We start from the raw sequence: 56,753 nt of genomic DNA, 5'->3' as shown, positions 1-56,753 counted from the left end.
GCCAAGCGCCAGCGACAGCGCGTCGAGCAGGATGGATTTTCCAGCACCGGTTTCGCCGGTCAGCACCGAAAGACCGGACGAGAAGTCGATGTCCAGCTTCTCGATCAGAACGATATCGCGGATCGACAGTCTGGAAAGCATGGTGACGCGCCGCTCAGGCGCCGGTGATCAGCTTCCCGGCCTTGGCGATCCACGAGCCCGCATTCTCGCGCGGCTCGAGCCCACCAGTCTGCAGGAGCTTGTAGGAATCCTTGTACCACACGCTGTCGGGATAGTTGGTGCCGAGCACAGCAGCGGCAGTCTGCGCTTCCGATGTCAGCCCCATCGCGTAATAGGTTTCGGTAAGACGCGCGAGCGCTTCCTCGACATGGCGCGTATTGGAATAGGTCTCCACCACGACGCGGAACCGCTTGACGGCGGCGATGTATTCACGGCGCTCGAGATAATAGCGGCCGATCTGCATCTCCTTGCCGGCGAGCTGGTCGTTGGCGAAGCGGATCTTTTCCTTGGCGTCGTCGACATATTCGGAATCGGGCCAGCGCGTCACCAGATCCTGCATCGTCTGCACGGTCTGACGCGCTTCCTTCTGATCCTGGGTGACATCCCTGATTTGCCGGTAATAGCTCAGCCCGATGATATACTGGGCATAGGCAGCGTCGTCGGTCGACGGATAGAGCGTGAGATAGCGCTTGGCCGAACCGATCGCCTCGGTATAGTTGCCTTGGCGATAGTCGGCAAAGGCGCCCATCACCATCGATTTGCGGGCGTATTCGGAATAGGGATGCTGGCGGTCGACCGCACCGAATTTGCGGCTCGCCTCCTGCAGGCGCCCGGCATTCAGATTGGCGAGGCCCTGATTGTAGAGAACGTCTGCCGGCTCGGTCTGCTCGACATAGGTCGACAGGTCGACATCCTTTTCGGACGACATGCAGGCCGACAGGAACAGCGATGGAATAACCACCGAAAGCGCCAGGAAAACAGCCCGATGCGGCGCTTTCGATTGACCAATTCGCTTGAAGAACATGATTGGATTCCGCCCTTTCGGCGTCATTTCAGTCGACATCTCGCCCTGGGGCAGCAGGCATAACCATAATCGCCGTGCCCGGCAACGCTATCTCCGGCCATTCGCACATTTTTGTGGCAGCCGGGCGCAGCCCGCACACTTGCGTGATTTCGCCGGCCGATGGTGCATTCATGCAACACAGGCCGGCGGCCATAAAACCCGAAAAACGTTAAGAATCAGATCATCCAGGGCGCGTAGACAGGTGCATAGACGGCGCTCTTTTCGACGGTCCGACCGCGCTCGCGGCGTGTCGTCTCGACGATCTCGAACGCCGAACGGTCCGACAAAAGGCGGCGCAGCGCTGCCGCATTCAGCCTGTGGCCGCCGCGATAGGAACGGAAGCAGCCAATGAACCGGGCGCCGGCCAGCGCCAGATCGCCCATGGCGTCCATCGTCTTGTGGCGCACGAATTCGTTGGGATAGCGCAAGCCTCCGATGTTGATCACGCGGTTGTCGTCGCCGATCACCAGGGAGTTTTCCAGCGAGGAGCCGAGCGCGTAGCCGGCTGCCCACAGCCGCTCGACGTCCTTCATGAAACCAAAGGTACGGGCCCGCGCGATATCGCGGCGAAAAATGTCGGCGTTCATGTCGGATGCAAAGAGCTGACGGCCGATCGCCGGGCTTTCGAAATCGATCTCGATTTCGAAGCGCGTGCCGTCATAGGGCCTGAACTCCGCCCAGGAGGCACCGTTCTCGATGCGAACCGGCTTGACCACCCTGATGTAGCGGCGCTTGACCGGCAGCGTATCGATGCCCGCCTGGTCGATAGCCTCCACGAACGCAATGGCGCTGCCGTCGAGGATCGGAACCTCACGGCCGTCGATCTCGATGACGACATTGTCGATGCCGAGCCCGAAAACCGTGGCCATCAGATGTTCGACTGTGGCGATGTGCTCGCCTGCCGGATCGCCGAGCATGGTGCACAGATCGGTGGCGCCGACCTCGGAAACCAGCGCGCGGAACTCCCGGACTTCGCTTCCATTCGAAAGCTGGAACACGACACCCGTATCAGCGTCTGCCGGCAGGAAATGAACGGTAACGGAATTGCCGCTGTGAACGCCGGTGCCGGTCAGCGTCGCACGCGATCTAAGTGTCGTCTGATAGTCGTGCAAAACAAACCCCATAGCCCATACTGCCTACGTCCGCTTCATAAGCCCAAGGGCGCGGCTCTTTGATCGGCAGGCAGGGCCACTTCCCCGAATCCCAGCAAACCGAAATTGATCGCGGCGAAGATAGTGGTCCGGCAGGAAGTCTCCAAATCACGGTTTCTTACTCTGTGTAACCGCGATCCGAAGCTGATGCGGTCTCCTAACTCCTTGTTTTACAGGCACTTTTAACATTAACAGGCAAACAATTTCTTGCCTGCCTGTTAACAACTATTACGGACCGTTAACAGGTCAGTTGGCCTGGCGGCGCAGGAATGCCGGAATCTCCAGCTGATCGTCTTCCTGGACAGCCCTGCTCTGCGGCGTCAGCCGGCCCTGGTCGTCCAACTGGCCGCGGCGTGGCGCGTAAAGCTGCGGATCCTGGCTGGCAAGGCGGCGCACTTCGGGTGCCGCCTGGCGCAGTTTCGGCTCGCGCGGCTGCGCCGGCTGCAGCCGTGCAGGCTCTTCTTCGCGACGGGTAAGGCCGTTGGTCAGGCGCTTGAGCAGTCCCATCGGTCCGCTGTTCTCGTGGTCGGCCGGACGGCTTTTGGCTTCCACCTCGGCTTTCACCACCGGCGGAAAGTCCTCGACGCGCGGCATGCGCTGGGGCGCTGCCGGCTGAAGCACTTCACGCTGCGGCGCGGGCTGCATCGTTTGCTGAACCATTGGCTGCAGCATCGGCTGCGGCTGGGCCGGCGGCGCCTGGAAGATCTTGCTCTGCGGGCGGAAATCTTCCGCCTGGGGGGCCGGCGCGGAACGCGCCATCGCCGCCGCATTCGCCTCGGCGAGCTGGATTGCCTCGGCGACAGGATCGGCGGCGCGCGGCTCGTAGCCTCCCTGCTGGACAGGCGCCGGACGGCTTTCCGTGACCGGAGCGGCCGGGCGGCTGACCGGCTTTGGCGGAGCCGTGCGGATGGCGATCGGCGCGGCAGCGATTTCTGCCGCCGATTTGTCGATGCCGGTAGCAACCACCGAGACGCGGATGACGCCTTCGAGATCCTCGTCGAAGGTCGCACCCAGGATGATGTTGGCTTCCTGGTCGACCTCCTCGCGAATTCGGGTCGCCGCCTCGTCGACTTCGAACAGGGTCAGGTCGCGGCCGCCGGTGATCGAGATCAACAGCCCCTTGGCGCCCTTCATCGAGGTCTCGTCGAGCAGCGGGTTGGCGATCGCGGCTTCGGCGGCGGCCATGGCGCGACCCTCGCCGGAAGCTTCGCCCGTCCCCATCATCGCCTTGCCCATCTCGCGCATGACCGAGCGGACGTCGGCGAAGTCGAGGTTGATCAGCCCTTCCTTGACCATCAGGTCGGTGATGCAGGCGACGCCGGAATAGAGCACCTGGTCGGCCATGGCGAAAGCGTCGGCAAAGGTCGTCTTGTCATTGGCCAGCCGGAACAGGTTCTGGTTGGGGATGACGATGAGGGTATCAACGCATTTCTGCAATTCCTCGATACCCAGATCCGCCGTCTTCATGCGGCGCTGGCCTTCGAAATGGAACGGCTTGGTGACGACGCCGACGGTGAGAATCCCCTTCTCGCGCGCAGCACGTGCAACGACCGGCGCGGCCCCCGTGCCGGTGCCGCCGCCCATGCCGGCAGTGACGAAGCACATATGCGTATTGGAGAGATGATCGACGATCTCGTCGATGCATTCCTCCGCCGCGGCGCGTCCGACTTCCGGCTGCGACCCCGCACCCAGGCCCTCGGTGACATGCGCGCCGAGTTGGATCAGGCGATCCGCCTTGGACATGGTCAGCGCCTGCGCATCGGTATTGGCCACCACGAACTCGACGCCGCGCAAGCCGGCGGTGATCATGTTGTTGACGGCATTGCCGCCGCCGCCGCCGACACCGAACACGGTGATACGCGGCTTCAGCTCGGTGATGTCCGGCTTTTGCAGATTGATGGTCATTGTCTCCGTCCTTTGCCTTTCCCGCCGCTTCGCCGCTGCGGCCGCCTATGGGGCTGTCCCCGTCAATTTAAAAACTGTCTCTCAACCACTGACTCATTCGATGCAGTTTTCCGCCTGTCCCGGTCATCCTGAGACCAGAAATTCCTTTCGCCGGATGGCTCTCGAAATTCGCCATCTGCGGGTAGATCAGAAGCCCGACCGGCGTCGAGAAAGCCGGCCCCTTGGCCGCCTCCGGCAGGCCCGCTACACCGAGCGGACGGCCGATGCGCACATTGCGTCCGAGAATGCGGCGCGCTGCCTCGGGCAGGCCGGAAAGCTGGCTGGCGCCGCCGGTCAGCACGACGCGCTTGCCGGCGGCGTTGCCGTAGCCGGACCTGTTCAGCCGGTCGCGCAACAGTTCGAGCGTTTCGTCGATGCGCGCCCGGATGATGCGCGTCATCACCGAACGCGGGATCTGAAGCGGCACCTCGCCGTCCTCGCCGATCGGCTGTATCGAGACCAGGTCGCGGTCGTCGGCACTGCCGGGCAGCGCCGAGCCATGCATCACTTTCAGCCTCTCGGCGGCATCGAGCGAGGTTGACAGGCCTTTGGCCATGTCCAGCGTGACGTGGTTGCCGCCGATGGCGATGGCGTCGCCATGAACGAACTTGCCTTCCGAAAACATCGAGATCGTCGTGGTGCCGCCGCCCATGTCGATGCAGGCTGCGCCCATCTCGAGTTCGTCGTCGACCAGTGCGGCAAGACCGCTGGCATAGGGCGTCGCCACCATGCGCTCGACCGACAGGTGCGAACGGTTGATGCAAAGCTCCAGATTGCGCAACGGTGCCGCGTCACCCGTCAGCACGTGCATGTCGACGCCGAGTTGGTCGCCGACCATGCCGCGCGGATCACGCACGCCGCGCTCGGCGTCCAGCGAAAAGCCGACTGGAAGCGAATGGATCACTTCGCGCTCGGCCCGCAGCGCCTGCTTGGCGCCGGCGGCAAGCACGCGCTTGATGTCGGCCTCGTCCGCCTCATGGCCGCCAAGGTTGATGGTTGCCGAAAAGCTTTCGCTCTTCAGCCGGCCGGCCGTCATGTTGACGATCAGCGAATCGACGGTCAGCCCGGCCATGCGCTCGGCGGCATCGACGGCAAGGCGGATGGCGTGCTCGGCCCTGTCGAGATCGATGACGACTCCCGATTTCACGCCTTGCGATTTCTGGTGGCCGATGCCGATCACCTGGATGCGATGCGAGCGCCCGCGCAGCAGCATGCCGTCCTCGCGCGGCTTGAGCTTGGCCACCACGCAGCAGACCTTGCTCGAGCCGACATCCAGCACCGTCATGATGCCGGACCGGCGCGACGAGGCATCGCTGTTGCCGCCAAGCCAGCTCATATCTTCGTCTCCGGCTTGCGCTTCGGCATTTTCGGCTTTTCATTGAGCGCGGCCTGACGCTGCGTCGCCGCCTCCGGCGTCAACTGGACGACGAGGCGATCGGAAAGGCGCATGTCGACGGCGGCGATATCGCGCGTCAAAAGCCCGTTCTCTCGGTCCATCCTGAGCAGATCGGCGATCGCCTGGTCCTCGCCATCCTCGGGGAGCTTGACCGTGATGCCGTTTTCCAGCTTCAGGTCCCAACGCCGTTCGCCGATGCGGATGTAGCCTTTGATCCGTGCGGCAAGCTCTGGGTATTTCTTGATCCTGGCCAGGAAATCCGGCGCCTTGGCCGGGGCTCCGGTGCCGACGATCAGCGGCAGCAGCGACTGCTTGCCGCCGGAGAATGGCGCGATCACGGCGCCGGAGCGCTCGATGACCGAAAGCTCGCTGCCCTGCTGCCAGAGCGCGAAGGGCTCACGCTCCTCGATGCGCACCTCCAGCGTGTGCGGATAGACCTTGCGCACCGCCGCAACCTCGACCCAGGGCAGCGTGGCGATGCGTTCCCGCGCGGCTTCGGCATCGAAGCCGATCAGCGACGTCCAGCCATCGAGCTGCATCCTGTCGAGAATATCGATCTCGGAGGTTGCGCGGTTGCCGACGACCTTGATCTGGTCGACGGCAAAGCCGGTGCGGGCGGTGATGCCCTGGACGATAGCGTCGACATGCCCGCCGAGATAGGCGCCATAGGCACTGCCCGATACGAGCAGCGCCGCCGACAGCACGGCTGCGGAAAACGGCGGCACCTCGAAGTCGTCCTCGCCCAGACGCGCCAGCATGCGCGCCGGCCGGCGAAGCAGGCGCGGCAGCACGAAATGGTCGAACGACAACGCCACACCGAACAGCGTCGGCCCGGCCGCGCCCTTCCCCTTGCCCTGTCCCCACCTCAACGCAGACACGAAGCGTCCTCCACCATCCAACTCAACAAATCGCCGAACGAGTGTCCCGCCTGCGCGGCGATCTCAGGCACCAAGGATGTCGGCGTCATGCCGGGCTGAGTGTTGACCTCGAGCCAGACAATTTCGCCGTTCTCGGAGTGTCGATCATCATAACGGAAGTCCGACCGGGAAACGCCCCGGCAGCCGATGGCTTGGTGAGCCCTGAGCGTCAGTGTCTGTATTTTTTGGTAAATATTCGGTGAAATTTTTGCAGGGCATTCGTGTTTTGATCCGCCCGCGACGTATTTTGAATCATAGTCGTAGAAGGAATGGCCGGTCGGGATGATCTCGCAGACGCCGAGCGCCACATCGCCCATCACCGCGCAGGTCAACTCCCGCCCGTGCACATAGCGCTCCGCCATGACGGTATCGCCATACTTCCAGTCGGACGAACCGATGACCTGCGGCGGATGCGACTGCCCTTCGTGCACGATGACGACACCGAAGCTCGACCCCTCATTGACCGGCTTGACGACGTAGGGCGGCTTCATCGGGTGCTTGTTCTGGATCGCGAAGCGATTGACCACCTTCGATTCGGCGACCGGAATGCCGACAGACTTGGCGATCTTCTTGGCTTGTTCCTTGTTCATGGCAAGCGCCGAGGCGAGCACGCCGGAATGGGTATAGGGGATGGCAAGATATTCGAGGATGCCCTGGATGGTGCCGTCCTCGCCGAAAGGACCATGCAGCGCATTGAAGACAACATCAGGCTTGAGCTCGGCCAGCACCGATCCAACATCGCGCGAGACGTCGACGCGAGTGACCTGGTAGCCTTCCGTCTCGAGCGCATCAGCACAGGCTTTCCCCGAAGACAAGGACACGGGCCGCTCGGACGAGAATCCACCCAGAAGGACGGCCACGTGCTTGCTTTTCATTTCCCGTCATTCCCTCTCACGGCGGGCCCTTTCACGGCGGGTCTGCATCTCACGCCCCCGGAAAGGGCCATACACTCAAACGCTCGGAGCAGTCCCTGCTCTGACGATTTCTGCACCATCGAGTCCCCGAGTTTCCCGGCAGGCAGCCCCTGACGGAAAAACGCTGGTGACGCGTCGAAACGACTCAAATCAGGAAACGCTTCAGGGCAGAGAATCAGAGAGTTGAATCGCTGGCAAGTCCTTACGATTCCGCGAGATTCACTTTCCGCAAAAATGGCCGCGAAAACTGTGTTGTTGAGTCCTTACAGCAACTGTCCGAGGAATTCCTGGACCTCGTGCCCCGGCCGGAATTTGCCGATGCGCTTGATTTCCCAATGCAGCCGGATGCCCGACCGTTCGAGCACGCGCGCGCGCACCGTCTCGCCAAGATATTCAAGGTCGTAGCCGGTCGCGGTTCCCGTGTTGATCATGAAGTTGCAATGCATCGGCGACATCTGCGCGCCGCCGATCATCAGCCCCCGACAGCCCGCTCTGTCGATCTCCTTCCAGGCCGAGGTGCCCTCCGGATTCTTGAAGGTCGAGCCGCCGGTCTTTTCGCGGATCGGCTGCACGGTCTCGCGATGGTGCTGGACGGCGTCCATTGCCGCCTTGATCGCGGCCTTGTCCGCCACAACGCCTTCGAACACCGCTGATGTGAAGATCAGCCCGGCAGGTGCTGCCGAATGGCGATAGGCGTAACCCATATCGGCGTTGCTCAGCGTATGCACATTGCCCTTGCGGTCGAGCGCCCGCACCTCGACAACGCGCTCGCGCGTCTCGACGCCATTGGCGCCGGCATTCATCCTCAGCGCACCGCCGATGGCGCCCGGAATGCCGTGGTAGAACTCAAAGCCGCCTATGCCAGCCTGATAGGCGACAGCGGCAAGGCGTTTGTCGGGCGTCGCCGCACCCGCCTTGATTGTGGTCGGCGCAATCACTTCGGCTTCGCCAAAGCCCTTGGCCGAAAGCCGGATGACGAAGCCCGCAATACCGCCGTCACGGACAAGCAGGTTCGAGCCGATACCGACGGTGGTCAGCGGTATCTCTTCGGGCACTGCTCCCAGGAACGCAGCGAGATCGTCTTCGTCGGCCGGCTGGAACAGTGCGTCGGCCAGCCCGCCGGCGCGGAACCAGGTGATCTTGTCCATCTCGGCATTGGGCGTGATGCGGCCGCGCAGGCCGGCAAGCCGGCCTCCAAGCTTGTCGATCAATGCCTGGCCACGCATCATGAGGCAGTACCGCCGAGTTCCTTGGGCAGCGCGTAGGCCCATTGGGTGATGTTGCCGGCACCGAGAAAGACGATGAAATCGCCTGGTTTGGCCAGGTCGCGGATAACCGGCGCAATCGCCGCGGGGCCTTCGATGTAGCGCGCGTCGCGATGGCCGCCGGAGCGGATGCGCGACACCAATGCCTCGGACGTGATCCCGTCGATCGGCTCTTCGCCTGCCGCATAGACCGGCGCCACCATCACCGTGTCGGCATCGTTGAAGCAGACGGAAAACTCGTCGAACAGGTCGTGAAGCCGGGTGAAGCGGTGTGGCTGGGCAATGGCGATGACGCGGCCCTTGGTGGCATCGCGCGCCGCCTTCAGAACAGCTGTGATCTCGACCGGATGGTGGCCGTAATCATCGAACACATCGACGCCGTTCCACGAACCGGTACGGGTGAAGCGCCGCTTGACGCCGGCGAAGGACGACAGGCCCTTCCTGATCGCCTCGGCCGAAAGGCCGAGCTCATGCGCGACGGCGATCGCCGCCGTCGCATTGGCGACGTTGTGACGGCCGGGCATCGGCAAGCGCAGGCCTGATATCGTCGACTGGCCGCCGGTCTTGCGGTCGCGGATCACCACGTCGAATTCCGAGGTCGGGCCATCCATGCGGTGATTGATGAAACGCACGTCGGCCTGTGCGTTCTCGCCATAGGTGATGACGCGCCGGTCCTCGATGCGGCTGACCAGCGCCTGCACCTCGGGATGGTCGGTGCACATGACGCCGAAGCCGTAGAACGGTACGTTTTCGACGAACTGGCGAAAGGCCTCGCGCACCTTGTCGAAGGAGCCGTAATGGTCGAGATGCTCGGGATCGATGTTGGTGACGACGGCAATCTCGGCCGGCAGCTTCAGGAACGTGCCGTCGCTCTCATCGGCCTCCACCACCATCCATTCGCCATCGCCCATGCGGGCGTTGGTGCCGTAGGCATTGATGATGCCGCCATTGATCACGGTCGGATCGAGCCCGCCGGCCTCGAGCAGCGTCGCCACCATCGAGGTCGTCGTCGTCTTGCCATGCGTGCCGCCGATGGCCACCGCCTGCCGGAAGCGCATCAGTTCCGCCAGCATCTCGGCGCGACGGACGATGGGAAGCAGTTTCTCGCGTGCCGCCTTCAGCTCCGGATTGGATTTCTTGATCGCCGTCGAGACGACGACCACTTCGGCATCGCCGATATTGTCGGCATGGTGACCGACGAAGCACTCGATGCCCTTGTCGCGCAGCCGCTGCACATTGGCGCTGTCGGCCTGGTCGGACCCTTGCACCTGGTAGCCGAGATTATGCAGCACCTCGGCGATGCCGCTCATGCCGATACCGCCGATGCCGATGAAATGCACGAGGCCGATCGTCTGCGGCATCTTCATACGTGCGTCTCCTTCCTGAATTCCGATACGCTTTTCTTCGACGCAATAGCCTCTGTCAGATCGGCGAGCAACCGTGCCGCGTCCGGTTTTCCGGCCGATTTCGCCGCCGCTGCCATTGTGGTCAGCCGCGCTGGATCGTCCATCAGCGCTCCGACGAGCGCGGCGATGCGCTCGGGCGAAAGCGTCGATTGCGGATGCACTTCGGCGCCGCCTGCCGCCGCCAATGCCGCGGCATTGGCTGCCTGGTCGTGGTCGAGCGCATGCGGATAGGGCACCAGCAGCGCCGGCCGGCCGATCACCGCGATTTCCGATACGGTCGATGCGCCGGACCGCGACATCACCAGGTGCGCCGCAGCCAGGCGCGCCGCCATGTCGGTGAAGAAGGGCGACACCTCAGCCTCGACGCCAAGGGCGGCATAGGCCGCCTTCACCCGCTCGACATCGTCGGCACGCGCCTGCTGGGTGATATCAAGCCGCTTGCGTTGTGCATCGGAAAGCTGTCGAACCGCCGCCGGCACCGCATCGGAAAAGAACTGTGCGCCCTGGCTGCCGCCGAACACCAGGAAGCGGAACCGCTGCTCCCCGGTCGACGCCGCATAGGGCGTCTTTGCCGCCTCCAGCACTTGCGGCCTGACCGGATTGCCGGTCGTCACCGTCTTGGCGCCTGCAGCGCTTGAATCTTCCGGCAAGAACCCGCCGGCGATGGCATCGACACGGCCGGCGAGCGCCCGGTTCGCGCGCCCCATCACCGCGTTCTGCTCGTGGATCAGCGTCGGCACCTTGCGCCGCGTCGCCGCATAGAGCGGCGGCAGCGTCGGATAGCCGCCGAAACCGACCACCACGGCTGGCTTGACCCGACCGATCACGGCCGATGCCTGCCGCACGCCGCCCCATATCTTCCAGAAGGCGGCGAGCACGGCGAACGGGTTTTTCGAGCCGATGGTCGCCGACTGGATCGGATGGATGCCCGCCGCCGGGAACTGGCCGGCAAAACGCTCGGCACGATCATCGGCGGCCAGATGCACCGTCCAGCCGCGCCTGATCAACTCGTGCGCCAGCGCCTCGGCCGGGAACAGATGCCCGCCCGTGCCGCCGGCCGCCAGAAGGATCGCGCCCCTCGACATTTCACTCCGCCGGCATGGCGCGCCGCGACGGCGCGAAGCCCAATTGCTTGCGCTTTTCCGGCCGCTTGCGCGTCAGCGCCAGCACCATGCCCATCGAGATGGCGATGGCGATCTGCGAGGAGCCGCCATAGGAGATGAACGGCAAGGTCATGCCCTTGGCCGGCATCAGCTGCAGATTGACGGCCATGTTGATGACCGACTGCAGACCGAAGACCGTGACCAGGCCGCCGACCGCATAGCGTGTGAAATCGTCCTGCTCCTTGAGCGCAGTGCCGAGGCCGCGCAGCACGATGAAGGCGAAGATGGTCATGATGAAGAAGCACATGATCAGTCCGAACTCCTCGCCGGCCACCGAGTAGACGAAATCGGCATGGCTGTCGGGTATCACCCGCTTGACGGTGCCCTCGCCCGGCCCGACGCCGAACCAGCCGCCATTGATCAGCGCATCGCGGCCCATATCGACCTGGAACGTGTCGCCCTCGCCGGTCATGAAGCGATCGATGCGGCCGGCGACATGCGGGAACACGGTGTAGGCGGCAAACACGCCGCCGACGCCGACAGCGCCCAGCGCGATGATCCACAGCCATGGCAGCCCGGCCATGAAGAACATCACCCCCCAGGTGCCGAGCACCAGCATGGTCTGGCCGAAATCGGGCTGCGCCACCAGCAGCGAGATGACGAGGGCCAGCAGCAGCATGGCGAACAGATTGCCTGGAATGTCGGGCTGGCGCTTGTGTTCGGCAAACAGCCAGGCGCAGATGACGACGAAGGCAGGCTTCAGGAATTCCGACGGCTGCAGCGACACGCCGGCGAGCGACACCCAGCGACGCGCGCCCTTCACCTCGACGCCGATGTAGAGCACCGCCACCATCAGCACCAGCGTGATGCACAGCATCGCCAGGGCCATGCGCCTGATCTGCCGCGATTCCAGGAAGGAGACGGCCAGCATCACGCCAAGTGCGGGAATGGTGAAGATGATCTGCCTCGTGGCGAAGTGGAAACTGTCCAGGCCGATGCGCTGGGCCACCGCCGGGCTTGCCGCGAAGGACAGCACGATGCCGAGCCCCATCAGCGACAGGAACGCGGCCAGGAACCAGCGATCGATCGTCCACCACCAGGTGGCAACCGGGCTTTTGTCGAGACGGCTTTGCATTATCGTGCCCCTCCGATGAGCTTCACGCCATCAATAGTGCTCGCAGCTTGCCTGAAGGCTTCGCCGCGCACTTCGAAATTCTTGAACTGGTCGAAACTGGCGCAGGCCGGCGAAAGCAGCACCACCACCTCGCCATTGCCATCGTCCCTGGCCGCGTCGCTTGCCGCATGCTCGACTGCTGCGGCCAGCGTGCCGGAGATCTCGTAGGGCACCGCCTCGCCGAGCGTCGCCGAGAAGGCTGGTGCGGCCTCGCCGATCAGATAGGCCTTGGCGATGCGCGGAAAGAGGCCGCGCAACGGCTCGATGCCACCCTCTTTCGGCAGCCCGCCGGCGATCCAGTAGATGCGCGGAAAGGAGGACAATGCGGGCGCTACCGCATCGGCATTGGTCGCCTTGGAATCGTTGATGAACAGCACATGGCCCATGCGGCCGACCTGCTCCATACGGTGCGCCAGCCCGGGAAAGCTCTCCAGCCCCGACTGGATCTCGCCCAGCTCGAGCCCGACCTTGAGGCAGGCGGCGAGAGCGGCTAGCGCATTCTGCGCATTGTGCTGGCCGCGCAGCGAGCCGATGCCTTCGAGAAAGGCGACCCGGCTGTAACGGCCGTGCACCGCCTCCATCAGATCGGTGCCGTCGGCGAAATAGCCGTCGGTCAGCGGCAGGCGCTTCGAAATGCGGATGACGTGCCGGCCTGCCCGCTCCAGCCGGTCGGCGAGCTGGGCGCACCAGGAATCGTCGACGCCGACGATGGCCGTTTCGCTGCCGGCCGCCAGCCGCTCCTTGATCGCGGCGTAGTGCTGCATCGTGCCATGACGGTCGAGATGATCGGGCGTCAGGTTTAGCAGGACGCCGGCGGTCGGATTGATCGAGGGCGCCAGGTCTATCTGGTAGGACGAGCATTCCACGACATAGTGCCGCCCCGGTTCCGGTGGATCGAGCGTCATCACCGCGCGGCCGATATTGCCGCCCATCTGCGTGTCGCGTCCGGCCGATTTCAGGATATGCGCCGTCAGCGCCGTGGTGGTCGATTTGCCGTTGGTGCCGGTTATGGCGATGAAGGGTGCAGCCGGCGCCAGCAAGGTCCGCTGCCGGCAGAACAGCTCGATGTCGCCAATGATCTCGACGCCTGAAGCGCGCGCCAGTTCCACTGCCCAGTGCGGCTTCGGATGCGTCAGCGGCACGCCGGGCGACAGCACGAAGGCCGAGAACTTCGCCCAGTCGGCGCCACGCAGGTCGCCGGTCGCGATACCGACGGCCGCGGCATTGGCGACACTGCCGGGATTGTCGTCCCAGGCGAGCACGTCCGCTCCGCCCTCGATCAACGCGCGCGCAGTAGCGATCCCCGAGCCGCCGAGCCCGAAGAGTGAAACGCGCTTGCCTGCGAAGGATGCGGCGGGGATCAAGCGGCCTCCTATCGCAGCTTGAGGGTCGACAGGCCGACCAGCGCCAGGATGACGGCGATGATCCAGAAGCGGATCACCACCTGGCTTTCGGTCCAGCCGAGCTTTTCGAAATGATGGTGGATCGGCGCCATCAGAAACACCCGCTTGCCGGTCATCTTGAAGTAGCCGACCTGGATGATGACCGACAGGATCTCGACGACGAACAGGCCGCCGACGATGACCAGCACGATCTCGTGCTTGGTGGCAACCGCAACCGTGCCGATCAGGCCGCCAAGCGCCAGCGAGCCGGTATCGCCCATGAAGATCGCCGCCGGCGGTGCGTTGAACCACAGGAAGCCGAGGCCGGCGCCGATCACTGCGCCGAGGACCACCGCCAATTCACCGGTGCCGGGCACGAAATGGATCTGCAGATACTCGGCGAACACCGCATTGCCGGACAGGTAGGCGATGACGCCGAAGGACGCCGCCGCGATCATGATCGGCACGATCGCCAGGCCGTCGAGGCCATCGGTCAGGTTCACCGCGTTACCGGCGCCGACGATGACGAAGCACGAGAACGGGATGAAGAACCAGCCGAGATTGATGAGGAACTCCTTGGCGAAGGGGAAGGTCAGCGACGATGAGAACGGCGCCTGGCCGTTGTGCATGATCACCCAGGCGGCGATGCCGGCGATGACGAATTCAAGCCCCAGCCGCGCCTTGCCGGAGAAGCCGAGATGCGATTGCTTCGTCACCTTGAGATAATCGTCGTAGAACCCGATCGAGCCGAAACCCAGGGTCACCAGCAGCACCACCCAGACATAGATGCTGGACAGGTTCGCCCACAGCAGCGACGAGCCGATGATGCCGCACAGGATCATCAGCCCGCCCATGGTCGGCGTGCCGGCTTTCTTGAAATGCGTCTGCGGCCCGTCGGCACGGATAGGCTGGCCCTTGCCCTGCCGCAGCCTCAGCGAATTGATGATGGCCGGACCGAAGATGAAGACGATCAGCGCCGCGGTGATCAGCGCGCCGCCGGTGCGGAAGGTTATGTAGCGGAAGACGTTGAAGACCGAGATCTTGTCCGCGAATTCGACGAGCAGTGTGAACATGCGATTCGGTCCCCGGACCTGGCTCTAGGTCTGTTTGGCGGTTGCGGCTGCCGCCGGAAATTTGCTGAGCAGTGCGTCGACCAGTTTGGAAAACCCGATGCCTTTCGACGATTTGATCATCACCACGTCGCCCGGCTTCAGCGCCGACAGAAGCACCAGTTTCAGATCCTCCGCGCCGGCGCGATATTCTGTCTCGATCTCATCAGGCAGGATGTCGGCCAGCGCCCGCATTTGCGGGCCGGCGAGAAACACCGTGCGCGTCTCGGTGCCGATGATGAGATCGGCAAGGGCAGCGTGCAGCTTCGCCGAATGATCGCCGAGCTCGAGCATGTCGCCGAGCACCGCGATGCGCCTGCCTTCGCCTGACACCGGCGTCGCGTTGAGCAGCGCCATCGCTGCGCTCATCGACGCCGGATTGGCGTTGTAGCTCTCGTCGATCAGCGTGATCGGACCTTTGGGGTGGCGCAGCACATGGCGCTTGCCGCGTCCGCGCTCGGCCGAAAGATCGGCCAGCGCCAGCGCCACCCTGGCGATGTCGGCGCCGACCAGGTGCGCGGCGCCGAGCACGGCCAGCACATTCTGCACCATGTGTCGGCCCGGCGCGCCGACCCTGGCGGTGATCTCCTGACCGCCGATCTTGGCAGTGATGACGGAATGATCGGCATGCAGCGCGCATGTCAGCAGCTTGAAGGTCGCACGGGCATTCTCGCCAAAGCCGTAGATGTGCTCGACGCCGGCGGCTCTCGCCATCTTGTCCAGAAGCTTCCAGCGCGGGTCGTCGCGGTTGAGAAGGACGGCGCCGTCCGGTTCCAGTCCTTCGAAAATCTCGGCCTTGGCCTTGGCGATCTCGTCCAGATTGCGGAAGAAGCCGAGATGTGCCGCGGCGATCAGCGTGACGATGGCGACATGCGGCCGGACCATCCTGGCCAGTGGCCGGACCTCGTCGGGATGGTTCATGCCGATCTCGAACACGGCATAGTCGCAATCCACAGGCATCCGCGCCAGCGTCAGCGGCACGCCCCAGTGGTTGTTGAAAGACTGCGCCGATGCGTGCACCTTGCCGACCACTGACAGCACATGGCGCAGCGCTTCCTTGGTGGTGGTCTTGCCCGCCGAACCGGTCACCGCGATGATCTTGGCATTCGAGCGCGCGCGGGCGGCCAGCCCCAGCTTTTCCAGCGCGGCCAAGACGTCCTGCACGACGATCATCGGCGCCGTCAGCCGCCCGAGCGACGGCAGCTTGCCCTCGGCGACGACCAGCACGCCGGCGCCGGCCTTGATGGCGGCGGTCGCGAAATCATGGCCGTCCATCGCCTCGCCCTTGATCGCGAAGAAAGCATCGCCCGGCTCAAGGCTGCGGCTGTCGATCGAGATGCCGCTGATACCCTCCGGCATCGGACCGAGCGGTCGTCCGCCCATGGCCGCGACGAGATCCTCTGAGGTCCACAGGAAGCTCATGCGGCGTGCTCCTGGAGCGCGGCGCGGACTTCCTCATGGTCGGAAAAATGCAGCGTTTCGGCGCCGACGGTCTGGCCTTCCTCATGCCCCTTGCCGGCCACGATCAGCGTATCGCCGGCATGGAGCATGGCGACTGCCTGGTGGATCGCCTTGCGCCGGTCACCGATCTCGATGGCGCCGGGTGCAGCGGCAAGAATCGCGGCACGGATCGTTTCGGGCACTTCCGAGCGCGGATTGTCGTCGGTGACGATGACGACATCGGCGAGCCGCGTGGCGATCTCGCCCATGATCGGACGCTTGCCACGGTCGCGGTCGCCGCCGCAGCCGAACACGACGATGACGCGGCCGGTGGTGAACGGCCGGACCGAAGCCAACACGTTTTCCAGCGCGTTCGGCTTGTGCGCGTAATCGACATAGACGGGCGCACCGTTGGCAGCGGTGCCAACAAGGTCCAGCCGGCCCGGGGCACCCTTCAATTTCTCCAACGCCATCAGGGCTTTGGCGGCAGGTGTTCCAGTAGAAATGGCGAGGCCCGCCGAAACCAGGGCATTGGCGATCTGGAAATCGCCGGCCAGCGGCAGGTCGATCTCGTGGAGAAAGCCATCGACTTCCACCTCGGCACGCTGGCGGTGGCGCTCGTGCTCGACCCGCTTCAGTGTCAGAAACCCGCCGTGGCGGCCGACCGTCAGCACATCCAGTCCCGCGGCCCTTGCCGCCTGGATCGTCGGCTCCGACCAGGGATCGTCGGCAAAGATGACGGCCGGCGCGCCCTTCGGCAGCAGCGCGTCGAACAGGCGCAGCTTGGCGCGATGATAGTCCTCGACTGTCGGATGATAGTCCATATGATCGCGGCCGAGATTGGTGAACCCGCCGGCTGCGAGTTTCACGCCGTCAAGCCGGCGCTGATCGAGACCATGGCTGGAGGCCTCCATCGATGCGTGGGTGACGCCGGCATCCGCCAGTTCGCGCAGCAGCCTGTGCAGGTCGACCGGGTCGGGGGTGGTCAGCGAGCCGTACTCGTTGCGGCCCGGCGCCACCACGCCGGTCGTGCCGATCGAAGCAGCGGCAAAGCCTGACTGCTCCCAGATCTGCCTGGTGAAAGCCGCAACCGATGTCTTGCCGCTGGTGCCGGTCACCGCGACCATGGTTTGCGGCTGCCTGCCGAAGTAGCGGGCCGCACTCAGCGCCAGCGCCAGGCGCGGATCGTCGACAGCGAAAACCGGCACCGGCAGTCCGGTGACGGCGCCGCTGCCCTTGCCGGTCACGATCGCTGCGGCGCCGCGCTTGGCGGCATCGGCGGCATAGGCCGCGCCATCGGTCTTGGTGCCAGCGAGCGCGAAGAAGACCACGCCCGGTCCTACCTGGCGGGAATCCGAAGAAATCCCGGTAACCTCCGTATCGAAGGAAGCTGTCCCCTCGACAGGCAGGATACCGGCTAGGTCTTTCAGCTTCATCGAACCCCGTTCATAGCAACAAAATAGCGCGCAGTTGCCGGCGCGCCCTCAGAATCACTGATAGGAAACCAGCGTTGCGCCATTTTCATGGCTGAAATCTGGCTTCACGCCAAGCATGGAAGCCGAACGTCGGATAATGTTTGCAGCCATGGCGCCAGCATTCGAGGCGGCCGTCGCACCCATGCCGGGTTTTTCCGGCTTCGGTTCGTCGGCGATGGTAAGCACGATGTATTGCGGATCGTCCATCGGGAAAGCCGCGACGAAGGCGTTGAAGTTCTTGTCCTTTGAGTAGCGGCCGTTGACAACCTTCTCGGCCGTTCCCGTCTTGCCGCCGACGCGATAACCCGGAACCCTGGCGTTCCTGCCTGAGCCTTTCTCGGCATTGAGTGCATAGAGATAGCGCATGTTCTCGGAGGTCTTGTCGCTGACGACTTTCTTGGCCACCGACATCGCCTGTTCCTGCGCCCGTCTCAGGAATGTCGGCTGGATCAGATAGCCGCCGTTCATCAGCGCGGCACAGCCGACCGCCGTCTGCAGCGGCGTCGTCGACACACCGTGACCAAAGGCGATGGTGATCGAATGGACCTGTTTCCAGACCTTTGGCTCGGTCGGGCGGGCGACCTCAGGCAGTTCCGTCTGCATTCTCTCGAGGATGCCCAGGCGATGCAGGAATTCGCGGTGCCCCTCGATGCCGACCGCTTCGGCTTCCTTGGCCGAACCGATGTTGGACGAATAGATGAACACTTCGGGTACCGACAGCACCCGGGCCTTGCCATGAAAATCATGGATGGTCTGGCGGCCGATCCTGATCGGGCGCGTAGCGTCGAAACGGCTTTCCAGCGTCACTTTGCCCGAATCGAGCGCCATGGCGGTGGTGAAGCTCTTCAAGGTCGAGCCCATCTCGTAGAGCCCGGCCGACATGCGGTTCAAGCGGTCCTTGTCGTGCGCATTATAGGGGTTGTTCGGATCGAAGTCCGGAACCGAGGCCATCGCGACCACTTCGCCGGTCTTGACATTGAGAACGACGGCGCCCGCCGCGATTGCGCGGTATTTTTCCATGCCGGTGGCGACCTCGTCACGCACGATATGCTGGACGCGCAGGTCGATTGAGAGCTGCACCGGCTTCAGATCCTTGGCCACCGCCAGGCCGGACGCCTGAAGATCGCTCAGCCCCTGTTCGTCGATGTATTTCTCCATGCCGGAGATGCCCTGGTTGTCGATGTTGGTGAGGCCGACAATGTAAGACGAGGTTTCGCCGGCCGGATAGAAGCGGCGCTTTTCGGTGCGGAAGCCGATGCCGGGAATGCCGAGCTGCAGAATGTCAGATTGTTGCTTGGGCGTCAGTTGCCGCTGCAGCCAGACGAAGCCGGCGCCGCTCTTCAGCTTGTGATAGGTCTGCTCGTAGTCGATTTCGGGAAGCACCGTTGCCAGTTTTTCGATCGCCTCGTCGGCGTCGACAATGCGGCGCGGTTCGGCAAACAGCGACGCCGTCTTGATGTCGGTCGCCAGAACTTCGCCGTTGCGGTCGACGATGTCGGGCCGCGACGCCGTCACCCGGCTCTGCGGACCGCCGGACAGGTCGGGGTTCTGGAAACCGAGATAGACCAGCCGCCCGGTGATGGTCAGATAGATGCCGAAAAATACCGCCATCGTCATCACGACGCGGGTCCTGCCCTTGCCGCCGGTCGCCTTGCGGGCGCCTTCGACCACAATCGATCCGTCGTCGCCGGACTTGGCGCGGCGCGTCAGCAGACTGGTGATCACTGGAAGTCTGGCGATCATTGGACGATGCCTCCGGTGACCACGGGGTCGTTGCCCATCGGTTCTTTGCTGGAACTGTCGGCCATGCCGCCCAGCCGCTCGGACGAAAGGTCCTCGATGGTGAGGGGTTTTGCCGGCAGATCGTCCAGCCCGATGATCTGTCGGGCGCTGACCGGCTCGAGCTCGAGTTGCGATTTATAGATCTCGGCCAGCTTTTGCAGGCGCGACGGTTGGGTAAGCAGGCTCCAGTCCGCCTTCAGGAGATCGATCGTGTCCTCCTCGTAGCGGATCTGTGCCTGGATCTTGTGCACCGCCGCCAATTGTTCCTCGGCCTCGCGTTTGGTCTTGAAGGTCAAGGCCGCGGCCGAAACCATGACGGCGATAAGGACTATGTCGCTGGTACGAAACACGTGCTCACCTCTCTCCCGGCCGCTCGGCACCGGGAAGTTTTGGGTCAGGAAGTTTAGGAAGACCGAAAATCGAAAAATCGCCGGCGCGCGGCGGCGCGTCGGTGCGGATCGCAGCGCGCAGCCTTGCCGAGCGTGCCCGCGGATTGGCCGATATCTCGGCCTCACCGGGCGTCACGCCGCTGCCCACCTTTTTGAATGTGGCGCTGCGCGCCTGCGCCTCGGGCAGGTGCCGCGATCCGGTCGCCGCATCGGCGCGATCGGCGATGAAGCGCTTGACGATGCGGTCTTCCAGGGAATGGAACGTCACCACGGCCAGCCGTCCGCCCGGTTTCAGCACGCGTTCAGCCGCAAAAAGCGCTTTGGCCAGTTCGCCGAGTTCGTCATTGACGAAAATACGCAGCGCCTGAAAGACGCGGGTCGCTGGATGGATCTTGTCCTTCGGCGCGCGGCCGATATGCGTTTCAATGGCGTCTGCAAGGTCGAGCGTGCGCTCGAACGGATGTTTTTCGCGACGGTTTTCAATCATGCGGGCGATGCGGCCGGCATGGCGCTCTTCGCCAAGAAACCCGAAGATGCGGGCAAGATCGCCCACCTTGAAAGAGTTGACGACATCGGCGGCGCTGAGGCCGGCTTGCGCCATGCGCATATCGAGCGGTCCGTCGGCACGGAACGAAAAACCGCGCTCCGCCTGATCGATCTGCATGGAGGAGATGCCGATGTCGAGCACGACGCCGTCAGCGCTTTCGACATGCTCGTCCAATGTCGAGAACGGCGCCTGAACAAGCCGGAGCCTGCCGCCCGATTGTTGCTCGAGAACACGACCGGCAGCAATCGCATCCGGATCGCGGTCGATCGCGACTACCGAGGCGCTTCTCGCCAGAATGGCTTTGGAGTAGCCGCCGGCGCCGAATGTGCCGTCGACGACCACCTCGCCCGTCTTGGGCGAAAGCGCCTCCAGCACTTCGGCAAGGAGGACCGGAATGTGACGGGCCGGTCCGCCAACGGCGTCAGGGTCATCGCCGTAGCCCGCCATCATTGCGGCCGCTCCCCAGGCTTCGTCCCCTGCCGAAGCTGCAAAAGCCGGGCGCGTGCTTCCTTCCCATAGGCGGTGAGCCGGCCAGGTTCCCAGATCTGAAAGAAATTGCCGCGGCCGACAAAAGCCACTTCCGCGGAAATGCCGGTATGCTCGCGGATGAAATCGGTCATCGAGATGCGGCCGTCCTGATCGAGCTTGAGAAAGGTTCCATCGCCATGGCAGAAGAACGACATGTCGTCCGAGGTCTGCAGGAAGGGGTCTTCCTGCGCGATGCGCTGCTCGTAGCGGTCGAGCAGGTCGAGCCCGCCGACATCCATCGCCGGACGGTCCAGGCAGCGCAGCGCATAAAGTTCCGAATAACCGCGCTTCTGCACAACCGCACGGAAATGCGCCGGAACGGACACCCGCCCCTTCGCATCGATCCTGTTCACCGCGCTTGACAGAAACCGGTCCATTACACGTTACGGCCGCTTGCGCCGCCGCACCCCTCTGCATCTTCCCGCCCGCGCCGCCGCAGCGCGGTCCCTGCCCAAAACTCACTTCGTTCCAAAAGGCAAAAACAGGCGAACGCGCAGCCGCCGCGGCTGCCCGATTGGCGTACGCTTCACCCTGACGCGGAACGAAGGCTTGAATATCTGAATGGGATATCATGGGGTACTATGGGCGTCAACGGGAACAGGCTTCACAAAACGCGCGCCACAACCGATGAGGGCAGCTTTGACGGCACTCCCGTGTTTATGCTCCATTAAGCCTAACGAAGCGTTTAGAGCCGCTTGGCCTAACCGGAGGCGGCTTGCCGCGGAGCGCCACCACGCATAGCGTCGGCCTGTCTTTTCTCGGTCAGAAACAGGTCCTTTTCTCGGTCAGAAGGTTGAAAATACATGTCCGAAACAGCCAAATCGCGCGCGGCCACCCTCGCCCATTTGCGTGGCGTCAAGCTCGCCAAGGGCGACCCGGTCTCGCTGCCGCTGACAATGACGACCACTTTCCATCTGCCCGGCAATCCGGCCGGCGTCAGCCAGTACGGGCGCTACGACAATCCGACATGGGAAGCGGTGGAAGACATGCTCGGCCACCTCGAGGAGGCGCCAGCCGTAGCGTTCCCGTCGGGCATGGCCGCGATCGCGGCGGTCTTCTTCGCGCTGCTCAAGGCGGGCGATCGCATCCTGTTGCCGTCCGATGGTTACTACACGCCGCGCCTGCTTGCCGAGCGCTTCCTCAAACCTTTCGACCTCCCGTTCGACACACGACCGACCAAGTCCTTTGTGGACGGCGGTTTTTCCGGCTACCGGCTGGTGTTCGTCGAGACCCCATCCAATCCTGGGCTGGACATTTGCGACCTGGCCGGCGTGGCGCGCCTTGCGCACGAGGCCGGCGCGCTGGTCGTCGCCGACAACACCACGATGACGCCTTACGGTCAGCGCCCGCTCGACCTCGGCGCCGATATCGTCGTTGCTGCTGACACAAAAGCGCCCAATGGCCATTCCGACGCGCTGTTCGGCCATGTCGCCAGCCGTGACGCCGGCATCATCACCGCCATCCGCGAGTGGCGCAAACTGTCGGGCTCGATCCCCGGACCATTCGAAGCCTGGCTGGTCCATCGGGGCCTCGAGACGCTGGAAGTCCGCTTCGAGCGCATGTGCACATCGGCCGAACTGATCGCCCGACGCCTGACAAATCATCGGGCCGTGAAATCCGTCCGCTTTCCTGGACTGGAGGATGACCCTTCGCACAATCTGGCGACCACCCAGATGGAGCGTTTCGGCTTCCTTGTCGGCCTCGACCTGGGGGGTGAAGCCAGGGCCGAAGCGTTCATCGGCGCCTGCGCCCTGATCCAGCCGGCGACCTCCTTCGGCGGCGTCCACTCTTCGGCCGAGCGGCGCGCCCGCTGGGGTGATGCGGTGCCGCCCGGCTTTGTCCGCCTGTCGGTCGGCTGCGAGCCGATGGAAGCGCTTTGGCAGGCGATCGAGGCGTCGCTGGACGGCGTCGACGGCTGAACGACCGATCACGAAGCCAGATCGTCGGCTTCGATACTGCGCCGGCCATGCAGCACACGCAGGATCTCGACTGCATCCGCGCCGACACGGTACAAGGTGAGGTATTCGCCGACGACCAGATGGCGGATGCCGGGCGCAATGTCTTCGCGCGGTGCGCCCGAGAAAGGATGCAGGGTCAGCAAATCCCAACGCCTCTCCAAGATATTCACGAGGCGGATCGCCGCATCAGGATTGTGTTCGGCAATGTAGTCGCCGATACGTTCGAGGTCGATTAATGCCTGAGGAAGCAGGCGGTATTTCACTCCTCGAGGCCTTTGGCCTCGGCCATTTTCAGATATTTGGCGCGCAGTCGTTCCATGATTGGCGGGCCGTCCAGCGCCGGTCCGCTGTCGATCCCCTCCTGCACCAGCTTGCGCAACTCCTCGAGTGTGTAGCCGTGCAAGTCACGGCGGTCCTTCCATTGCCTGAGCGCGTCGCGGATCACCTCACTCGCCGAAGCATATTCGCCGGCGGCGACCACATCGTCGACCGCCGCCGCCAATTCCGGCGAGAGCGTGATGCTGCGTTTGTCGACCTGACCCATGGTGCGCTCCTGATACCGCCCGTACTAATGCATGTCGCGCAAAAGTGTGCAGCGGTTCTGCGATAACGACATGCATAAACAACAACCTAAAGCGCGTCGCGAGAGGACGGTCGAACGCGACGCGCTTTAGGAAAGTACGATTTAATCGCACCAGTTTCAAGAAACGCTTGCTCCATGCACAGCCCAGTAAAAGCTGATTCAGTCAATGAAGCGCCTGAACCAGCAAGCGCGCCCGAAGACGCAACCTGCTGATATCAGGGAGTTTCCCCCTAGAATCTGGACGAAAACGTAGAATCTGGACGAAAATTGCCAGCTGGCCTGTAAGCCGGGTTCTGTATGGCCCTCGCCCCTTGCGGCGCGAGAACGTGGCGGCCATTCATCTTGGGCGCATGTTGCCATGCGCCTCACGCAACCTACCCGGGCGGTGAGCCGGAAACAGCCCTCGAGGGTTTCCCCTCGCACCGCCCCTATTCGGTCTTGCTCCCGGTGGGGTTTACCGTGCCGCTCCTGTTGCCAGTCGCGCGGTGGGCTCTTACCCCACCCTTTCACCCTTACCACGACGGATCGTGGCGGTTTCCTTTCTGTGGCACTTTCCCTAGGGTCGCCCCCGCCGGACATTAACCGGCACCGTGTCTCCATGGAGCCCGGACTTTCCTCACCCGCAGCCTTTCGGCTTCGCGGGTGCGGCCGCCCGGCCAGCTGGCAAGGCGTATAAAGGGATTCACATTCGAAAACGCAAACAAAAAAGCAGATCCCGGTCTATTACGCCGGCGCTCCAAGCGCGGCCAGCTGCACTTTGACCTTGCCGCAATAGGCCGCGGAAATCGGGTTCATCCGCTTGGCGCCATGGCCGGCATTGTACTTCAGGATCGTGCCGCAGGTCGTGCCGTCGCCGAGGTTGCGCGCCATGGCGAGGTATTTCATGCCGTATTTGATGTTGGTCTCGGGATCGTGGAGACCCTTGATCGAGCCGCTGTAACCCATCATCCGCGCCGTCGACGGCTTGATCTGCATCAGGCCGATCTCACCGGCGCGGCCGACCTGGTTCGGCTGAAACCTGCTCTCGATCATGATGACGGCCTTGGCGAGCGAGACCGGCACACCATTGCTGGCCGCATGACGCTCGATGATCGTCGAGTACTGGCCGCTATCGCCAGCGGCCGCCGGCTTCGGCGCCGCCGCCCGGCTGTGCCGGCCGATCGACGCCGTCGTCGCCTGGTCGATGCGGGTCCTGTTGCGCTTCACGTGCCGCTTGGAGACCGCCTTCTTTGCAACGACTGGCTTCTTTGCAACGACTGGCTTCTTTGCAACGACTGCCTTCTTTGCAACGACTGCCTTCTTTGCAACGACTGCCTTCTTTGCAACGACTGCCTTCTTTGCAACGACTGCCTTCTTTGCAGAGACCTTTTCCGCCTTTGCGGATGCTGGCTTTTTCGCTTTCACCGCAGCAACTTTTTTCGCCTTTGCGGAGGCTGTCCTTTTTTCTCCGGCATCTTGCCCGGCTTTCGGCGTGGCAGTCTTATCGGACGCGGTCATGAAACCCTGGTCGGCCCGCTGGCTCAAAGGCGCGCTATTGGCCGCACCGATGGCAAAAGTCATTACGCCGGCAGCAACAGCTGCCGTTAAAACGGTCAATTTCTGCATGGGATCCTGTTCTGTTTGAACCGCGCGAAGAACTTCACGCAGCTACGCCAATCAACGTCGGAACATTTGGGAGGCTGTAGGTCCGACAACTTGCACGGATCGCCTTTGACGGTCGAATTGGCGGCAAAAAAGGCGGGGCAAGTCACTTTAAATGACAGGCTGTAACTTACAGCCAGGAAAAGACTACTTGGACGGAACTGCCCTCACCGAGCCAAGCAGCCGTTCCAGCGTGCGAATTGTCGATCCGTCGGCCACGCCATCCACTTTGCGTTGCCGGAAATGCCTCTGGAAAGCCTCGACCACGATTTCGGATTGCCGATCGAAAGCGCCTGATATCTCCACGCCATAACCGTAGAGCGCCAGCATCGACTGCAGCGCCTCGACCTCGGCAGACGCGTCGCCGGCCTTCAGCACCGCGCCGCGCCTGACGGGTGCTGCTTCGACAAGATGGCCGACACCGGCCTCGAACAGGGCCTTCCAGGGGAATCTCTCGCCCGGGTCGATCTTGCGTCCCGGCGCCACGTCGGAATGGGCGAGCACCCGTTGAGCCGGGATGGAATGGCGCTGAACAATCCCGTTGCACAGGCCGATCAGGGCATCGATCTGCCGTTTCGGAAAATTCCGGTAGCCCAGCGAATGTCCCGGATTGACGATCTCGATGCCGACCGAACAGGAGTTGATGTCGCTGCGTCCGAACCAGGAACTCTTGCCGGCATGCCAGGCACGGTCGCTTTCCCTGACCATCTGGACGATGCGGCCGTCCTCATGGACGAGGTAGTGCGACGAAACCTCGCTGGCCGGATCGCACAGCCATGCTTCGGCGCCGGCGCCGGTCTCCATGCCGGTGTAGTGCAGCACGATCATGTCGACCGTCTCGCGTCGTGGACCGAAATTCCGCGATACCCTGACCTCGGCGCTCGGCTCGTCGGGCAGGAAGCCGCTCATGCGTGCCGCAGGCCCCGTTCGATCATCTCATAGGCCGCGTTGATCGCCGCTATCCTGCTGGTTGCGATCTTGATGAATTCCTGCGGCAGGCCGCGTGCGATCAGCCGGTCGGGATGGTTGTCCGAAACCAGCTTGCGGTAACGCTTCCTGACCTCCTCGAAGGTTTTTCCCCGCTCGATGCCGAGCACGACATACGGATCGGCCGCACCCAGGTCGACGTGCCGGGCCAGAATGCTCTGGTAATGCGCCTCCTCGATCCGGAAGATCTCGGCGATGCGATGCAGGAACTGACCTTCGCGCTCGTGGACCAGCCCGTCGGCCTTGGCGATATGGAACAGCCCGTCGAGAATGTCTTCCAGCATCGCGCAGTTCGAATGGCCGGAGCCGCAAAGCTGCGCCATGCGCGCGGCATAGGTCTCGAAGCCGGCGATGTCGCGCTTGGCCAGATCGTAGAGCCGCGCCACATTGCGCGTCTGCTCCTTCGGCACTTCGAATATCTGCTGGAAGGCGCGCACCTCGTCCTGGGTGACGATGCCGTCGGCCTTGGCCATCTTGGCCGACAGCGCGATCATCGCCACCGAGAAGGCGACGCGCCGGCGCAGGTCGGGGTCGCCGGAGAAAACCGTGCGCACAGCCTCGACCACGTCGGCGACGCCGGACGAGGTTGAGGACGAAACGCGGGTGATGAAGTCGCCGAGGCGATCCCAAATCGACATGGGCACCTATTACGGCTAACTGGCCGCCGCTATCAAGCCCACCGCTATCAAGCTGAAGACAATGCCGCAGGGCCGGCCCAGCCGATTTCGCGGCCGCCTGAGCAGCTGGCGCAACCGTCGATCATGGAAATTAGCAGGCAGCAACGGCCATGGCGCGCGAAACGGCAAGCCTTCGTCACCTCGCCATTTCGGCCCGTTCTGCTGGGCCAAAAAGTGACAGGCGAAACCGAGCTTGCGGCGGAAGCCGCAAGAAGACTGTCCTGAAGTCAGAAGGCCGGCAGGATGCCGGCCTTCTGTTCATCACATAAGAATTACTGCGCCGGCGCAGATGGCTGTGCCGGAGCCGGCTCGGCCGGCTTGGTCGCGTCGGGAGCCGGCTGCATCGGCTGTTCGTTCGCCGGCGGATTGGTGCTCTGCGTGGTGGTAGCGTCCCCGCCCGTGCCGCTGTCGCTGCAAGCCGCAACGCCAAGCAGGGCAAGCGCCGAAACCGACGCAAGAATGAGTTTCTTCATGACATCTCTCCTCTAATCACGCCCCCGCTACCGGTGACGATCGAGGACAGAATGCACCAAATGCCCCATGGGTTTCATAACGTTGCATTTCTGTATGTAACATCATCTGCTTTTGCGTTGCCGGCGAAGCCATGGCGAATTAACACCAGAGCATGGCGAATTAGCACATTTGAATCAATAAAATGCCCGGGAGAGCTGCCGTGACCGCCAAATGGGATTTCTGGATCGACCGCGGCGGCACCTTCACCGATGTCATCGGCCGGGACCCGCAAGGCGGGCTGCACCCGCGCAAGCTGCTATCCGAAAATCCCGAAGCCTATGCCGACGCCGCCATCCAGGGCATTCGCGATCTGCTCGGGCTAAAATCCGGCGCGCCGATCCCATCCGGCCTGATCGGCGACATCAAGATGGGCACCACCGTTGCCACCAACGCGCTTCTGGAGCGCAAGGGCGACCGTGTGCTGCTGCTCATCACCAGGGGATTTCGCGACGCGCTGAGGATCGCCTATCAGGCGCGGCCCGATATCTTCGCCAAGCAGATCATCCTTCCCGAACAGCTCAACGAGCGCGTCATCGAGGTCGATGAGCGCGTGCGCGCCGACGGCCGCGTCGAAAGGCTGCTCGACATCGCCGCCATGCGCCCGGCCATCGAACAAGCCAGGGCCGACGGCATCGACGCGGTGGCGATCGTGTTCATGCATGCCTGGAAATATCCCGACCACGAAAAGGCGGTTGCAAAAGTCTGCAGGAAACTGGGGTTTTCGCAGATCTCGGTCAGTCATGAGGTCTCGCCGCTCATCAAGCTGGTCGGCCGCGGCGACACCACCGTGGTCGACGCCTATCTGTCACCGATTCTGGCAAGGTATGTGCAGACGGTGGCGCAAGAGCTGGGCGTCCTCTCCCCCCTCGAGGGGGAGATGTCGGCGAAGCCGACAGAGGGGGTCATCTCAGAAGGCACCGCCAGAGCGTCGACCCCAGTCGAGCCGACCCCACCCGGCGGCTTCGCCGCCACCCTCCCCGCAAGCGAGAGGGAATCTCCCCGCCTCATGTTCATGATGTCATCCGGCGGCCTTACCGCCGCCGATATGTTCCAGGGCAAGGACGCGTTGCTGTCCGGTCCGGCCGGCGGCGTCGTCGGCATGGTCGAGACAGCAAAGCTCGCCGGTTTCGACAAGGTCATCGGCTTCGACATGGGCGGCACCTCGACCGACGTCGCTCATTATGACGGCGACTATGAGCGCGCCTTCGACACCGAAGTTGCCGGCGTGCGCATCCGCGCGCCGATGATGCGCATTCACACCGTCGCCGCCGGCGGCGGCTCCATCCTGCACTACGAGGCCGGCCGTTTTCGCGCCGGGCCGGATTCGGCCGGCGCCAATCCCGGCCCGGCCGCCTACCGGCGCGGCGGCCCGCTGGCCGTCACCGACGCCAATGTCATGCTGGGCAAGCTGCAGCCCGACTTCTTCCCGGCCATTTTTGGACCCGGCCAGGACGAGCCGCTCGACGTGCAAACCGTGCGCGAGAAGTTCGCCGCACTCGCCGCCGAAATCGGCGACGGCCGCACGCCGGAGGCTGTGGCCGAAGGGTTCGTCACCATCGCCGTCGAAAACATGGCCAACGCCATCAAGAAGATTTCCGTGCAGCGCGGCTACGACGTCACCGAGTATCTCCTGAACTGTTTTGGCGGCGCCGGCGGCCAGCACGCCTGCCTCGTTGCCGACGCACTCGGCATGGAGGCGGTGCTGATCCATCCCTTCTCCGGCCTGCTGTCGGCCTATGGCATTGGATTGTCCTCGATTTTTTCGTCGCGCCAGCAGGCGCTGCTGAAATCGCTGGCGGAAGTGTCCAGGCCGGCAATCGACGAGCTCATCGCGACGCTGCGCAAAGCCGTCATCGACGAGCTTGCCGCGCAAGGCATTGCCGAGGACGCCGTCGCCTCGAAACCGGTGCTGCAGATCCGCTACGACGGCACCGACACCGCGTTGCCGGTGAATTTCGAGCGCGGCTCGATCGCACGCGCCAAGGCGGATTTCGAAGCCGCCCACAAGGCGCAGTTCGGCTTCGTCTATGACGACAAGCCGATGATCGTGGAATCGGTCGGCGTCGAAGGTATCGACAGCGGCGCCGCCGGCCGCGAGGAAAGTGATTCAATCCTTGAGGACATCGCCGCAAGCCCTTCGGAAAATCGGCAAATCTTCATCGACAGCACCTGGCGAGACGCCGGCATTTTCCGCCGCGAGGCGCTTAAACCGGGGCACAAGCTAGGCGGCCCTGCCCTGGTCATCGAACCGAACCAGACCATCGTCGTCGAGCCGGGCTGGCAGGCCGAAATCACCGCCAAGAACCACGTGCTCCTGCGTCGCATCGAGAAAAAGCGCCGGCTGGCTGCGCTCGGCACCGAGGCCGATCCGGTCATGCTGGAGGTGTTCAACAACCTGTTCATGTCGATCGCCGAACAGATGGGCGTGACGCTGCAAAACACCGCCTATTCGGTCAACATCAAGGAACGGCTGGATTTCTCCTGTGCCGTCTTCGACCGCAATGGCGCGCTGGTCGCCAACGCGCCGCACATGCCGGTGCATCTCGGCTCCATGGACCGTTCGGTGGAAACCATCATCCGGCTCAATTCCGGCGACATCCACCCCGGCGACGTCTTCGCACTGAATGCACCTTATAATGGCGGCACGCATCTGCCTGACATCACCGTGGTGACGCCGGTCTTTGAGGATGGGCGCCCAATCTCCCCCCATGTGGGGGAGATGTCGGCGAAGCCGACAGAGGGGGGCGCTGTCCCGCCAACGCCTCCAATTGGCGAGCCGGCATACCGCGAAGCTGAGCGCTCGACGTTGCCCCCCTCTGCCCTGCCGGGCATCTCCCCCACAAGGGGGGAGATCGGCCAATCGCCAAAGATCCTCTTCTACGTCGCCTCGCGCGGCCATCATGCCGACATTGGCGGCACGGCGCCCGGCTCGATGACGCCGCTCGCCACCACCGTCGACGAGGAAGGCGTGCTGTTCGACAATTTCCGCATCGTCGATCGCGGCCGGTTCCGCGAGAAGGAGCTGGAGACGCTGCTCACCGACCATCCCTACCCGGCGCGCAATCCGCACCAGAACATCGCCGACCTCAAGGCGCAGATTGCCGCCAATGAAAAGGGCGTTGCCGAGTTGCACGAGATGGTCGCGCATTTCGGCCTTGGCGTGGTCGAGGCCTATATGGGCCATGTCCAGGACAATGCCGCCGAAAGCGTGCGCCGCGTGCTGGAGCGGCTGCCCGACAGCTCCGTATACGAGTATCCGACCGACACCGGCCAAATCATCAAGGTGAAGATATCGGTCGACCGGCAAAAGCGCGAGGCAACCGTCGACTTCACCGGCACATCGCCGGTCATGAAGAACAACTTCAACGCCCCCGAGCCGGTCGCCCGCGCAGCCGTGCTCTATGCGTTCCGCGTCATGGTCGAGGACATGATCCCGATGAATGCCGGGTGTCTGAGACCGATCAACATCATCATTCCCGAAGGTTGCATGCTGAAGCCGACCTACCCGGCCGCGGTCGTCGCCGGCAATGTCGAGACCTCGCAGCATGTCACCAATGCGCTGTTCGGCGCCATGGGCGCGATGGCCAATGCGCAAGGCACGATGAACAACCTCACCTTCGGCAACAAGCAGTACCAGTATTACGAGACGATCTGCTCCGGCTCGCCGGCAGGCCGGATGAACAGCGGTCGCGGCTTTGCCGGCACCTCCGGCGTCCACACCCACATGACCAATTCGCGCCTGACCGACCCGGAAGTGCTGGAGTTGCGGTTCCCCGTCCTGCTCGAGGATTTCCACATCCGCGAAGGCTCCGGCGGCAAAGGCAAATGGAGTGCCGGCGACGGCACCGAGCGCACCATCCGTTTCCTCGAAAAGATGGAATGCGCAATCCTGTCCTCACATCGCAATCGCCCGCCGCAAGGCCTGGACGGCGGCGGCGATGGCGAGGTCGGCTCGACCAAGGTTCGCCGCAAGGATGGCCGCATCGAAGTCCTGAAGGCTTGCGACCAGACGGTGCTCGAGGCCGGTGAAGCCGTCATCGTGACGACGCCGACGCCGGGCGGATTTGGCAACGCCTGAACTCGCCTCAACAGACTGTCACCGGCCTGTCATCCACCTGCGCTACCCGCTTGCGCCAGAGCAAACGGGGAATCGCCTTGTCATGACGGATGTTTCCGGAGAACTGGTTTTTCGCCGCGGCAAGCAAGTTGGCAAGGCCGTCTACCAGAACCGCCCGCTGTCTAAGGCAGGCCTCTCCGAGCGGCTCTTCGCCTTGCTGTTTTCCGGCCTCGTCTATCCGCAGATCTGGGAAGACCCCGACGTCGACATGGAGGCGATGCAGCTTGGCCAGGGCCACCGCGTCGTCACCATCGCCTCGGGCGGCTGTAACATCCTTGCCTATCTCACCCGGTCACCCGAAAGGGTCGACGCCGTCGATCTCAACGCCGCCCATATCGCGCTGAACCGCATGAAGCTCGAAGCGGTGCGCCATCTGCCGTCGCAGGGTGACCTGTTCCGTTTCTTCGGCGCTGCCGAGACCCGTCACAATTCGCAAGCCTACGACCGTTTCATCGCGCCGCATCTCGACCCGGTCAGCCGCCATTACTGGGAACATCGCAACTGGCGCCGGCGTCGCCGCATAGCCGTCTTCGACCGCAATTTCTACCAGACCGGACTGCTCGGCCTGTTCATTGCCATGGGCCACCGCACCGCCAAATTCTTCGGCGTCGATCCGGCCGGCATCATGGAAGCCAAAAGCATGGCCGACCAGCGCCGCTTCTTCGACGACGAGCTGGCGCCGGTCTTCGAAAAACCGCTGCTGAAATGGGCAACATCGCGAAAAGCCTCGCTGTTCGGCCTCGGCATTCCGCCGGCGCAGTACGATTCGCTGATCACCTCGGGCGACGGCACCATGGCCAGCGTGCTGAAGGCCCGGCTGGAAAAGCTCGCCTGCGATTTTCCGCTGGAGAACAACTATTTCGCCTGGCAGGCTTTTGCCCGCCGCTATCCCAATCCCGGCGAGGCGGCGCTGCCTGCCTACCTCGAAAAACGCAACTACCAGGCAATCCGCAACAATATCGACCGCGTCGCCATCCACCATGCCAATCTGATCGAATTCCTTGCCGGCAAGGATGCCGGTTCGGTCGACCGCTTCGTCCTGCTCGACGCGCAGGACTGGATGACCGACGACCAGCTCAATGCGCTGTGGGCCGAGATCACCCGTACCGCGTCGACCGATGCTCGCGTCATCTTCCGCACCGCGGCCGAACCCAGCCTGTTGCCCGGCCGGGTCTCGAATTCGCTGCTCGACCAGTGGAGCTATGCGGACGAGGCCTCGCGCCAATTCTCGGCCCGCGACCGTTCGGCCATCTATGGCGGCTTCCACCTTTATGTGAAGCAAGCCGCATGAGCGCGACCGAACTGCCGGCCAGGCACGGCGAACCGCCGGCCGGGCACGCCGAGCTGATGGACGGCGTCTACCGCTGGCAGCGCCACATCTACGACCTGACCCGCAAATATTACCTGCTCGGCCGCGACCGGTTGATATCAGGGCTGGAAGTGCCGGCCGGCGGCACCGTGCTCGAGCTTGGCTGCGGCACCGGCCGCAACATCGTCCTCGCCGCCCGCCGCTATCCCGACGCCCGCTTCTTCGGTCTCGATATTTCAGCCGAAATGCTGGAAACGGCCACTGCTGCCATTGCCCGCGAAGGTCTTTCCGGCCGCGTCACACTGGCGCGCGGCGACGCCACTGATTTCGACGCGAAGGCGTTGTTTTCCGTCGAACGTTTCGACCGCATTTTTGTCTCCTATTCGCTGTCGATGATCCCCGGCTGGGAGAAGACCGTATCAGCGGCACTTGCAGCGCTGTCACCCGGCGGTTCGCTGCACGTCGTCGATTTCGGCCAGCAGGAGGCCCTGCCCCGCTGGTTCCGCACGCTGCTGCGCGGCTGGCTGGGAAAATTCCACGTCGAGCCGCGTGAGGCCCTGCGGGACGTCCTGCAATCAGAATCGGCAAGGCGCGGCGCAACCCTTCGGTTTAGAACGCTTTATCGCGGTTACGCCTGGCTCGCCGTCACCAAGATCGCCATTTAGTAGCAATGCTTCTGATTTCTGCCGCAGTAAGGCTGCTCCAACTCCTCAGTGAGGCGGGGTTGATTTCGGCTAAATCACATTGCCATATGACCCACGGAGTGGTACATCAGCTCATCGCTGGAAGCGTGGGATGATCATAGGCTTTAGAGACGTATGGCTGCGGGCCTTCTTCGTGGACGACACTCACTCCCGCAACATCCCGTCCGATCTCGAAAGCCGCTTGTTCCGCAAGCTCCAGATGATTGACGACGCAGCGATCGATCAGGATTTGTGTGTGCCGCCCAGCAACCATCTCGAGAAGTTGCGCGGCAATCTCGAAGGCTTCCATTCGATCCGTGTCAACAAACAATGGCGGCTGGTCTTCCGCTGGGATGGTGGCCGGGGTGAGGCGTCGGACATATATCTCGACGACCACGGTTATAAGTGAGGTGAGACATGTTGATGACCGCGCGCAAGCCAGCAACGGTTGGCGAAATTCTTACCGAAGAATTCATGCAGCCACTCGGCCTGACACAGGCGACTTTAGCCGATGCTATGGGCGTCCAGCGCAAGCATGTGAACGAATTGTGCAACGATCGCCGTAATGTGACGGCGGCAACCGCGCTCATTCTGGCGCGGGTGTTTGGTAACAGCCCGGATTTCTGGTTGAACGTCCAACGCCGCAACGATCTGTGGGCGGTCATGAATTCGCCCGACGAGCGGGCGCGTGTTGATCGTGCAAGACCTTTGGCGACAGCTGCATAGACCCTGCGGCGAGCGATCGCCGCATTCCTCTAATGCAGCGCCTTCACCAGCGCTGCCAGCATGATCTGCGGCCGGTAGCCGAGCGTGGCCGGCGTCAGGCCGAGCCGTACCACCACAAGCTGCGCCGAGGGGATGATGGCGACCGTCTGCCCGTCATGGCCTTCCATCCAATAGCTATCCCTTGGCAGGCCCGCAGCGATACCGGCGCCGGGGCTCTCCTCGTCGCCCGGACCCTCGATCCACACCTGGCCCCTGCCGTAGACTTTCGAGGCGGGTGCGGCTTCCCGCATCCAGGCGACGAAGCCCGCAGGCAGGATCTCCTGGCCGTTCCAGACACCATCCTGCAGCAGGAACTGGCCGAAGCGCGCCCAGTCGCGGGCGGTGGCGTAGAGATAGGACGAGCCGACGAAGGTGCCGTGCTCGTCGGTCTCCAGCACCGCGCTCTGCATGCCGAGCGGGTCGAACAGTGCAACCCTTGGCCACGCCAGCGCCTTGTCCTTGTCGCCGATCGCATCCTGCCAAAGCCGCGACAGCATCGCTGCCGTGCCGCTTGAATAGGAAAATACCTTGCCCACCTCGCCGGTCAGCGGCTTGGATCCGGCAAAGCCCGCCATATCAGGCTCGAGATAGAGCATCCGCGTCACGTCGGTGACGTCGCCATAATCCTCGTTGAACTCGAGCCCGCTCGACATCGCCATCATGTCGGCGAGGCTGATGGCGGCGCGGCCGTCCGCTTTCCAGGGTCCGAACAGGCCCTGGTTCGTCATCACCATCTTGCCGTCCTTCACCACCGTGCCGACGATCGCGGCATTGACCGTCTTGGTCATCGACCAGCCAAGCAACGGCGTCTTTTCGGTAAAACCTGCGCCATAACGCTCGGCGATGACGCGGCCGTTCCTGACCACCACCACAGCCCGCATACCGGCGCCGGTCATTGCAGGATCGTCGAGGATTTTCGCGATTTCGGGGTTTTGCGAGGCATCAACTCTGTCGCCCTCCGGCCAGAGCGCGTCGAGCGGCGGTGCCGGTGTCAGCGCCGGCCCGGCGACTGCTTTGGCCCTGGCGATGTCGCCATCCGGAACCGAAGCACAGCCAAGCCCGTCCCGAACGACCGCGACGCTCTTCCCGAACACGCCGAACAGCCCGGCCGAAACCGTGCCCTGTTCCTTGTCGACGGACACCCGCATCAGCCGCAGCAGTGGATGGCCCGGCGCCTGCACGTCGACGGCGAGTACCTGATCGGCATCGCGTCCGGCGATAAAGACATTCGAGCAAACGATCTTGGCCGTATAGCCCGAGCCGACGCGGATCAGTTCCGGCGGCGCCAGATACAGCCAGGCAGCGAGTGCTGCGACCGCCAGCACAGCCAGCCCGAGCAGCCATTTCACCAGCCTCAGAACAGTCTGCATTCTTCCGACTCTCCCCGGACGCTCATCCATGCCATTGATTTGCCGCCATTGCTTCGGCAAAATCGCGGTTCTGGTCGAGCGCTGTCAACGGAATATCAACCATGATCAGCGATCACTGATGCATGTCGCCCAAAAGTGCGCAGCGGTTTTGGGACAAACGACATGCATAAAAACAACGATTAAGGCGCGCCGTTGCGGCGCGTCTTACGATAGGAGAGCGGTCCTATGGGGCGATCGCTTGGGGGCACGGTCGAGGGACCACCTGCAGCAACAACCCATCAGCGGCCGGCTGAAACCGGTTCAGGAGTAGCGATGCGCCGTTTCGCGGCTTTCATTATGCTGACGCTGCTGGGCGCCTGCTCGACCGTCGACGATCTTGCGCCCTCGCTGCCGGGCGCCCCGAGCGTTGCGGTGCGCGCACCCCGTTTTGACGACTCCGACCCGCATGAGTGGGACAGCGGCGCGCCGTGGAGCTATGCCGTTCATGGCACCGACGTCTCCAAATACCAGACCTCGGTCGATTGGCCGGCGGCCAGGGCCAGCGGCATTTCCTTCGTTTTCGTCAAGGCGACGGAAGGTGGCGATCGCTTCGACGCGTATTTCAACGAGCATTGGAGCCGCACGAAAGCCGCCGGAATTCCGCGCGCCGCCTATCATTTCTACTATTTCTGCACACCGGCCGCGACGCAGGCGCGCTGGTTCATCCAGAACGTGCCCAGAGACCGGTCGGCAATGCCGCCGGTTCTCGACATGGAATGGAACCCGCAATCGCCGACCTGCAAGCTGCGCCCCAATGCGGCCACGGTGCGCAGCGAGATGAGCACTTTCCTCGAAATCGTCGAAAAGCACTATGGCAAGAAGCCGATCATCTACACCTCGATCGATTTCTTCGACGACAACGGCCTGTCGGCCTTCCGCGGCTATCCCTACTGGCTGCGTTCGGTGGCCGGCCATCCGCGCAAAAGATACGGCAGCCACCCGTTCACCTTCTGGCAGTACACCGGAACCGGTATTGTGCCGGGCATCTCAGGGAAGGCCGATATCAACGTGTTCAACGGCACGGAAGCCACCTGGAACAAATGGCTGCGGCAGAACACCCGTTGACAGCGGGCCTGCAGCCTGCTTTTCGACACAGCCAATGAAGGACGCCTGCAACCGCCGGTAATCTTCTCGGAGGATGGCGATGCGATTGCGCTTGGAAATTCTCGCGGCGCTGTTTCTGGCCGCCACGGCGGCGCCGGCGGTGGCACAGCAATGCGGCGGCGATTTCCAGGCATGGAAGCAGGGCGTTGTGACCGAGGCGAAGAACGCCGGCATCGGCACTGCCGGACTTGAGGCGCTGGAAACCGCCGCTCTCGATGGAAAGGTGCTGGCGCGTGATCGCGCCCAAGGCGTCTTTACCCAGACCTTCATCGAGTTTTCGAACCGCATGATATCGGCCTATCGGCTGAAGCAGGGCGCGGTCATCTTAAAGGAATATGCCGACGTGTTTGCCCGCGCCGATCGCGAATTCGGCGTTCAGGCCCCGGTCATTGCCGCCTTCTGGGCGCTGGAAACCGATTTCGGCGCCGTGCAGGGCGATTTCCAAACGCTGAACGCGTTGGTCACGCTCTCTCACGACTGTCGTCGCCCGCAGCTCTTCCGGCCCCAGATCGTGCCATTGTTGACGCTGATCGATCGCGGCGTGGTCCCGGCCGACGTCACTGGCGCCTGGGCGGGCGAAATCGGCCAGACGCAGATGCTGCCTTCCGACTATCTCGGCCGAGGCGTCGACGGCGACGGCGACGAAGTGATCGACCTGCGCGGCAGCGCGCCTGATGTGATCATGACCACGGCCAACAAGATCACATCGCGCGGCTGGAAACGAGACCAGCGCTGGATCGAGGAAGTCCGCGTGCCGGACGACTTGCCATGGGACCAGACCGGGCGCACCAACAAGCTGCCGCTGGCGCAATGGGCTCAGTGGGGTGTCACCAACCCGAACAGCACGCCGCTTGTCGACAACGGCCTGAAGGCAGGCCTCGCACTGCCTATGGGCCGCAAGGGGCCAGCCTTCCTGGTCTACGACAATTTCGACGTCTACCTCGAATGGAACCAGTCCTTCACCTATGCGCTGACCGCGGCAAATCTCGCCGCGCGGCTGGCGGGTGCGCCGCAATTCGACCCGCGCAATCCCGAACCCGGCCTCAACGGCGACCAGATGAGGGCATTGCAGACAAAGCTCGAGGCCAGAGGCTATGACGTGGGAACAGTCGACGGCATCCTGGGCACCAACACCCGCGAAGCGATCCGCAAGGAGCAGATGCGGCTAGGCCTGCCGGTCGACGGCTGGCCGACACCGGAGCTTTTGGCGAAGCTGTAGCAGGTTAGTGAGTAGTGAGTAGTGAATGGTAAATGGTGAATGGTGAATGGTGAATGGTGAATGGAACTAGGTGCTCACTACTGACTACTGACTACTGACTTATTCACTATTCACTATTCAATATTCACCATTCCATCATCGCCTGGCAAGCAGGAAGTCGATAAACACGCGCAAGGCCGGCGGAACCTGCCGGGAGCTCGTATGATATAGGTAGAAGCCCGGAAATCTCGGCGACCAGGCTTCGAGAAAACGGATGAGCTTGCCGGCTTCGATCCACGGCCGAACCTGGTAATCCAGCATGTAAGCCACGCCGATCCCATCCAGGGCCGCCCTGATCATCAGTTCCGTGTCGTTGACAGTCAGACCGCCGTTCACAGCTATTTCGAAAGCTCGCTGGCCTCGCGCGAACTCCCATCGATAGATGTTGCCGCCACCGGGCCACTGGAAATTGATGCATTGGTGATGGTGCAGGTCGGCGGGATGACGGGGCATGGGGTGATCCTCGAGATAGCTGGGCGCCGCCACTGCGGCCATCTCCAGCTCCCCGCTGAGTTTCACCGCCACCATGTCCTTATGCAGCCGCTCACCAAGCCTGATTCCGGCATCGAATCGTCCCTCGACAATATCGGTCAGCATGTCGTCGACGATGATGGTGAGGGCAATATCGGGATAGGCGCGGCGGAAATCGCCGAGGATGGGCACGATGAAACGCATTGCGGCGATGCGTGGAACATTGATACGCAGCGAGCCTGCCGGTCGATCGCGTGATGCATGCGCGTCGGCGACAGCCCCTTCGAGTTCGCTGAATGCCGGAGCGAGGCGGGCAAACAGCGTTTCGCCTGCAGCGGTCGGCGACACGCTGCGGGTCGTGCGGTTGAGCAGCCGGACACCGACACGCTCCTCCAGCCCGCGTATCGTCTGGCTAAGCGCCGGCGGCGAAATCCTGAGCCTGGCCGCGGCGCGGACAAAGCTGCCTTCCTCGACGATCGTCGCGAACGCCCTCAGCTCGGAAAACTCGGTCCCTCGCATTATGTACCCCAGACTTAACAAACCTGTTTGATCATAGGCTATTATCTGATCAATAGCATGCCCCTAACTTCCACATGGAACGCCGTCGCTCGATTTGGAACGGCCGTAGCCAGACGAGAAAGGGACAGCTATGTATCATTCGCTTGAAGGCAAAATCGCGCTCGTGACCGGCAGTTCGCGCGGCATCGGCCGCGCCATCGCCGAGGGGCTCGCGGCAAACGGCGCGGCCGTGGTCGTCAATTATGTCGGCAACGAGAAAGCCGCTCAGGAAGCCGTTGCTGCCATCCGCGAGAATGGCGGCAAAGCCGTCGCCATTCAGGCCGATATCTCCAGCGCTTCCGACATTCGCCGGCTGTTCGATGAAACCGAGAAGCAGATGGGCGCGATTGACATCGTCGTCGCCAATGTCGGCGTCGCCGTCATAAAGCCGTTCGTCGAGGCCACCGAAGCCGACTTCGACCACGTCTTCGGCGCCAATGCCAAAGGCACCTTCTTCACGCTTCAGGAAGCGGCGCGCCGCGTGCGCGACGGTGGCCGCATCATCGCGGTTTCCACCGGTGGAACCAAGATGTTCTTCACCCAGACCGCCCTTTATCTCGGCAGCAAAGGAGCCGTCGAGCAGTTCGTCCGCGTCCTCTCTCGCGAACTCGGACCGCGCTCCGTCACCGTGAATGCGCTTTCGCCGGGCTTTACCGACACCGACCTGCTTCCGCAGCGGGATCGCGCGATCGCCGCCGGGATGTCGCCCTTCGGCAGGATCGGAGCGCCGCGCGACGTTGCCGATGTCGCGGTTTTCCTCGCCTCCGACGAGGCCCGTTGGCTGACCGGCGAGAACATCCAGGCCGGCGGCGGCGTTGCTTAGTGAATAGGAATAGTGAATAGTCAGTGGTCAGTAGTCAGTAGTCAGTAGTCAGTAGTCAGTAATCAGCGGTGACTGCCTAATTCCACTGCCACTACCATTCACTATTCACTATTCACTATTCACTAATCCGCCATCGTCTCCAGGCTGGCGAACCCTTGTGGCGCATCGCCCTCATCGAACGGCGTCGTCACCTCGACAAACGTGTCGGGATAGAAGCCGTTGAACCGTGTCCTCAGCGACAGCGAATAGGCGCCGATATGGCCAATCTCGATCCAGTCGCCGGTATCGACCGTTTCCGGCAGCCAGAACGGCCGCGACAGGATGTCGACGGAATCGCAGGTTGCGCCGCAGACCTTGAACGGCACGATGGTCTTCTCCTCGCCGTTGCGCGAGCGGATCGCCGGGTCTGGAATGAAGCGCGCCGGCAGCGTGATCTTGCCGGTCCATGAATCCGACAGCGACGCCCAGATGCCGTCATTGATGTAGAGCCGCTTGCCCTTGCGCAGCAGCACGCGCACGATCAGCGACAGGCAGCGTGCCACGATCACCCTGCCCGGCTCCGCCACCAGCGGCATCTGGTCGAACTGGTATTCCTTGAGGTCGCCCGACAGCCGCGACATGATCTGGCCGAGCGACGGCATCTCGATCTGCTTGCGGTTGGGATCATGGCCGTATTCGGCGGGAAAACCGCCACCGACGTCGAGACCGGCAATGTCGAAGCTGACGCGGTTGCGCACCCAGTCGGCCGAGGCCAGCGCGCGCTCATAGGTGTCGGGATCCTCGATCTGGCTGCCGACATGAAAGCACAAGCCGACCTTGTAGCCCGTCCGGTTCAGCCGTTCGGCCAGTTCGACCGCATTGGCCGGTCCGGCGCCGAACTTCTTCGACAGTTCGTAGGCGGCCGATCCTTTCGTCTGGATGCGCACGAACACGGTGATCGCACCCGGATCGATATCGAGCGCCCGCACCACGCGGGTCAGCTTGGTGATCTCGTCCTCGTGGTCGAGCGAGATGACCCGGATGCCATATTTCTCCAGCGCCAGCTTGATGTCCGACTGTGCCTTGACCGGATGCATGTAGAGCATCTCGGCGTCCGGCGAGACCGCGCGCACGGCGGCGAATTCGCCGGGCGAGGCCACGTCGAAAGCGCCGACGCCGGCCTCGACCAGCGCCTTCAGCACGATCTGCTCGCCGTTGGTCTTGACCGCATAGGCGGTCTTGCCGGGAAACATGCCCATGAACTGCCTGGCGTCCGCCTTCAGCACCTGCGGGCGGAAGCAATAGATCGGATCGTCCGGGCGAAGCGCCAGCGCCGCTTCGCGCGCATTTTCGAATTGCTGCATGGACGAATCCCTTGGCTTAGACTGCGCACAATTAATCCAACCTATGCGGGAATGAAAACAATTCTGTGTCTCGCACCCCTGACGCTGCGGCGCTACGGCAGATGATGCAATGCTAGTCCACTGATCTGGTTTCGGGTGGCCCTTGCCATCGAACAGGATATGGCCTGAACAGACGTCTGATTGACTTGGCATTCAGAACCATCCGGGAGGGTTCTCCATGGCGATCACAACCACGACGGCAATGCGCGGCCCCATGGTCTTGAAAGACTGGGCGCAGCTTCTGCTGCTCGGTGCGATCTGGGGTGGCTCGTTCTTCTTTGCCCGCATTGCGGTTGCCGAGATTCCGCCGCTGGTGCTGGTGCTGTTTCGCGTCGCCATCGCGGCGCTTGCGCTGCATCTCTATCTCGGCCTGCGCGGTCCGTCCTTCCGCATCGCCTTGCCGCATGCCGGCCTGTTCTTTCTGCTGGCGCTCGTCAACAACGTCATTCCGTTCTCGCTGATCTTCGCCGGCCAGACCGAGCTTGGCGCCGGCGTCGCCTCGGTGCTCAATTCGACGACGCCGTTCTGGACGTTGATCCTCGCCAACGCGCTCACATCAGACGAAAAGCTCTCCTGGAACAAGCTTGCCGGGATCGCGCTCGGCATCGTCGGCACGGCGGTGATGATCGGTCCGGGCCTGCTTGCCGGGCTGGGCGGTCCGGTCTGGGCGAAATTCGCGCTGGTCGGCGCCTCTCTGTCCTATGCGGTGGCCCTGATGATCGCCCGCCGCTTCAAGGGTGTGCCGTCACCGGTCATCGCCACTGGACAATTGACCGCTTCGACCATCATCATGATCCCGATCGTGCTGCTTGGCCACGGCGCTACCAACCTGTTTTCGGCCTCGCCGCCGGTCTGGGCGGCGGTGTTGGCGCTGGCCCTGCTGTCCACCGCCTTCGCCTACATCCTCTATTTCAACCTCGTCGCCTCGGCCGGCGCCACCAACGCCTCGCTGGTCACGCTCATCGTGCCGGCCAGCGCGATCCTGCTCGGCTTTCTGTTCCTGGGCGAACGGCTCGAATTGTTCGAGCTCGGCGGCATGGCGCTGATCGCGCTCGGCCTCGTCACCATCGACGGCCGCCTGTTCGGCCGACGCTGATGCATGTCGCCAAAGCGCGCCCAGGCGCGACACGCTTGAGAGCTTCGTATCCAATCGAACGACGCTCCAATTCGTCGAATCTTCGCATCGACCCGAAATCGATCCCGACTTTCGGCGACGGTAGCGCTGCCATCTCCATCCTTGCCCCAGCTCCGTCACATTTTGTACACAGGGCCGAAGCGGGATTTTGCCGAAGAGTTTCAATGCCTAACGGCAAATGGCCTGCCGCAAATTCCACAATGTCGTCGCATTGCAGCATAGTTTCCGCTTGCCTGTGGCAGAAATGCCCCTAGACTCTGGCCATAGCTCTTTAAGAGGAGGCTATGACATGGGACTCACGAGGCCAATCAACGCATTGATGATTTGTGCTGCATTTGCTTTCATCGGAGCGCTGATTATGGGCTTTCTTCCATAGACCCGCCAAGCAACGGAAGATCAGCACAAAATAGTCCAAGTCATTGAAAAGGCCGGGTTTTTACCCGGCCTTTTTGCATCTTGAAACTTCGACGGAGGTTACGCCGCGGCGGACCCCGCGGCTTCCGCCTCATGCGAGCGGATGCCGATCATGTGGCAGACGGCGAAGACCAGATCGGCGCGGTTCATGGTGTAGAAATGAAAATCGCCGACGCCGCGCTCGACAAGGTCCAGCACCTGCTCGGCCGCCACCGCGGACGCCACCAGCGCATGCGTTTGCGGGTCCGTCTGCAGCCCGTCGAAGCGCTCGGCCATCCACGCCGGCACCAGCGCGCCGCAGCGCGCCGAGAAATTGGCGACCTGGGTAAAATTGTGGACCGGCAATATGCCCGGCACGATCGGTATGTAGATGCCGGCCCGCCGCGCCCGTTCGACATAGCGCTCGTAGAGGTCATTGTCGAAGAAGAACTGGGTGATCGCCCGCGTCGCGCCATTGTCGACCTTGCGCTTCAGCATATCGATGTCGGTGGCGAAATCCGGGCTCTCCGGATGCTTTTCCGGATAGGCCGAGACCGAGATGTCGAAATCGCCGACACCTTTCAGCGCCCCCACCAGTTCGGCGCCATTGGCATAGCCGTCCGGATGCGGACGATAGGCGGCGCCGACGCCCTCGGCCGGATCGCCGCGCAGGGCGACGAAGCGGGTGACACCCATGTCGGCGAATTCCTGGATGACTTCATCGACCTCGTGACGCGCCGCATCGACGCACGTCATGTGCGCCGCCGGCGTCAGCGTCGTTTCGTTGAGGATGCGCTTGACCGTGCGCGCCGTGCGCTCGCGGGTCGAGCCGCCGGCGCCATAGGTGACGGAGACGAATTTCGGCTTGAGCGGCTGTAGCCGGGTAACTGTGTCCCACAGCCTTGCTTCCATCTCGTCGTTCTTCGGCGGGAAAAACTCGAACGAAACCCTGATCTTGTCGCCAATGTCGGGGCGGCGGGAAAAGCGGAACTGGTTCATCAGGCGGTTTCCCCTAGCGGAAAGGCATTGGCCGGTTGTGCATGGTTGTAAGGATCGGCGATCAGCATGCGCTGGTCACGGCCGAGCCACAGTTTTACGGTGAGCCTGGGTTCATTGCCGGCGCGCGGCTCGAATTCCTGGCTCTCTTCGAGGTCGAGCCCGGCCTCGGAAAACCACTCGGTGATCTGCCGGTCGGCAAAGCCGAGCCGCACATGCGCGTGGGCGTCGCGCAGGAATTCCAGCGAATGCGGAGCGAAATCCACGATCACCAGCCGGCCTGCCGGACGCAGCAGCCTTGCTGCCTCGCGGATGGCGCGGGCGGGATCGTCGAGATAGTGCAGCACCTGGTGGATGGTGACGAGATCGTAGGCGTCGCGCTCGACCGGCGGCGCAAAAATGTCGCCCTGGCGCACCTGCGCATTCGAAATGCCAGCCTTGTCGAGATTAGCGCGCGCCACCGTCAGCATCTCGCGCGACATGTCGATGCCGATGCCGCGCCGGTAGAGCGGCGAAAAGATCTCGAGCAGCCGCCCGGTGCCGGTGCCAAGGTCGAGCATCGACTGGAACGGCCGCTTGCCGACGAGCTTGAGCAGCGCTGCCTCGACGGCGCGGTCCGGCACATGCAGCGAGCGGATGTGGTCCCAGCTTGCGGCATTTGCGGAGAAATATTCGGCGGCGCGATCCTGCCGCTTGCGCTTGACCGCGGCCAACCGCTCGAGGTCACGCTCGACCTGCGGATCGGCGCCCCGGATGCCGGAAACCAGCCTGAGCACGAAGTCCCGCGCCGCATCCGAATCCGATAGCCGGAAGAAGGCCCAGGAGCCCTCCTGATAGCGGCCGATCAGCCCCGCCTCCAGCAAAAGCTTCAGGTGGCGCGAGACACGCGGCTGCGACTGGCCGAGGATTTCGGTGAGATCGGAAACGGTGAGGTCGCCGCGCGACAGCAACGCCAGGATGCGCAACCGGCTGGATTCGGCCGCCGCCTTCAATGTATCTACCATGGTGTCGAGCGCGACATGCATGCGAGCATTCTCTTTGAAAAGATATAAACATATGTTTATGTCGATTTTGATAGGCTTGCAAGCGCTATGTCGCTCCCGGACAAGAAAATGACGCATGCGTGGCGGATCGCGCACAGCCGGAAGCAGGATCGGGGCGAAAACCATGTTCGAAACGCGCAGCGGCGAAAAGCTTCTGGAAACTGATCCCGCCGATATGCCGCCGGACGGCCATGTCGTCTTCATCGGCCGCATCGCCTCGCCCTGGACCACGCGGGACACTTGCCCCAAGAACATGAGAGCCGCGCGCGAAACCGGACAGCCGGCGGTTCTCACGATCGACCTGCCCTATCGCGAGGGCCTGCTCGGGCTTGAACGCGCCAGCCACGTCATCATCCTGTCCTGGCTGCACCACGCACCGCGGACCCTGATTGTTCAGAAACCCCGCCATGCGGCTGAACCGAAGGGCGTTTTTGCGCTGCGCTCCCCGGCCCGGCCGAACCCGGTCGGGTTGCATATCGCCAGGCTCGTCGCCCTCGACATCGAAACGGGCCGTATCGATCTCGATGCCATCGACCTGCTCGACGGCACGCCGGTCATCGACATCAAGCCTTATTTCGCTTCGACCGACGCCTTTGCCGACGCGACAATTGCCGGACGGGACGAGCGCGGACAGGTCGGGCCCGGACAGGTCGTGCGATGAACGCGCCGACCGGCCGCCGCCGCGCCATCGCCAAGGCGCTGACAGCGCTTTTGCCCCTGGCGCCCTATGCCGACATGGAAAAAATCCGCGCCGACGCCGGCGCGGTGCATATGAAGACGTTGCCGCCGAGCATTGCCGTATGGCTGGCGACAATAGCCCACATCCGTCACATGCATACCGACTACGAAAAGCTGCTGGCCGAAGAATATGACCGCGATTCCGCGCGCTTCTTCGTCATCGAGCAAACCAACACAGTGCTGACCCGCTGGCGCGCCACCCGTTTGCTCGAGGATGAGGATGAGGAATAGAGCGATGGCACCCGTATGAGTTCTACGGCGTCTGTCCTCGGGTTTGCCAAAGGCAAGACCCCGTGGGCGACCACCTCCCCCGCTGGCGATGCCGCCTCGACAAACAACTATGCCCGGTAAATCCACTGCTCGGGCACACGCACCGAAATCTCCTCGCCGGCCGTGATGCGGCCTGGTTTTTCCACCCAGGCGACAAGGCCGCGCAACCGCTTTGCCGCCTTCGGGAACAACAGCGCGCCGGCTTCACGGTCGGCCATTCCGGCATTTTCGGCGACCGATCGCCCGGCGATGCGGCAAGGTCCGTTCTGCGCGTCGACCTTGACGGTGACGCCGCCTTTAAAGAACAGCAGCGTGCCGGACGGCAGCATCGAGAGATGCGGCAGGCCTTCGATCAACAGATTGGCGCCGATCCACTCCGGCTTGATCTCGGCGATGGCCATCCGCCCTGCTACGATCGCCAGTTCGTCCGCGGCCACGATCGACAGCTGCCGCTCGTTGCGCATCTCGGTGCCGCGCGGATACCAGGGCTCGCGCCCGCCGGAGCGCCGCGTCGCGCCGGCGTGGAAATCGCCGTCGATGCCGTCGAAGCCAAGCCGCAATTCATCCACCGCGCGTGTCTCGAAATGATCCGATGGCGCGACGTAAAGCGCGGCCACCCGCGCGACAAGTTTCCGCGCCGGGATGATTTCGACCGGATTTACCGTCTCGGGGAAGAGGTCCAGCATAGGCTTCGCTCCGTGCGTGATGCCAAGCAATTAGCCGCAGTGAGTTCATCAGGTCCAGCCTAAAGCACTGATGCTCCAGTCAAGCAGGCTGATGCGATTACACCGGCGCCTTCCAATGCCGGTGCCGTTCGCGCCAATCAGAGCATGCGCAACAGCGCCCCGCCGATCGAATAGCCGGCGCCGAAGGCGCAGAGCAGGCCATAGTCGCCGGCGTTCATGTCGGCGTGGTTTTCCGACAAGGCGACGACCGCACCGGCGCCGGCGGTGTTGCCGAGGCGCTCCAGCACCATCGGCGCGCGGTCATGGCCGACCTCGTGGCCGAACGACAGCTTCAGGATCATGGCGTTCATACGTGCATTGGCCTGATGCAGCCAGAAGCGCCGGATCGCTTGCGGCGTCAGCCCATGCTCGGCCAGGAACTCGACGATGAACTTGTGCCCGGCGACGGTGACTTCCTTGAATACCTTGTTGCCGACCTGTTTGATCAGGTTGCCTTCCAGATTGATCATATACGGATCGTCCTGGGCGGTGCGCGTGTAGTAGCCGAGATTGGTGCGGATGTTGTTGGACATCTGCGTCCAGGTCCGGGTGTCGAGCACCTCGAAGCGTCCCGGCCGCTTGTCGCCCTGGGCAAGCCCCTCGACGACCATCGAGACCGAAGCATCGCCGAATATGAAATGCGTCTGCCTGTCGCGGAAGTTGAGATGGCCGGTGATGATCTCGGGCGTCGTCACCAGCACGCGCCTGTGTGCGCCCGCCCGCACCAGATTGACCGCGATATGCAACGCCGCCGCCGCCGACGAGCAGCCAAGGCCCATGTCGAAACCGGCGCCCTTGGTGCCCATCGCCTGCTGCATCTCGATGGCGATCGCCGGATAGGGCCGCTGGTGATGCGAGGCCGAGCAGATCACCAGGTCGACATCAGGTGGCTCCAGGCCGGCATGGTCGAGCGCTTTCCTGGCCGATGCGATGCCGAACTCGGCTTCCAGCGACAGCGCGTCGTCCGGCCGGGCCGGAATGCGCGGCGCCATGCGGGTCGGGTCGAGAATGCCTTCCCGCTCGATCACATGGCGCGTCTGCACACCCGAAGCATGGACGATGAAGTCGCTGTCCGATTTCTGCAGCAGCGTCTCGCCCGAAGCCTGGCGGCGGACATTCTCCATCTCGACCCAGGCATTGAAGCTGTCGACCAATTCCTCATTGGTGATCGAAGGCTCGGGGATTTCAACGCCGATGCCGCTGATGATGACGCGATGCATTTTCAGTTCGTCCCCATGCGCAGGCGCTGCGGCTTGATGTGGGCGCCGCGAGAGTTCGGCGCAACATTATTCGCATCAAGCTAGTTTAAGCCGGCTTAAATCAAGTGCCTGAGGCAAAAGACCACAACCTTGCGCGGCTGAAATGCGCATTGTGGCGAAACCGAATCAAGCGCAGCCAGGCAGTGCGTCTCGGTGTGGCCAATCGTTTCTAGGCAGCGCGCCGCGCGACGATGAAAAGGCGCGGGAAACGCAGCAGCACCTTGCCGTTCGCCGTCTTCGGATAGGCTTCGGTTATCCCAGCAGTGTAGCGCGTGAGAAAAAACCGTCGCTCGTCCGCGTCGAGCGGATCGAGGAACGGCTTCAGCCCCGTCGACTTCAGCCACTCGACGATTGCCCCGTCATCGGCCAGCGGATGATTGTAGTCGGTGTGCCAGATGTCGAGCCGGTCGGAGAGCGGCGACAAAAGATCGTAATAGAACGATACCGGCGGCAGCGGTCCGCGCGCAGCACCCTCGAGCTTTTCGGCAAACGGCATTTCGGCCGCCGTCTCGCGCATCAGCCGGTGCGACGGCTCGCCCATATTGTCGGGCATCTGCACGGCAAGCGCGCCGCCCGGCGCCAAAAATCCCATCAGCCGCTGGAAGATCGCCGTATGCTCGGGCAGCCACTGGAACACCGCATTGGCGAAGATCACGTCGACGGGCTCTTCGGGCTGCCACGCCGCCGCATCTGCCAGTTCGAAGGCCACTTCCGGCAGACGTGCCCTCGCCTTCTCGATCATGTCAGGCGAGGTGTCCAAACCGCTGACCTGCGCGCTCGGCCAGCGCTCGACCAGCAATTCGGTCGAATTGCCCGGCCCGCAGCCGATATCGACCACCCGGCGTGGCGCCGCCACCGGCACCTGCGCGACGAGATCGCGCGCCGGCCGCGTGCGCTCGTCCTCGAATTTGAGATATTGGGCGGCGGACCAGTCGGGTTGTGCTTTTGCGACAGTGTTGTTCATCGATAGACCTCGCGACGGTTGCCGACCTCCACAACGAGCACGACAAACCGGCTATCCTCGAATTGGGCAATGATTCTGTAGTCGCCGACGCGAAAACGCCAGGCCTCTTGCTTGGTCGCGGTCAGGCGCTTGGCAAGTGCCCTTGGATTGGGGTGCTCCGAAGGATTGGGGTGCTCCGAAACTCTTTGATGCAGGAATTCGAGGATGCGCCGCTGATCTTTCGTTGAAAGCCGTTCGATATCCTTTTCGGCTTGCCGCGTGAACTCGACACGCCAATTCATTCAGCGGCAGGTTTCTTGCGCCGTTCCGCTGCTTCGCGAACCTCAAGCTTCCGGATCACGTCCTCCAACGGAATGCGCGCACCATCGTCATCCCTCAAGCGTTCCTCCGCAATCCTCGCGTCCTGCCAATCCTCGATTGTGTCGAGGATCGCTTCAACTGCAACCTGATCGATCGTACGGCCGCTGGCCCTTGCCATATCGGCCAGCAGCTTCTCGGCTTTTTGCGGCAATTTGACCGTGATCATGGGCGACTCCATTCGATCAATTTAGGTCAAACGACGATCGCCTGCAACGGATCGAACCTTACCGCGTCAGCCGCTTATACGTCATGCGGTGCGGGTTGATGGCGTCGGGGCCGAGGCGGCGGATCTTGTCCTGCTCGTAATCCTCGAAATTGCCCTCGAACCACTCGACATGGCTGTCGCCTTCGAACGCCAGGATGTGCGTCGCCAGCCGGTCGAGGAACATGCGGTCGTGCGAGATGATGACGGCGCAGCCGGCGAAGTTTTCCAGCGCGTCTTCGAGCGCCGCCAGCGTTTCGGTATCGAGGTCGTTGGTCGGTTCGTCGAGCAGCAGCACATTGCCGCCGGTCTTCAGCATCTTGGCAAGATGCACGCGGTTGCGCTGGCCGCCGGACAGATTACCGACCTTCTGCTGCTGATCGCCGCCGCGGAAATTGAACGAGGCGCAATAGGCGCGGGTGTTGGCCTCGAACTTGCCGAGCTTGACCACTTCGGCGCCGCCCGAGATTTCTTCCCAGACGGTCTTGGTCGGGTCGAGTGCGTCGCGGCTCTGGTCGACGTAGCCGAGCTTGACCGTCTCGCCGACGCGGATCGTGCCGGCATCCGGCTTTTCCTGGCCGGTGATCATGCGGAACAGCGTCGTCTTGCCGGCGCCGTTCGGGCCGATGACGCCGACGATGCCGCCGGGCGGCAGCTTGAATTCGAGGTCGTCGATCAGCAGCGTGTCGCCAAAGCCCTTCGACAGGTCCTCGACCTCGATCACCACATTGCCGAGCCGCTCGCCATGCGGAATGACGATCTGGGTGTCGCTCGGACGCCGCTTGTCGGCCGCATCCAGCAGGTCCTGGAACGCCTGGATGCGCGCTTTCGACTTGGTCTGCCGTGCCTTGGGGCTGGACTGGATCCACTCGCGCTCGCGGCCGATCGCCCGCTGGCGCGCATCGTCCTCGCGGCCCTCCTGCTTGAGCCGCTTGGCCTTGGCTTCGAGATATTTGGTGTAGTTGCCCTCATAGGGAATGCCGCGGCCGCGGTCGAGCTCGAGGATCCAGCCGGTGACATTGTCGAGGAAGTAGCGATCGTGGGTGATGATCATCACCGCGCCCGGATAGGCGCGCAGATGCTTTTCCAGCCACGCCGTCGTCTCGGCGTCGAGATGGTTGGTCGGCTCGTCGAGCAGCAGAAGGTCGGGCTGACGCAGCAGCAGTTGGCACAGTGCCACGCGGCGGCGCTCGCCGCCCGACAGCTTGGTGACGTCGGCTTCCTTGGGCGGGCAGCCCAGCGCTTCCATCGCCATCTCGACCTGCTGTTCGAGATCCCACAGGTTGAGCCGGTCCATCTCGTCCTGGAGCTTGGCCGATTCGTCGGCCGTCTCGTCGGAATAGTTCATCATCAATTCGTTGTAGCGTTCGATGATCGCGGTCTTGGCGGCGACGCCTTCCATGACGTTCTCGAACACGGTCTTGCTCGCATCGAGCGCCGGCTCCTGCGCCAGGTAACCGACGGTGGCGCCTTCGGCCAGCCACGCCTCGCCGCTCCACTCCTTGTCGATGCCGGCCATGATCTTGAGGATGGTCGACTTGCCGGCGCCGTTCGGCCCGAGGATGCCGATCTTGGCGTCCGGGTAGAAGGAGAGGTGGATATTCTCGAGCACCTTCTTGGTGCCGTAGGCCTTGTTGAGGCCGGCCATGTGATAGATGAACTGGCGTGCCACGCGCGCTTTCCCTGAAAAGTCGACTGGAATGTCGGATTGAATGGAAGTTGCGCGCTATGTAGGCGATGCCGCGCCGAACGGCAAACTGTTTTGGCATTTCGAACCGGCCTTCGGGCTAAGACGGGCTCGGCGTGTCACTGGAACTCGATCGGATCGACGATGCCTTTCGGACAGCCGGCATTGTTCGTCGGCACTGAGGCCAGCAACAGCTCACTGAGCGAAGAGTTCGGACCGATCGGGCCGGTCAGGCCGAGCGTCAGTTCGCCGATCAGCCGCCTGCCGCTCGAAGGATCCTTCACGCAGGAGACGCGAACCCGCTCGCCGGCGCCGGGACCAAAGGCACTGTCGAAGGCGGCGCGGATCTGGCCAGAGGTCAGATCCCGGCCAATGTTTTGCGTGAAAAGATCACGCACCGGTGAAGCATTCGCCGCGCGCGTCAAGTTCAGCGCATCGGAAAAATACGCCTGCTGGCTCTTGCCGTAACAGGTGCCATGCTTGATCCATTCATGCCTGTCGAGAGCGGATGCGGTGCCTGGCATCACCCGATCGAGCTCCGACCGCGTGTTCGGCTCAAGCTCGACCGGCGGCAGGTCCTGCCAGCGCGCCGGATTGTCGTTCGCCTTGTCGGCCGCTGCCACCTGGCAATAGAAATTCCCTTTCGGCTGCGGCCACAGCCCGTGCAAGGTGAAATGCGTCGCCTCAAAACCGGCCGCGGTCTGCGCCTTGCATTCGGTCTTGCCGGGCCTGGTTTCGCAAAACGCCGGCTGCCAGCTTAGCGCGAGGACATATTCGGGCTTTCGCGAAGCCGGCTCAGCAGGCTTCTCCTGGTCGGCCGGCACAGGTGCTGCCGGTTCCGTGGACGCGCTGCCACCCGAAACATGGCCGCAATCGACCTTCACCCAGCGGCGCTCCGGATCGGCGCCCGGCACGCGGATCAGATAGTGGGTGGGCGCATCCTTGTTGCCAGCCAGAAGCTCGTAGCTCTGTCCCGCATCGGTCGCGATATTGCCGGGGTTCCTGCCGCTCCTGATGGCCTGGGTGGCTGGACAGGTGGCGTCGGCGACGAAAGAGCCGCTCATCTTGACCTCGGCCCGCGCAGCACCCGTCAGCGACGCGGCGGCAAGCGCCGATCCGAAAACAAGACCTGTCAGCGTACGCATGGGTACTCTCCGGTTGAATAATGCTGGGCAACAGACTGCCGCCCTCTCTCGGTAGCAAATTCTCCATGTCAGAATTGCGATACCCGCGTTGCGACGCAAGAACAGCGCTGCAAAACACCGCGAACGGATTGACGCAAAACCGGCGTCGGCGCACACAAACGTTCGCAGGCGCTAAAGACGCGTTGGAGACGAAGCGACAATGTCATTCAGCCAGCAGCGCGTGCTGCGATCGCCGACCGGCGCCGAGCTCAACCTTTACGTGAAACGCGCCGAGGGCCGCCCGCGTGCGGTCGTCCAGATCAATCACGGACTGGCCGAACATGCGGCGCGCTATGTCCGCTTCGCTACCTTTCTGGGCGAGTGCGGCTTCCATGTCTATGCCCATGACCATCGCGGCCATGGCGCCACCAAGGCGCCGGACGCTCCGCTCGGCACATTCGCCAAAGTGGATGGCGGCGCCAAGGTCATCGCCGATATCGCGGCGGTGCACGACCTGATCGCCGGCGACCATCCCGGCCTGCCCGTCATCATCTTCGGCCATTCCATGGGCGGCCTCGTCGCGCTGAATTTCATGCTTCATCATTCGAACCGGCTGCACGCCGCCGCCATCTGGAACGCCAATTTTTCCGCCGGGCTCGCCAGCCGTGCAGCGCAAGTCATCCTGGCCTGGGAAAAATTCCGGCTCGGCTCCGACATGCCGTCGCGCATGCTGCCGAGACTGACCTTCCAGGCCTGGGGCAAAGCCGTCCCTGATCACCGCACGCCATTCGACTGGCTGTCGCGCGACGCGGCCGAAGTCGACAAATACAACGCCGATCCGCTGTGCGGCTGGGATGCGTCGGTGTCGATGTGGCGCGACCTGTTCGGCTTTGTCTTCGACGGCGCCGACGACACCAATTTTTCCGGCATCCGCAAGACCCTGCCGATCTGCCTGGTCGGCGGCGAAAAGGATCCTGCTACCGACCGTGGCAAGGCGGTCAGCCATCTCGCTGGGCGCCTGCACAGGATGGGCTTTTCGAATCTCGTTTCAAAGGTTTACGCCGAGACCCGCCACGAAAGCCTGAACGAGGTGAATCGAAATATCATCATGGACGAATTCGCCGCATGGGCCGACAGCGTGCTGAAACAAGCCTGACCGAGATTGGCACGGTCCGGTTGGCCCATTGCAAGAACCGTGACTTCGGCACGCGGGATTGATAGTGCATGTTGCCCAAAAGTGCGCAGCGGTTTTGGGATAACGACATGCATAAAAAGAAAACCAGAGCCTGCGCTTTCGATCAATCACGGTGATCCATGACCGAGCCTCCGCTGAAAGGCATCCGCGTAATCGAACTCGCCCGCATCCTGGCCGGGCCGTGGGCGGGGCAATTGCTTGCCGATCTCGGCGCCGACGTGATCAAGGTCGAGAGCCCTGATGGCGGCGACGATACCCGCAAATGGGGTCCGCCCTTCGTCATGAGCCATGACGGCGAAAACCTCTCGGCCGCCTACTACCATTCCAGCAATCGCGGCAAGCGCTCCATCGCCATCGATTTCTCGACGCCCGAAGGCGCCGAGACAGTGCGCCGGCTGGCTGCGACATCGGACGTGCTGATTGAAAACTTCAAGCTCGGCGGGCTGAAGAAATACGGCCTCGACCATGACAGCTTGCGCAAAATCAACCCGCGGTTGATCTGTTGCTCGATCACCGGCTTCGGCCAGGACGGGCCCTATGCGCCGCGCGCCGGCTATGACTTCATCATTCAGGGCATGGCCGGCATGATGTCGATCACCGGCGAAGCTGGCCGCGAGCCGCAAAAGGCCGGTGTCGCCATTTCGGACATTTTCACCGGCCTCTATTCGGTGATCGCCATCCAGGCCGCTCTTCGCCATGCCGAGAAGACCGGCGAAGGCCAGCATATCGACATGGCGCTCTACGACAGCCAGATCTCGGCGCTCGGCAACCAGAACCTCAACTATTTGGTCTCGGGAAAATCGCCGGTGCAGATGGGCAACGCGCATATGAACATCGCGCCCTACGAAGTGGTGCCGGTCAAGGACGGCCACATCATCCTGGCCATCGGCAATGACGGCCAGTTCGCCAAGTTCTGCGCGGCTGTCGGGTTGGACAACCTGCCATCGAACCCCGATTTCGCCACCAATCCCGCCCGGGTCGCCAACCGGACGACGCTGCGCGAGCATATAATCGAGGCGCTAAAGACCTTCGATCGCGATCCGCTGCTGGCCAGGCTGGAGGCGGCAGGCGTGCCCGCCAGCCCGATCAACACGATCGGCGAGATGTTCGCCGACCCGCAGACCATCGCGCGCGGCATGCGGCTCGACCTCGACGACGGCCATGGCAATCTGTTGCCCTCGGTGCGCGCGCCGATGGTCATGTCGGGCACGCCGCTGGTCTATGAGCGGCCCTCGCCGCGTCTCGGCGAACACACCGAAGAAATCCTTGCCGAACTGGAGAGGTCAGGAAAATGAAGACCGGCGGACAACTGATTGTCGATGCGCTCGAAGCCAACGGAACGGACCGTATCTATTGCGTGCCCGGCGAATCCTACCTTGCGGTGCTCGACGCGCTGCACGACTCGCCGATCCGCACCATCGTCTGCCGCCAGGAAGGCGGCGCCGCGATGATGGCCGACTGCCATGGCCGCCTGACCGGCAAGCCAGGCATCTGCTTCGTCACCCGCGGCCCCGGCGCCACCAACGCCTCGGCCGGCATCCACATCGCCATGCAGGATTCGGTGCCCGTCATCCTGTTCATCGGCCAGGTCGCCAGCCACGCCAAGCAGCGCGAGGCTTTTCAAGAGGTCGACTATGTCAGGTTCTTCGGCGACATCGCCAAATGGGTGGTCGAGATCGACGACGCCGCGCGCATCCCCGAATTCGTCAGCCGAGCCTTCGCGGTGGCGACATCCGGCCGTCCCGGCCCGGTCGTCATCTCGCTGCCGGAAGACATGCTGACCAGCCTTGCCGAGGCGCCGGCCGCCCTGCCCCACACGCCGGTCGAAACGCGGCCGGGCGAGGCCGAGCTCGATGCTCTGGAAAAGCTTCTCAACAAGGCAAAGCGCCCCTTCGTCATCCTCGGCGGCACGCGCTGGGATGCGGCGGCCGTCGCGCGGATGCGGACGATCGCCGAAGCCTGGTCGCTGCCGGTCGGCTGTTCCTTCCGCCGCCAGATGCTGTTCGATCATCTCCACCCCAGCTATGCCGGCGATGTCGGCATCGGCATCAACCCGAAGCTGGCGACCGCCATCAAGCAGGCCGACCTCGTGCTGCTGATCGGCGGCCGCATGGGCGAGATGCCGTCCTCCGACTACACGCTGCTCAAAAGCCCCTACCCCGACCAGTCGCTGGTCCATGTCCATGCCGACGCCGGCGAGCTCGGCCGCGTCTACCGGCCGACGCTGGCGATCAACGCCTCGCCGTCCGCCTTCGTCGAAGCCTTTGCCGGGCGCAAGCCGGCCGCCACGCCGGTCTGGGCGGATGAAACACCGAAGCTGCACGCCGCCTATCTCGACTGGTCGACACCGCCCGAAAGCGGCCCCGGCGCCGTCCAGATGGGGCCGATCATGAACTATCTCGAAAAAATGCTGCCCGACGACGCGATCCTCACCAACGGCGCCGGCAACTACGCCACCTGGGTGCACCGCTTCCACCGTTCCCGCCGTTTTGCCACGCAGGCAGCACCGACCTCCGGCTCGATGGGCTACGGCACGCCGGCAGCGGTCGCCGCCAAGGAATTGTTTCCCGAGCGCGACGTGATCGCCTTCGCCGGCGACGGCTGCTTCCTGATGAACGGCCAGGAATTCGCCACCGCCGTGCAGTACGATCTGCCGATCATCGTCGTCGTCGTCAACAATGGCATCTACGGCACCATCCGCATGCACCAGGAACGCGAATATCCCGGCCGCGTCGTCGCCACCGACCTGAAGAATCCCGACTTCGCGGCGCTCGCCCGCGCCTATGGTGGCCATGGCGAAACCGTCGAGAAGACGGCCGACTTCGCGCCGGCCTTCGAACGCGCCCGCGCCAGCGGCAAGCCGTCGATCGTCGAGATCAGGCTCGACCCCGAGGCGATCACGCCGACCCGGACGATGACCCAGATACGGGACAGGTCGTGAGCGCAGAGGCTCGCCGGAGGGCTATAGCGCTAAAATAACCTGTCGAAGTTTGCGGGACAGCACCCCCCTCTGCCCTGCCGGGCATCTCCCCCTCAATGGGGGAGATTGGCAGCTTCATTGCCCTGCCTTTCCTTCAACGTCGAAAATTGGCGAAAGCAGTTGCGACATCCGATCTCCCCCCTGTTTGGACCGGAGACATCGCGAACAGGTGTGCGAAGACATCGCGAACAGTTTGCCATCCTATCGATCAATGGCATTGAGGTCGATGGTTTCTATTTTCTGATGTCTGAACCAGGCGTCGAAGACGCCGTCGGCAGCGGTTGGGCGAAAGGCGACGGACTTTCCGGCGAAGGCCCTGCACAGGCGCACGTTGTGGCCGAGAATGGAGACGAAGCCATGCTGCTGAACGCGGCGGATGAGATCGTCCTTGGCATAGTCGAACGGCTCGACGGTTTCGCGATGCTGGCGCTGCGAGACGCGGTAGCGGTCGAGCGGCAC

The 56,753-nt window shown here is 63.2% G+C and carries 52 protein-coding genes, 1 other RNA gene and 1 pseudogene (1 of these 54 running past the window's edge); 15 read left to right on the top strand and 39 right to left on the bottom strand.

Going from position 1 to position 56,753, the window contains the following annotated elements:
* From recN to mraZ, 19 genes are all read right to left on the bottom strand, one after another.
* Positions 1 to 141, bottom strand: partial view of a DNA repair protein RecN gene (gene recN / locus BLT09_RS14695; RefSeq protein ID WP_091594162.1) — the 5' end (the start) only. Its footprint begins 1,530 nt before the window's first position; 141 of the gene's 1,671 nt are visible here — the first part of the coding sequence; the start codon lies at positions 139 to 141; the stop codon falls past the left edge of the window.
* A gap of 13 nt (positions 142 to 154) precedes the next feature.
* The gene (locus BLT09_RS14690; protein ID WP_091594473.1) at positions 155 to 1,024 is read right to left on the bottom strand and encodes an outer membrane protein assembly factor BamD; all 870 of its coding nucleotides are present in this window, start codon (positions 1,022 to 1,024) and stop codon (positions 155 to 157) included.
* A gap of 215 nt (positions 1,025 to 1,239) precedes the next feature.
* Entirely contained in the window at positions 1,240 to 2,187 is a 948-nt protein-coding gene (lpxC, locus tag BLT09_RS14685; protein WP_091594160.1) for a UDP-3-O-acyl-N-acetylglucosamine deacetylase, read from the bottom strand.
* A 273-nt stretch (positions 2,188 to 2,460) separates the two neighbouring features.
* Complete coding sequence (ftsZ, locus tag BLT09_RS14680) at positions 2,461 to 4,119, bottom strand: cell division protein FtsZ (RefSeq protein ID WP_091594158.1); 1,659 nt, start codon at positions 4,117 to 4,119, stop codon at positions 2,461 to 2,463.
* Positions 4,120 to 4,186: 67 nt separating this feature from the next.
* The gene (ftsA, locus tag BLT09_RS14675; RefSeq protein WP_023798744.1) at positions 4,187 to 5,494 is read right to left on the bottom strand and encodes a cell division protein FtsA; all 1,308 of its coding nucleotides are present in this window, start codon (positions 5,492 to 5,494) and stop codon (positions 4,187 to 4,189) included.
* Entirely contained in the window at positions 5,491 to 6,432 is a 942-nt protein-coding gene (locus BLT09_RS14670) for a cell division protein FtsQ/DivIB (protein WP_023798743.1), read from the bottom strand. Before BLT09_RS14670 ends, ftsA begins: the two co-directional genes overlap by 4 nt.
* On the bottom strand, positions 6,420 to 7,346 hold the full coding sequence (locus BLT09_RS14665; RefSeq protein WP_091594156.1) for a D-alanine--D-alanine ligase: 927 nt from the start codon (positions 7,344 to 7,346) through the stop codon (positions 6,420 to 6,422). Before BLT09_RS14665 ends, BLT09_RS14670 begins: the two co-directional genes overlap by 13 nt.
* A 302-nt stretch (positions 7,347 to 7,648) precedes the next feature.
* Positions 7,649 to 8,614 carry a UDP-N-acetylmuramate dehydrogenase gene (gene murB, locus BLT09_RS14660; protein ID WP_031254742.1) on the bottom strand — a complete coding sequence of 322 codons (966 nt, stop codon included), beginning with the start codon at positions 8,612 to 8,614 and terminating at the stop codon, positions 7,649 to 7,651.
* Positions 8,611 to 10,017, bottom strand: coding sequence for a UDP-N-acetylmuramate--L-alanine ligase (gene murC / locus BLT09_RS14655; RefSeq protein WP_091594154.1), 1,407 nt, complete (start codon positions 10,015 to 10,017; stop codon positions 8,611 to 8,613). Before murC ends, murB begins: the two co-directional genes overlap by 4 nt.
* Entirely contained in the window at positions 10,014 to 11,141 is a 1,128-nt protein-coding gene (murG, locus tag BLT09_RS14650) for an undecaprenyldiphospho-muramoylpentapeptide beta-N-acetylglucosaminyltransferase (protein WP_091594152.1), read from the bottom strand. Before murG ends, murC begins: the two co-directional genes overlap by 4 nt.
* 1 nt (position 11,142) lies before the next feature.
* Positions 11,143 to 12,294: a putative lipid II flippase FtsW gene (gene ftsW, locus BLT09_RS14645; RefSeq protein ID WP_091594150.1), complete on the bottom strand. Its 1,152-nt coding sequence runs from the start codon at positions 12,292 to 12,294 to the stop codon at positions 11,143 to 11,145.
* Entirely contained in the window at positions 12,294 to 13,697 is a 1,404-nt protein-coding gene (gene murD, locus BLT09_RS14640) for a UDP-N-acetylmuramoyl-L-alanine--D-glutamate ligase (RefSeq protein WP_091594148.1), read from the bottom strand. The genes ftsW and murD overlap by 1 nt, the downstream gene beginning before the upstream one ends.
* An 8-nt stretch (positions 13,698 to 13,705) precedes the next feature.
* A complete protein-coding gene (gene mraY / locus BLT09_RS14635; protein WP_023798736.1) occupies positions 13,706 to 14,788 on the bottom strand; it encodes a phospho-N-acetylmuramoyl-pentapeptide-transferase in 1,083 nt (360 codons plus the stop codon).
* 24 nt (positions 14,789 to 14,812) lie between these two features.
* A complete protein-coding gene (locus tag BLT09_RS14630) occupies positions 14,813 to 16,246 on the bottom strand; it encodes a UDP-N-acetylmuramoylalanyl-D-glutamyl-2,6-diaminopimelate--D-alanyl-D-alanine ligase (protein WP_091594146.1) in 1,434 nt (477 codons plus the stop codon).
* The gene (locus BLT09_RS14625) at positions 16,243 to 17,700 is read right to left on the bottom strand and encodes a UDP-N-acetylmuramoyl-L-alanyl-D-glutamate--2,6-diaminopimelate ligase (RefSeq protein WP_091594144.1); all 1,458 of its coding nucleotides are present in this window, start codon (positions 17,698 to 17,700) and stop codon (positions 16,243 to 16,245) included. Before BLT09_RS14625 ends, BLT09_RS14630 begins: the two co-directional genes overlap by 4 nt.
* A gap of 54 nt (positions 17,701 to 17,754) precedes the next feature.
* Complete coding sequence (locus BLT09_RS14620) at positions 17,755 to 19,482, bottom strand: peptidoglycan D,D-transpeptidase FtsI family protein (RefSeq protein ID WP_236473674.1); 1,728 nt, start codon at positions 19,480 to 19,482, stop codon at positions 17,755 to 17,757.
* Positions 19,479 to 19,871: a cell division protein FtsL gene (gene ftsL, locus BLT09_RS14615; RefSeq protein WP_091594142.1), complete on the bottom strand. Its 393-nt coding sequence runs from the start codon at positions 19,869 to 19,871 to the stop codon at positions 19,479 to 19,481. The genes BLT09_RS14620 and ftsL overlap by 4 nt, the downstream gene beginning before the upstream one ends.
* A gap of 4 nt (positions 19,872 to 19,875) precedes the next feature.
* On the bottom strand, positions 19,876 to 20,907 hold the full coding sequence (rsmH, locus tag BLT09_RS14610) for a 16S rRNA (cytosine(1402)-N(4))-methyltransferase RsmH (RefSeq protein ID WP_091594141.1): 1,032 nt from the start codon (positions 20,905 to 20,907) through the stop codon (positions 19,876 to 19,878).
* Entirely contained in the window at positions 20,904 to 21,362 is a 459-nt protein-coding gene (gene mraZ, locus BLT09_RS14605; RefSeq protein ID WP_091594139.1) for a division/cell wall cluster transcriptional repressor MraZ, read from the bottom strand. Before mraZ ends, rsmH begins: the two co-directional genes overlap by 4 nt.
* A gap of 426 nt (positions 21,363 to 21,788) precedes the next feature.
* Between mraZ and BLT09_RS14600 the strand changes: the two genes are divergently transcribed.
* Positions 21,789 to 22,904, top strand: coding sequence for a cystathionine gamma-lyase (locus BLT09_RS14600; RefSeq protein WP_091594137.1), 1,116 nt, complete (start codon positions 21,789 to 21,791; stop codon positions 22,902 to 22,904).
* 8 nt (positions 22,905 to 22,912) lie between these two features.
* On the opposite strand, the gene BLT09_RS14595 is transcribed toward BLT09_RS14600, so the two are convergent.
* From BLT09_RS14595 to BLT09_RS14560, 7 genes are all read right to left on the bottom strand, one after another.
* On the bottom strand, positions 22,913 to 23,206 hold the full coding sequence (locus BLT09_RS14595; RefSeq protein ID WP_091594135.1) for a type II toxin-antitoxin system RelE/ParE family toxin: 294 nt from the start codon (positions 23,204 to 23,206) through the stop codon (positions 22,913 to 22,915).
* Positions 23,203 to 23,487 carry a type II toxin-antitoxin system ParD family antitoxin gene (locus BLT09_RS14590; RefSeq protein ID WP_091594133.1) on the bottom strand — a complete coding sequence of 95 codons (285 nt, stop codon included), beginning with the start codon at positions 23,485 to 23,487 and terminating at the stop codon, positions 23,203 to 23,205. The genes BLT09_RS14595 and BLT09_RS14590 overlap by 4 nt, the downstream gene beginning before the upstream one ends.
* Before the next feature lie 305 nt (positions 23,488 to 23,792).
* An RNA gene (rnpB, locus tag BLT09_RS14580) (RNase P RNA component class A) lies at positions 23,793 to 24,190 on the bottom strand.
* 59 nt (positions 24,191 to 24,249) lie between these two features.
* Positions 24,250 to 25,131, bottom strand: coding sequence for a lytic transglycosylase domain-containing protein (locus BLT09_RS35815; RefSeq protein ID WP_091594129.1), 882 nt, complete (start codon positions 25,129 to 25,131; stop codon positions 24,250 to 24,252).
* Positions 25,132 to 25,314: 183 nt separating this feature from the next.
* A complete protein-coding gene (locus tag BLT09_RS14570) occupies positions 25,315 to 26,076 on the bottom strand; it encodes an N-acetylmuramoyl-L-alanine amidase (protein ID WP_091594127.1) in 762 nt (253 codons plus the stop codon).
* On the bottom strand, positions 26,073 to 26,792 hold the full coding sequence (locus BLT09_RS14565; RefSeq protein ID WP_023798724.1) for a J domain-containing protein: 720 nt from the start codon (positions 26,790 to 26,792) through the stop codon (positions 26,073 to 26,075). Before BLT09_RS14565 ends, BLT09_RS14570 begins: the two co-directional genes overlap by 4 nt.
* A 311-nt stretch (positions 26,793 to 27,103) precedes the next feature.
* A complete protein-coding gene (locus BLT09_RS14560; RefSeq protein ID WP_023798723.1) occupies positions 27,104 to 27,304 on the bottom strand; it encodes a hypothetical protein in 201 nt (66 codons plus the stop codon).
* 200 nt (positions 27,305 to 27,504) lie between these two features.
* Here BLT09_RS14560 and BLT09_RS14555 point away from each other — a divergent pair, with 200 nt between their 5' ends.
* From BLT09_RS14555 to BLT09_RS14535, 5 genes are all read left to right on the top strand, one after another.
* Positions 27,505 to 31,422, top strand: coding sequence for a hydantoinase B/oxoprolinase family protein (locus tag BLT09_RS14555; protein ID WP_091594125.1), 3,918 nt, complete (start codon positions 27,505 to 27,507; stop codon positions 31,420 to 31,422).
* A gap of 82 nt (positions 31,423 to 31,504) precedes the next feature.
* Complete coding sequence (locus BLT09_RS14550; RefSeq protein WP_236473671.1) at positions 31,505 to 32,752, top strand: BtaA family protein; 1,248 nt, start codon at positions 31,505 to 31,507, stop codon at positions 32,750 to 32,752.
* Positions 32,749 to 33,435, top strand: a complete 687-nt coding sequence (locus BLT09_RS14545; protein ID WP_091594123.1) for a class I SAM-dependent methyltransferase — start codon at positions 32,749 to 32,751, stop codon at positions 33,433 to 33,435. The genes BLT09_RS14550 and BLT09_RS14545 overlap by 4 nt, the downstream gene beginning before the upstream one ends.
* Positions 33,436 to 33,565: 130 nt before the next feature.
* Positions 33,566 to 33,862: a type II toxin-antitoxin system RelE/ParE family toxin gene (locus tag BLT09_RS14540; protein ID WP_091594121.1), complete on the top strand. Its 297-nt coding sequence runs from the start codon at positions 33,566 to 33,568 to the stop codon at positions 33,860 to 33,862.
* Positions 33,863 to 33,870: 8 nt separating this feature from the next.
* Positions 33,871 to 34,179, top strand: a complete 309-nt coding sequence (locus tag BLT09_RS14535) for a HigA family addiction module antitoxin (protein ID WP_091594119.1) — start codon at positions 33,871 to 33,873, stop codon at positions 34,177 to 34,179.
* A gap of 29 nt (positions 34,180 to 34,208) precedes the next feature.
* On the opposite strand, the gene BLT09_RS14530 is transcribed toward BLT09_RS14535, so the two are convergent.
* Positions 34,209 to 35,588, bottom strand: coding sequence for a serine hydrolase domain-containing protein (locus BLT09_RS14530; RefSeq protein WP_091594117.1), 1,380 nt, complete (start codon positions 35,586 to 35,588; stop codon positions 34,209 to 34,211).
* A gap of 312 nt (positions 35,589 to 35,900) precedes the next feature.
* On the opposite strand from BLT09_RS14530, the gene BLT09_RS14525 reads away from it, so the two are divergent.
* Positions 35,901 to 36,692, top strand: coding sequence for a glycoside hydrolase family 25 protein (locus BLT09_RS14525; RefSeq protein ID WP_091594115.1), 792 nt, complete (start codon positions 35,901 to 35,903; stop codon positions 36,690 to 36,692).
* 79 nt (positions 36,693 to 36,771) lie between these two features.
* On the top strand, positions 36,772 to 37,950 hold the full coding sequence (locus tag BLT09_RS14520; RefSeq protein ID WP_091594465.1) for a lytic murein transglycosylase: 1,179 nt from the start codon (positions 36,772 to 36,774) through the stop codon (positions 37,948 to 37,950).
* Positions 37,951 to 38,085: 135 nt separating this feature from the next.
* On the opposite strand, the gene BLT09_RS14515 is transcribed toward BLT09_RS14520, so the two are convergent.
* Positions 38,086 to 38,979 (bottom strand): LysR family transcriptional regulator, encoded by an 894-nt coding sequence (locus tag BLT09_RS14515; protein ID WP_091594113.1) that lies wholly within the window; start codon positions 38,977 to 38,979, stop codon positions 38,086 to 38,088.
* A 130-nt stretch (positions 38,980 to 39,109) separates the two neighbouring features.
* Here BLT09_RS14515 and BLT09_RS14510 point away from each other — a divergent pair, with 130 nt between their 5' ends.
* Entirely contained in the window at positions 39,110 to 39,841 is a 732-nt protein-coding gene (locus BLT09_RS14510; RefSeq protein WP_091594111.1) for an SDR family oxidoreductase, read from the top strand.
* A 122-nt stretch (positions 39,842 to 39,963) separates the two neighbouring features.
* Here BLT09_RS14510 and BLT09_RS14505 read toward each other — a convergent pair whose 3' ends face one another.
* On the bottom strand, positions 39,964 to 41,184 hold the full coding sequence (locus tag BLT09_RS14505; RefSeq protein ID WP_027153812.1) for an alanine racemase: 1,221 nt from the start codon (positions 41,182 to 41,184) through the stop codon (positions 39,964 to 39,966).
* A gap of 217 nt (positions 41,185 to 41,401) precedes the next feature.
* On the opposite strand from BLT09_RS14505, the gene BLT09_RS14500 reads away from it, so the two are divergent.
* Positions 41,402 to 42,319 carry a DMT family transporter gene (locus tag BLT09_RS14500; protein ID WP_091594108.1) on the top strand — a complete coding sequence of 306 codons (918 nt, stop codon included), beginning with the start codon at positions 41,402 to 41,404 and terminating at the stop codon, positions 42,317 to 42,319.
* A 513-nt stretch (positions 42,320 to 42,832) separates the two neighbouring features.
* Here the strand turns inward: BLT09_RS14500 and metF are convergent.
* Together metF and BLT09_RS14490 are read right to left on the bottom strand one after the other, a co-directional pair.
* Positions 42,833 to 43,750, bottom strand: coding sequence for a methylenetetrahydrofolate reductase [NAD(P)H] (gene metF / locus BLT09_RS14495; RefSeq protein WP_091594106.1), 918 nt, complete (start codon positions 43,748 to 43,750; stop codon positions 42,833 to 42,835).
* Entirely contained in the window at positions 43,750 to 44,772 is a 1,023-nt protein-coding gene (locus BLT09_RS14490) for an ArsR/SmtB family transcription factor (RefSeq protein ID WP_091594104.1), read from the bottom strand. Before BLT09_RS14490 ends, metF begins: the two co-directional genes overlap by 1 nt.
* A gap of 142 nt (positions 44,773 to 44,914) precedes the next feature.
* Here BLT09_RS14490 and tsaA point away from each other — a divergent pair, with 142 nt between their 5' ends.
* Together tsaA and BLT09_RS14480 are read left to right on the top strand one after the other, a co-directional pair.
* Positions 44,915 to 45,451 (top strand): tRNA (N6-threonylcarbamoyladenosine(37)-N6)-methyltransferase TrmO, encoded by a 537-nt coding sequence (tsaA, locus tag BLT09_RS14485; RefSeq protein WP_167366438.1) that lies wholly within the window; start codon positions 44,915 to 44,917, stop codon positions 45,449 to 45,451.
* Positions 45,448 to 45,759 (top strand): DUF2293 domain-containing protein, encoded by a 312-nt coding sequence (locus BLT09_RS14480; protein WP_091594100.1) that lies wholly within the window; start codon positions 45,448 to 45,450, stop codon positions 45,757 to 45,759. Before tsaA ends, BLT09_RS14480 begins: the two co-directional genes overlap by 4 nt.
* Positions 45,760 to 45,866: 107 nt before the next feature.
* Here BLT09_RS14480 and BLT09_RS14475 read toward each other — a convergent pair whose 3' ends face one another.
* The 7 genes from BLT09_RS14475 to BLT09_RS14445 form a co-directional block, all read right to left on the bottom strand.
* Positions 45,867 to 46,484 carry an MOSC domain-containing protein gene (locus tag BLT09_RS14475; protein WP_091594098.1) on the bottom strand — a complete coding sequence of 206 codons (618 nt, stop codon included), beginning with the start codon at positions 46,482 to 46,484 and terminating at the stop codon, positions 45,867 to 45,869.
* A gap of 137 nt (positions 46,485 to 46,621) precedes the next feature.
* Positions 46,622 to 47,743 carry a beta-ketoacyl-ACP synthase III gene (locus BLT09_RS14470; RefSeq protein WP_091594096.1) on the bottom strand — a complete coding sequence of 374 codons (1,122 nt, stop codon included), beginning with the start codon at positions 47,741 to 47,743 and terminating at the stop codon, positions 46,622 to 46,624.
* Positions 47,744 to 47,951: 208 nt separating this feature from the next.
* A complete protein-coding gene (tam, locus tag BLT09_RS14465) occupies positions 47,952 to 48,746 on the bottom strand; it encodes a trans-aconitate 2-methyltransferase (protein WP_091594094.1) in 795 nt (264 codons plus the stop codon).
* Positions 48,743 to 49,027 carry a type II toxin-antitoxin system RelE family toxin gene (locus BLT09_RS14460; RefSeq protein ID WP_091594092.1) on the bottom strand — a complete coding sequence of 95 codons (285 nt, stop codon included), beginning with the start codon at positions 49,025 to 49,027 and terminating at the stop codon, positions 48,743 to 48,745. The genes tam and BLT09_RS14460 overlap by 4 nt, the downstream gene beginning before the upstream one ends.
* Positions 49,024 to 49,272: a DUF6290 family protein gene (locus BLT09_RS14455; protein WP_128180634.1), complete on the bottom strand. Its 249-nt coding sequence runs from the start codon at positions 49,270 to 49,272 to the stop codon at positions 49,024 to 49,026. Before BLT09_RS14455 ends, BLT09_RS14460 begins: the two co-directional genes overlap by 4 nt.
* A 58-nt stretch (positions 49,273 to 49,330) precedes the next feature.
* Positions 49,331 to 50,980, bottom strand: a complete 1,650-nt coding sequence (gene ettA, locus BLT09_RS14450) for an energy-dependent translational throttle protein EttA (protein WP_091594088.1) — start codon at positions 50,978 to 50,980, stop codon at positions 49,331 to 49,333.
* Positions 50,981 to 51,114: 134 nt separating this feature from the next.
* Positions 51,115 to 52,140 (bottom strand): ribonuclease T2 family protein, encoded by a 1,026-nt coding sequence (locus tag BLT09_RS14445; RefSeq protein ID WP_091594086.1) that lies wholly within the window; start codon positions 52,138 to 52,140, stop codon positions 51,115 to 51,117.
* Between the two features lie 199 nt (positions 52,141 to 52,339).
* Here BLT09_RS14445 and BLT09_RS14440 point away from each other — a divergent pair, with 199 nt between their 5' ends.
* From BLT09_RS14440 to BLT09_RS14430, 3 genes are all read left to right on the top strand, one after another.
* Complete coding sequence (locus BLT09_RS14440) at positions 52,340 to 53,275, top strand: alpha/beta fold hydrolase (RefSeq protein WP_091594084.1); 936 nt, start codon at positions 52,340 to 52,342, stop codon at positions 53,273 to 53,275.
* A 158-nt stretch (positions 53,276 to 53,433) separates the two neighbouring features.
* Positions 53,434 to 54,609, top strand: coding sequence for a CaiB/BaiF CoA transferase family protein (locus BLT09_RS14435; protein ID WP_091594082.1), 1,176 nt, complete (start codon positions 53,434 to 53,436; stop codon positions 54,607 to 54,609).
* Positions 54,606 to 56,255: a thiamine pyrophosphate-binding protein gene (locus BLT09_RS14430; RefSeq protein ID WP_091594080.1), complete on the top strand. Its 1,650-nt coding sequence runs from the start codon at positions 54,606 to 54,608 to the stop codon at positions 56,253 to 56,255. Before BLT09_RS14435 ends, BLT09_RS14430 begins: the two co-directional genes overlap by 4 nt.
* 240 nt (positions 56,256 to 56,495) lie before the next feature.
* Here the strand turns inward: BLT09_RS14430 and BLT09_RS34295 are convergent.
* Positions 56,496 to 56,753 (bottom strand): annotated as a pseudogene (locus BLT09_RS34295) (IS481 family transposase); the annotation flags it as partial.

The sequence above is a fragment of the Mesorhizobium muleiense genome (assembly GCF_900099905.1).
Taxonomy (GTDB): domain Bacteria; phylum Pseudomonadota; class Alphaproteobacteria; order Rhizobiales; family Rhizobiaceae; genus Mesorhizobium; species Mesorhizobium muleiense.
This window is presented reverse-complemented; position numbering and strand designations above follow the sequence as displayed.

Coding starts and splice junctions, on each gene's coding strand:
- BLT09_RS14690 (WP_091594473.1), bottom strand. CDS start 1,024: ATGTTCTTCAAGCGAATTGGTCAATCGAAAGCGCCGCATCGGGCTGTT.
- lpxC (WP_091594160.1), bottom strand. CDS start 2,187: ATGGGGTTTGTTTTGCACGACTATCAGACGACACTTAGATCGCGTGCG.
- ftsZ (WP_091594158.1), bottom strand. CDS start 4,119: ATGACCATCAATCTGCAAAAGCCGGACATCACCGAGCTGAAGCCGCGT.
- ftsA (WP_023798744.1), bottom strand. CDS start 5,494: ATGAGCTGGCTTGGCGGCAACAGCGATGCCTCGTCGCGCCGGTCCGGC.
- BLT09_RS14665 (WP_091594156.1), bottom strand. CDS start 7,346: ATGAAAAGCAAGCACGTGGCCGTCCTTCTGGGTGGATTCTCGTCCGAG.
- murB (WP_031254742.1), bottom strand. CDS start 8,614: ATGATGCGTGGCCAGGCATTGATCGACAAGCTTGGAGGCCGGCTTGCC.
- murC (WP_091594154.1), bottom strand. CDS start 10,017: ATGAAGATGCCGCAGACGATCGGCCTCGTGCATTTCATCGGCATCGGC.
- murG (WP_091594152.1), bottom strand. CDS start 11,141: ATGTCGAGGGGCGCGATCCTTCTGGCGGCCGGCGGCACGGGCGGGCAT.
- ftsW (WP_091594150.1), bottom strand. CDS start 12,294: ATGCAAAGCCGTCTCGACAAAAGCCCGGTTGCCACCTGGTGGTGGACG.
- mraY (WP_023798736.1), bottom strand. CDS start 14,788: ATGTTCACACTGCTCGTCGAATTCGCGGACAAGATCTCGGTCTTCAAC.
- BLT09_RS14630 (WP_091594146.1), bottom strand. CDS start 16,246: ATGAGCTTCCTGTGGACCTCAGAGGATCTCGTCGCGGCCATGGGCGGA.
- BLT09_RS14625 (WP_091594144.1), bottom strand. CDS start 17,700: ATGAAGCTGAAAGACCTAGCCGGTATCCTGCCTGTCGAGGGGACAGCT.
- BLT09_RS14620 (WP_236473674.1), bottom strand. CDS start 19,482: ATGATCGCCAGACTTCCAGTGATCACCAGTCTGCTGACGCGCCGCGCC.
- rsmH (WP_091594141.1), bottom strand. CDS start 20,907: ATGATGGCGGGCTACGGCGATGACCCTGACGCCGTTGGCGGACCGGCC.
- mraZ (WP_091594139.1), bottom strand. CDS start 21,362: ATGGACCGGTTTCTGTCAAGCGCGGTGAACAGGATCGATGCGAAGGGG.
- BLT09_RS14600 (WP_091594137.1), top strand. CDS start 21,789: ATGTCCGAAACAGCCAAATCGCGCGCGGCCACCCTCGCCCATTTGCGT.
- BLT09_RS14590 (WP_091594133.1), bottom strand. CDS start 23,487: ATGGGTCAGGTCGACAAACGCAGCATCACGCTCTCGCCGGAATTGGCG.
- BLT09_RS35815 (WP_091594129.1), bottom strand. CDS start 25,131: ATGCAGAAATTGACCGTTTTAACGGCAGCTGTTGCTGCCGGCGTAATG.
- BLT09_RS14570 (WP_091594127.1), bottom strand. CDS start 26,076: ATGAGCGGCTTCCTGCCCGACGAGCCGAGCGCCGAGGTCAGGGTATCG.
- BLT09_RS14565 (WP_023798724.1), bottom strand. CDS start 26,792: ATGTCGATTTGGGATCGCCTCGGCGACTTCATCACCCGCGTTTCGTCC.
- BLT09_RS14560 (WP_023798723.1), bottom strand. CDS start 27,304: ATGAAGAAACTCATTCTTGCGTCGGTTTCGGCGCTTGCCCTGCTTGGC.
- BLT09_RS14550 (WP_236473671.1), top strand. CDS start 31,505: ATGACGGATGTTTCCGGAGAACTGGTTTTTCGCCGCGGCAAGCAAGTT.
- BLT09_RS14545 (WP_091594123.1), top strand. CDS start 32,749: ATGAGCGCGACCGAACTGCCGGCCAGGCACGGCGAACCGCCGGCCGGG.
- BLT09_RS14540 (WP_091594121.1), top strand. CDS start 33,566: ATGATCATAGGCTTTAGAGACGTATGGCTGCGGGCCTTCTTCGTGGAC.
- BLT09_RS14535 (WP_091594119.1), top strand. CDS start 33,871: ATGTTGATGACCGCGCGCAAGCCAGCAACGGTTGGCGAAATTCTTACC.
- BLT09_RS14530 (WP_091594117.1), bottom strand. CDS start 35,588: ATGCAGACTGTTCTGAGGCTGGTGAAATGGCTGCTCGGGCTGGCTGTG.
- BLT09_RS14525 (WP_091594115.1), top strand. CDS start 35,901: ATGCGCCGTTTCGCGGCTTTCATTATGCTGACGCTGCTGGGCGCCTGC.
- BLT09_RS14520 (WP_091594465.1), top strand. CDS start 36,772: ATGCGATTGCGCTTGGAAATTCTCGCGGCGCTGTTTCTGGCCGCCACG.
- BLT09_RS14515 (WP_091594113.1), bottom strand. CDS start 38,979: ATGCGAGGGACCGAGTTTTCCGAGCTGAGGGCGTTCGCGACGATCGTC.
- BLT09_RS14510 (WP_091594111.1), top strand. CDS start 39,110: ATGTATCATTCGCTTGAAGGCAAAATCGCGCTCGTGACCGGCAGTTCG.
- BLT09_RS14505 (WP_027153812.1), bottom strand. CDS start 41,184: ATGCAGCAATTCGAAAATGCGCGCGAAGCGGCGCTGGCGCTTCGCCCG.
- BLT09_RS14500 (WP_091594108.1), top strand. CDS start 41,402: ATGGCGATCACAACCACGACGGCAATGCGCGGCCCCATGGTCTTGAAA.
- metF (WP_091594106.1), bottom strand. CDS start 43,750: ATGAACCAGTTCCGCTTTTCCCGCCGCCCCGACATTGGCGACAAGATC.
- BLT09_RS14490 (WP_091594104.1), bottom strand. CDS start 44,772: ATGCATGTCGCGCTCGACACCATGGTAGATACATTGAAGGCGGCGGCC.
- tsaA (WP_167366438.1), top strand. CDS start 44,915: ATGTTCGAAACGCGCAGCGGCGAAAAGCTTCTGGAAACTGATCCCGCC.
- BLT09_RS14480 (WP_091594100.1), top strand. CDS start 45,448: ATGAACGCGCCGACCGGCCGCCGCCGCGCCATCGCCAAGGCGCTGACA.
- BLT09_RS14475 (WP_091594098.1), bottom strand. CDS start 46,484: ATGCTGGACCTCTTCCCCGAGACGGTAAATCCGGTCGAAATCATCCCG.
- BLT09_RS14470 (WP_091594096.1), bottom strand. CDS start 47,743: ATGCATCGCGTCATCATCAGCGGCATCGGCGTTGAAATCCCCGAGCCT.
- tam (WP_091594094.1), bottom strand. CDS start 48,746: ATGAACAACACTGTCGCAAAAGCACAACCCGACTGGTCCGCCGCCCAA.
- BLT09_RS14460 (WP_091594092.1), bottom strand. CDS start 49,027: ATGAATTGGCGTGTCGAGTTCACGCGGCAAGCCGAAAAGGATATCGAA.
- BLT09_RS14455 (WP_128180634.1), bottom strand. CDS start 49,272: ATGATCACGGTCAAATTGCCGCAAAAAGCCGAGAAGCTGCTGGCCGAT.
- BLT09_RS14445 (WP_091594086.1), bottom strand. CDS start 52,140: ATGCGTACGCTGACAGGTCTTGTTTTCGGATCGGCGCTTGCCGCCGCG.
- BLT09_RS14440 (WP_091594084.1), top strand. CDS start 52,340: ATGTCATTCAGCCAGCAGCGCGTGCTGCGATCGCCGACCGGCGCCGAG.
- BLT09_RS14435 (WP_091594082.1), top strand. CDS start 53,434: ATGACCGAGCCTCCGCTGAAAGGCATCCGCGTAATCGAACTCGCCCGC.
- BLT09_RS14430 (WP_091594080.1), top strand. CDS start 54,606: ATGAAGACCGGCGGACAACTGATTGTCGATGCGCTCGAAGCCAACGGA.